The organism is Pseudomonas songnenensis, assembly GCF_003696315.1.
Taxonomy (GTDB): Bacteria; Pseudomonadota; Gammaproteobacteria; order Pseudomonadales; family Pseudomonadaceae; genus Stutzerimonas; species Stutzerimonas songnenensis.
This window is the reverse complement of sequence record NZ_RFFN01000006.1, coordinates 167,310-214,214: the sequence shown is the minus strand read 5'-3', so window position 1 is coordinate 214,214 and position 46,905 is coordinate 167,310. Positions and strand designations below refer to the sequence as shown.

Below are 46,905 nucleotides of genomic sequence, written 5' to 3'. Positions count from 1 at the left end.
GGCGGCGTCGGCGGATGCTTGGGATGTACTGGCAGAGTCGCGAACAGTCGCAATAAACGACGCATGCGCTCGCAAATAATCGTCAGTTGTGGTGGGCGACTCACTCCCGGCCGGCGAGTTGTTGCCCGCGGTCGTGGAAAGGTCGTTTATACTGGCCGGTACTGGCATGGAAGACTCCAAATTTCGGAAACAGGGGCGCGCGCGTGGACTTCGCGAATTTCACTTACGTTGACTGGATGTTGTTGAAGGGCGCGGTTTTATGCGTCGGCGCCGCCATTTACGGCGCCATTCAAGGATGGACTGATTAGTCTGCGCCGATGACCGGAGCAGCCTTGCTGACACCGAGCAGGCCCTTGCGGCCAGCCTCCAGCAACGCCGGATTTGCAGTGTCACGAAGCAGCATCAAGCGCGCAGCCTCTGCGGGATCCAGCATTGTGTTGGCGAGCAGCCCAGCAATCTCCTGATTGGCCTTGCCGTAGACAACATCGCCCGCACGCGCCCCTAGATTGCCAAGCACCTCGCCGCCCGCGAAGTTGCGCAGGAAGGTCGGAATTCCAAGCTGGTTCATCATGTTGTTGTAAGCGAGGTTTTGCGCAGTATTGGAGCCAACGCCACGCCCTGCCGTCTGCGCGAACTCAGCTCGAGCAAGATCATCTTTGATGGCGTTCAAGCTAGCCAACTGCTCTGGCGTCAGCGTTCCGGCCAATGTTGCCTGTTTAAACCCAGTAGCCTGTCTTGCGGTGTCGTCGCTTAGCTTACGAGCAAACTGAGACGCACGAATCCGGCCGGTAAGCGGGTCGATGACGTTCTTCAGTTCATCACCAATGTCCATCTGATTTATGGGCTTCGACGCTTCCTGATAGGCTCTGCGCGACTCGCCGTATGCCGGCGACACCTTGTCCATCTCGGCAATTAGCCGATCCTTGATATCCATCACGGCGGCTTTCTGGTTGCGCGCCAGGGCATTACTCGGTGAGCCAGCTAAGGCATCATCAACCGCGAGCTTCACATAGTGCAGGCCGTCGATCGACTCCAGCGGGTTGTCAATCTTCTGGCCCTTGTCAGCCGCGAGACGTTTTGCTGAAGCAATGAACTTCTTCATTGCCGGCCGCTCTGCCAGCTCCATCAGCTCTTGGCTTGGCTTGATACCACCAGCTGCCTGCGCTCTGGCAGAACCATAAGCAGCTGCCGCCGCTTGCTCTCGCGCCTCTTCCGCCGCGCGGCGCGCAGCCGGAGATCCGGCCAGCGTTTCAAGCGCTTCGATTCGGGCCTGATTGTTCTCGGCAAATCGGCCATGCAGAGCGTTGGCCGCGTCAGACGACCCACTGAATGTGGAGCGCTGCAATGCCGCAAGGCTGGGCACCTGCGCTGCCTCTCCAACGGTTGGCTTGGATCCTGGGACCAATTCGCGCGCCGACTGCAGGTTGCGGATAGCGTCATCTACTTGATCGCCAGAGAACTCCCGTAGCGCGCGGCTGATGATCTTCTCGCGACCACGCTCGTACAGGGGTTCCACCAGGCTTTTTACTCCGCCAGACGCTGCGCGAGATGTGTGGGCAACGCCCTTCATGACCAGTGGCAGGCCCCCGCCAATCAGCGCACCGGTTCCCGCCTCTTCCGGATTGACCATGCCAGCAGCTAGGCCGCCAGTTGCCGCCCCTCCGACTGCGCGGGTAGCAAGCCCGGTAATGCCGGTTTTACCTGCCGCGTTGATTCCGCCAGTCTGCAGCGCGCTAATGATCGATGGCGTTGCCCCGGCGACGCGGGCGCCACCAGCCAGCATAGACCCCGCGCCTGCAGTGCCTGCAATCTCGCCAGCCAGTTTGCCGCCTTTATAGCCGAACGAATCAGGCTTGGCTCCAAGGTCGGAGAGGCCCGCGTCCATAGCAGCGCGACGGGCTGCGTTCTCCTCTGCAGTATCGCCGCCAAGGGCATTTGGCAAGATACGCATTGCGGTAGCACCGATGGAGCCTGCCCCGCGAATTAAACCGCCCGTCACGTCGCTAATCTGCTGTGCATTGGTCGGGATGCCGAGCGCCAGAGCGATTGGGCCAAGGCCAGACACGGCAGCGAGCGGCGACATACCATCCAGCATGCCGGGTTTCTGTGCCTGCGGAGCGGCGGCATCTACGGCCGGGACCGGCACAGCAGATACAGGCGCAGCCGCTTGCTCTTGCTCAAGGCGCAGCCGGAACTCGAATTCCTCTTGCTCGGTCATCACTGCATCCCCTGGCTACGCTTCCACGCTTGGTAGCGAGCCTCTTTGTCTGGATCGAATTGCATTGGTGCGCCTTGCGGAGCCTGAGCCTGCGGCATACGTCCACCGTTGAGCCGCTCTTGCCCCTTCTGCATGACTTTCCGTAGATCCATAAGCGAGCGCTGGAACTCTTCGTCACTCTGCGCACGATTCAGGCGTGCAATGGCCTCGGTGGCCTTCTTGCCTTCCACTTCGGTGATCTGGCCGCCGCCTTTGAGCGATTCGAACGCCTGCAGGAACGCGGTGCCGTTGATCTGGTCGAGCACGACTTGGAAGTCACGCGGGGTTGTGCCTGGTATGTAGTTGCGCGGGTCGAGCACGCCAGACAGGCCCGTAGCAGCTTCGCGGCCAGGATGCTGCAGTGCCTTGTCGATGACGCCAAGCTGAGCAGCGATAGACGCTTGCTGTGCCTCCTTCGACCGGTTGCGCTCCTCGCGCTTGCCCTGCAGCTCCTCGAGCTTCAGCTCTTTCTCCTGGATGTTCAGGCCCTGCATGATCTGGTTGGCTTCGCGGGCAATGTCGTTCTGCTCGGAACGAATGCCAACGCCAGCCCAGCCGCGGCGGCTTGCGTCGCGCTCGGACGGCGACATGCCGACGCTGAACGACTGCCCGGCAGAAGGCTTCACGAACTGCTTCATGTCCCCAGTGTCGACCAGCTGCGGCGCGACATAGCCGTTGAGGCCGGAGCCGACAAGACCGCCGTATTCGTCGAGCTGGACGATCTGCTTGCCGCCGTCCGGACCTTCGATTTCCTGCGTGCGCGCAACCTTGGCGCGGCCTGCATTCGGAGCATTGGCGTAGTCCGCGACGTCTTTCGGGCTGATGCCGAGCTGCAAGGCGGCCATGGTGTCGAACTTCATGGTTCCGTCCGGCCCCTGGGCGTACAGCGTCGGGATAGCCTTCTTGACGCGCTCAGCCTCCTGTCGCTTCAGGTTCTGTTCCTGCAGAGCGGAGGCAGCGCTGTAGCCGGTAAGGCCGGCCAACCCAGCGCGACCGATGTTGTTGACCGGAGTATTGCGGTTGGCGCCGGCCAGGCCGGCAAAGCCGGCAGCCAGCAGACCCTGCCCCATGGGGGACTTGGCGAAATCGAGCAAACCGTTCATTTACACCATCCCGCGACGCGCTAGGCGCCGTTGTTGACGCGCTTGCTCAGCGCTCTGCAGCTGCGCCATCTGTGCTTGCTGCCCCTGTGAGGCCAAAGCCTGAAGCGCCTGCGGTCCGCCTTGCGCCTGCATCACCTCGGCGGCCTGGATGGGCTGCGGCTGATTGGCTTGCTGCATCTGGTTGTTTATCGACATTCCAGTCTGCGCGGCGTCCATATAGGGCTTTGCGGCATCCATGTACTGTTTCCCGGTCTGCAGGAAGCCGCCACCAGTTCCAGCAGTTGAGCCGAGCAGCCCGCCACCCTGAGAGCCGGCAATTGAGGCATTGCCAACCGTGCCGGACGCCAGTGGCTGCCCCAGGCCAAAGCCAGTCGTTCCTGCGGTCGTGCCAGTCGATCCAAGCAGGCCGCCAGAGCCGCCAGCTGTGCCAGCTCCGCTTGCTGCTCCTGCGCCGCCGCCCATTGCACCAGCCGCAGCGCCGCCCGTATAGAAGGAGGCGATGGCCCTGGCAATGCCGTGACCCGTCTTCCCGGCGCCGGTGTTGATTCCAGCGTCTTCCGCCTCCTCGTACCGGTGATCCGCCGCACCGCCCCACTGGTCGATCAGCGGCTTGTCGTCGCGCCCTAGAATCTTGTTCCAGACTTTCGTCGAGAACGGGTCGGCTGAGCCGTAGAGCAGGCGCGCAGGATTATCCTTGACCTGATTGGCCATGCCCTTGAGGTTGAACACCTCGAAATTGCCGAGATCACCAAACCAGCTCATTTACCACCCCCGCCCTTCTGTGTAGTCGTCGCCGATCCGCCAAGATTGGAGCCGAACACGCCAGACATGGCTGCCAGCTGCTTGTAGGGCAGGTCCTGCCGCTCTTGATATTTCTGATATTGAAAGTCGCGGTTTTGCTGCGCCTGATCCTGCTCGATCTGGCCAGCATTGAGCAGCTGACTTGCATCGGTGTAAGCCTGGTTGCCGAACTGCTGCGCCATGCCAATGCTCTGCATCTGGCGGTTGCGGTCGGTCTCGTAGGCGTTGCCGTACATCTGCGTCGCCACGTCGCCTAGGTTGTTGGCGAACTGCTCCTGCAGGCCGGAGTTGCCAAACGAGCCAGAGCTGACGGCGCCTGTGTTGAATTGCGAGCGTACCGAGTCTTGGGCCTTGCCTACCATCTGATCAAGGTAGGGATTCGTCTGCCCGCCCTGAATGTTGGCGTTCAGGGCCGCCTCGGCGTTATCCATAGTCTGCGAGCCGTTCAGCGCACGCTGTTCGATCATGTCCAAGCCTTGCTGTTGGGTCTGGTTCAGATCTTCAAAGCGCTTCCCGGTGTACGGGTTGTATGCCCGCTTACTAAGGCCAATAGCCTTGCTGGCATATGCGCTAGCCAGCGGTTTCAGTTCGTTTGGCAGCTCCTGCTTTGATGTGGAGGTTTGCTTGCTGCCTCCACCGCCTCCGTGCGGTCGAATACGCTCGCCGGGGCGGGTCGGCCACCCGCCGATAGCCGGGCCTCCAAAATCGGCGCTCAATTCTTCATTGAGCTTGTCGAGGGTCATCACAACTTCACCTCCAGGGTTTCATATACCGGCGAGAACCCGCAGCGCGAGCGATACAGGCGGGCTTGAGCAGGCCTGGCAGCGCACCGAAGAGCGGAACAGCCGTGGGCCTCTGCCAGCGCCTTGGTTTCATCAAAAAAGCGCTCAAAGTGGCCGTTTGGAGCCCACATCTCGTAGATGTACAGCGCGCGGAGATTTGGCAGCTGCTCAATGCTCAGAACCGCCCACCCTACAATCTGATCACCTTCATCCATGCGAACCAGAAAGCGCTCGCCGCGAGCCAGCATCATCTTCAGCTGATCGCCAGTAATCTCCCCGCCAGATGTCGCGCAGGCATCGCCCAAATGATGGGCACCCTCTTTCCATGCCCGGTCGATATGGCTCGCCGGGACAACGATCAGTTTGTTCATCAGTTACCCGTCAGATAGCGGCATTGAACCCAAGTGCCAGGCGTACCGCCCGCCACGCAACGCCAGCCGTCGATGATGTATTTGTTGGGTGAGGTGCCAAGCTCGGAGGGCGCAGAGTTCTTGACGAAGTCGCCTAGCGCCCACGTTCCGCCTGTCGGCGGCGCTGTCAGCGCGTTGTAAGCAGCCGCCATACGCCCTTCTGCCAATGCGTTGATCAGCAGCGCGTGCTCGCGCAGGACGCGCTCCAGTACCGGGTCGTTCTTGGCAACCCGTGGCGTCGTGTTGATCTTGTTCATCGCCTGCCCGCCGCTTTAAATGTGGCGTTGATGTGCGTCACACGAACAGGCCCGGCAAAATTGACGACCGCCTTGTGCCAGCGCGCGGCGCGCAACACGTCAAACTTGCCGTCATTCATCGTTCCGGATGCGCCGACCGCGAACGTGCCGCCGCTGTTCTGCGAATGCAGCGTTTGAACCGTAGCTGACGATGGCGCCTTGCCGTACCGCAGCCGGATCTGCTGCAGCTTGGTGACCGCATCGTCGTCGCCTACCTCGCCAGTGGTTAGGCTGCTGCTTGTGGACAGGCCGGTGTAGCTCTTGAGCTGGTTGCTTGAGTCAAAAACCGACAGAACGCGCGCGCCGGCCGACCAGAACGGCGAGTCAAACCCGACGCTTGGTAGCGCATCGATTGACGCACCAAAACTGTCCCACGTATCAAACGTGACGCCCGGCGTAACATGCATCAGCGCGGCTTGCACTGAGCGATCAGCTCGCCCCCACTGCTTGGTTTGCACGTGATAGACCAGAACACCATCGCATTCCTTGCTGCCTGCCTTCGGGTAAAACACCCAAACGCGGTTATTCTCGCGATCGAAGACGCATGTCGTTTTATAGAGGTAGTCGGAACTGGCTTTTTCAACGAACCAGCGTCGCACTGTCCCATCGCCAAGCGGCACAGGCCTCGTCCCGTCAAACAGCCAGAAATTATCGGGCCCAACGAAGAAGTGAACTCCGCCAATGTCGCAAATGGCGTGCTTACCCACGCACCCAGCATCTCCGCCTGCAACCTGCGTCCAATCCCAGATCGCCGGAGGGCCGACGTACTGCCCGAGGAACATGGAACGCTCCTTGTAGGCAATGGCGTACTCGCCTAAGCGGGCGCCTGCAGTAAGGTGCCCGGGAGCCGCAACCAAGCGACCCGATGCGGCCTGCGTGGTCAGTGACGGCGTCCAATCGGTGTCATCGAACACCGCGCAACAATGCCATTGATCGGTGCTGGCGCCGGTATTAAGCGCCATAACAAACGAACCGACCGAAAAGATGATGTCCGCCACTGGCGCAGTTGCGATATCAGCAAACGCGCCAGACGTTGAGCGCTGGATCGGCTGCGCACCGTTCGCCATCAGCGTGGCATCGCCAAACTGGGCAAACGACCAGCGAGAGTCTGCGCTGCCCGAATAGCCTCCGACGCGGCTTTGGTCGACCCATGCGCCGGCCACCAGTTCGTAAATACCAGCCGTGGTCGCAGCGAAGATCCGGCGCGTGTTATTCAGCTTGTAGACGACAGCGGTGCCGCGGCAGGAAGCTGGCAGCGCAGGAATGCCAGCCGGCGCAACCGGCTCCGGCGCGCCTTCCATGCCGATCAGCGCCGGGATGAGGTTCTGGCAGTCGGACAACAGCCCGGGCGTGGTTTGGTCGGCGTCCGGGGCAAACCCAATAAGCGGAGTCATCAGCGCGGCCTCGCTACCAATGGACCAGGCCGGCGCTGGTCGTTGCCTTGCACTTCGGCCAGGGCCTGATCGAAGCGCGACTGCCAGATTGAAGGGTCGTCGCCGACGTACAGCGCAGCCTCAACCAGCGCGCCGAACAGATACAGGCTCCAAGGCCCCTCGCTGACCCAATTGGTCGTAGCCGTAGCCAAGGCAGGGATGCGCACATAAAGCACGCCCTGCACGTCTCCAGCGCCGTCAAAGCGGAGATTGGCGCCGTCCCATGCGTACATGGTCGGAATGCCGTCGCCACCCGCTGAAACGACAGACTCGAGCGACTGCGCCACCAGCGGATTGCGTTCGTGACTGGGCACCCACAGCGCCTTGGCATCGATCGCGTCGACGGCCGGGGTGATGAGGTTGTCGACGATCGCAGTCACGGCCAGAGTCGATTCCATCTGGCGAACACGAAGGTGACGATTTAAGCGCTCCTCAGTCAGCTCAATAAAGTCTGGAATGCGGGCCGTGAGGTCGTCGCGGTTCATCCACTGGGCGACTTTTGCGCTGATCTGGGCGTAGTTCATTACTTGAGCGCTCGATTGAATGTGCAAAGGAGCGGATTAGCCTTAAGGAAGGCCCTGACCCGCTTCTGATCGATCGTTCCGTCCTGGCGCAGCATCGTGGCCAGCTCGGCATTGGGAATGAAGCCGACGTGGCGCATCTCGCCCCACTTCTCGCCGGCTGTTGCCTCGCGCATGGCGGCGGCGACGGCCTTGAACGGCTCGGCGTCGTAGGTCTTCTCGAACACGATCCGGTCGCCCAGGTCGTGAACAGTGGTCGTGACGCCTGTTTCAGCGTCGTGTTCCTTGAATACAGGCATGAAAAACCCGCCCCAGTTGCCTAGGGCGGGCCTCAGTCAAGCGACCGTTAGGCGGTCAGGTTGGCGATCTTGCCGTGCGCGGTTTCCGCGGTAACGACCAGGCACGCTTCGACGGAGACCAGCTCCTTCTCGGTGTGACCGGTCTTCGCCAGCGCCTCGGACTTGAAGCCGCCCAGGTAGGCGATGCCCGCGTGCTCCGGGTTCAGAATGAACACGGTGTTGGCGTTGGCGGTGGCCTGCACGTAGTTCGGCACGACGGCCAGTTCACCGAAGTCGGAGACGTACACGTCAGCGCCACCAACGATGGTCGCCTGCTGACCCTTCTTCACTTGGTTGCGGTTCGCCGCGATACCAGCAAAGCCGGAGAAGGTCGCCTTATGGCTCGGGGTCATCGAAATGATCGATGGCATCTCGCCGGAGTTGGTGTAAATCTTTTGCATCACCGACTTCAGCTGCGCTTCAGCGAACGCGCGGTTGGTGCCCGCGGTCTGTGCAGTGGTCGCCAGGCCGGAGGTGTGAGCCGGGGTGGCACCCGCGCCGCCGTGATCGGTGTTGCTGTACAGCATGGCACCAAGGCCGGCCGACTTGCGGGCCGTCGAGCTGTTGCCCTGCACGGCTACGTTATCGGACAGCACCATTGCCTCTAGATCGCGCTTGAGCTCAACCATGCGCTTGCTGATCTGATACTTCATCTCGGACGAGCGACCGGCCGACTTGGTCTTTTCCTGGGTGCTGGACACCACGGCGACCTTGTCGAACAGCTGCACGGTGTTAGCCACGCGCTGGGTCGGCGTTGCGGCGGTCCCGGTGCGGTCATCGCCTTCAACGACGGCGTTGTCCTTGTTCGGGGTCGCCAGGCTATCGCGCTGCCATTCGTGCAGGCGCTGAGTGGCCTTGAAGCGGCGGATGGCCGAGACGACCGGAGTTTTCTCCGGGCTGACCATGTAAATCTTGTCTTGCAGGTCTTCGCGGTTACCTACGGCGGCGTAGGAGTCGAAGGTATTGGTAGGCTGTGCCATGTGTGAAACTCCTTACAGGAATGAGGCCAGATCCTCGGGACGGCCGTTCTTCTTCAGGCGGTCGAGGGCGGCTTGGTTCTGTCGTTTGGGCTGCGCGGCCATCGGCTTGATTGCCGGGGCTGCGGTGGCTACGCGCTGCATAGCCGTAGGTTTCTGCGCCTGCAGGGCTCGCCACTTCATGGCGTCATGCAGGATGTGGACGTGGCGGGCATCGGTGAGGTTGTCCAGTTCCTCGGGCTTGATGCCGTACTCCAAAGCTGTCTTGGTGATCTGCTCAGCGACCTGCGGTCCAAAGTCAGGCAGTCGTGCGCGCAGTTCCTTTTCCGCCTCGGCGAGCATTTGCTGACGCTGGTATTCCGTCAGTTGCTGGACCTGGCTCTGAGACTGCTGCAGTTCTGCGTACTTGGCTTGCGCTTCACGCTGCAGCTGCTGATACGCAATGGTCAGCTTCTGCGCCTGGGCTGGGTCGGCATCAACGAGCGCATTCCAGTCCAGCGCCTCGAATTTGGCCAGTTTGTTCTGCACTTCGCGGAACTCGACGGCCTTTTCGAACGAGTCACCGAGGAGCCGTTCGCGTTGTTCCAGAGCGTGCGCGCGCTCCTCAACGACTCGGCGTTGCTCGGCAACTGCTTGGGTCTTCTGGGTGTAGTCCTTGTGCATGAGGACCATGTCCTTCAGTTCCTTCGGAACCCTGTAGGACTTGCCCTCGATTTCGATCAGTTCGCCGTCGTCCTCTTCCTCCTCGGCGTCCGGTTGCTGCTCCTCTTCGGGCAGGCCTTCTTCCTCAGGCGCGTCGAGCACTTCGTCTTGCTGTTCGTCTTCGTCCAGAAGGTCGGACACATCGTCCAGCGACACTCCGTCTAGGTTGGTGTCAGTCATCACACACTCCAGATCGCCCGATTGGGCATAAAAAAGCCCGCACATGGCGGGCTAGATGGGTTATCGGTGGGTTAGCCGACGACGCGGCGAATGAATCCTGGCTTCTCGAAGCGATTCAGCTCAGCCGTGGCCAGCTTTCCTGTTTCGATGAAGCCGGTGAGGATGTCGCGGAACTTGCGGCTGGTCTTGATCAGCTGCCAGAGGGCCTCTTTGCCCTCCTTATCGCGCGCCGGGCAGGCAATCCACTGCTCCATCACCTCACGGTCAATGGCTGCCAGCGCTTCCTGCAGCAACTCGTTTTCCAACAGACTCATCGCGTACTGGCCGCGGGTCTGCTGCTCTAGCAGCTCTGAATCAGTCACAGGAAGCGCTCCCCTTCGTTGTTGTGCATCGCAGTGCCGGCGCGGTGGATAGAGTCGCCGTGCGCCAGGCGCAGCTGCTCCATCTGCAGGCGGAATTGACGGTCTAGCTCGGCCTGTTCAGCCTTGAACGCCAATTCCTTGTCCTGCTTCTGCATCTCGAGCTGCATCTCGGCTTGAGCCTTCTGCTGGCTGTCCTGCAGCTTGGCCTTTTCGATCTCAACCTTAGGGTCAGGCGGCGGCGGGCTGTCGTCCTCCGGCACCGTGTCGGGATCAACCCAGAACTCCTCGGGATTCTTGAAGCCGGCGTTCTCTGCCAGGCGGGCCTGCACGTTGAACACCTGTTTCGGGCTGAGCAGCTGCTTGGCATACGGCGAACCGGCCACCGCAGCCTGGCTTTGCGCGATCTGCATCAGGAACTGGCTCTGCTGCTCCACGTCGCCAGTACCGATACCGACGTTGATGGACATGTCGTACTGGTCGCGCCACCCTTGCGGGTCGTACTGCACGAACTTGCCATTCAAGCGATAGCTCAGCTGCTCCATGCCGTTGTCCGATAGCGTCTTGAAGATGCCGCGGAACATCGGCGCGACCAAGCATTCGGCCGCGATGCGCGCCATCAGCTTCATGCGCTTCTGGCTGGCGTTCATGATCATCCGCGCGCCGGTCGCGGTCTTGTTCAGGGAATCCCCGTCCAAGCCTTGCGAATAGCGCGTCCAGCCGGTGCGGTTTTCCTTGCTCGACTGCAGTTGCTCGAGCATCGGCATGGCTTCGATGCCCTGCCAGCGCTCCATGTAGGGCCGGACAGCACCTTGGATTTTCTCGCGGATCACGCCACCCGGGCGGCGGTTCAACAGGTCGTCAATGTTGGCCTGCGGGTTGCCCTGCGAGTCGGTGAGAACCACCGTCTCCTGGTTGTTGGCCAAGTACAGGTTGTCGATCTGCTGCCGCAGAATCGTGGTGTGGATGCGCTGGAAGTCCTCGACTAGATCAGCCACCGACACACCGGAGAAGGCGTGCGTCATCAGGTACGGCGACCACGCGGCAATCGGCACATGGCCGCATTCCTCGTTGCGCAGGATGCGATTACCAAGGCGGATGATGTGGCGGCGCTCGGCAATACCGTCACCGTCGTAGTCGCACATCACGTACTCGTCACGCAGGTAGCCGCGCACCATCGTGGCATCGGCGGTGTCTTCGTCTTCCCAGTCATCGAACCGACCGCCGTTGTTCTCGCGGTAGTCGGTGACGTTCTCGTAGACCGCGGCGCGAACATCGGAGGCGTCCACGTCAAAACCCATCTCACGCAGATCGGAGACGCTGCGGCGGGTCACGTGGCAAACGTAGGGGCATTCATCCAGCAGAGGCGAGTCGTGCCGGCGTGATACCTGCAGCTCCTCGGGCGGAATGGCGACAATCGAACACTTGCCCTTCTCTTCCACCGTCTTGATCTTGACCGTGAAGCGTCTGGACAGTGGCAGCCCGCTCATTAGCGCTTGGGCGATCTCTTCCTCGCCCGGCTCGACCTCTTCCTGCTCAACTACCTCGGCGTTCGGGTTGCCAGCCAGGAACTCAGCCAACTGCATCTCGTCGACGGCGCGGTATGTGTTGAAGGTCGGCGTGCGCTTCTTCTCCCAGAACCACTTAACGGCACCGGTTTTAAGCAGCAGCGCGTCCTTCAGAGCGGTGTAGAGGATCAGGAAGCCGTTGTTCTGCTTGTAGAAGACGTAGTTGCAGGCGTTGGTCACCTGCTCGGCGCTCTCCTCGTCTTCCGGGCCAACCGGCTCGAAGACGACGGCCTTGTCGGAGCTGGTGAACACCTCGATCAGGTCGGGCAGCATCCCCTCGACCGCATCGAACACGTCAGACGAGACGACAGCAGAACGGCCTTCCTCCTCGTTGCCGTAGGGTTCGCGCGTATAGGCACGCATCGCCCGGGTACGTTCTTCCTGCAGCTCGCCGTCATTGAACAGATGGGCCTGGCGCGCCTCGTCATCGAGGAACGACAACAGGTCGGCGTCGGTCATCTTGGTCATGAAATCATCCGGTTTCGGTAGTTGAGCGGCTGAGCCGGTCGATTTGCAGGGAGTTCGTAGGCGACGCACATCAGGCCGAAGGCATCAGCAGAGTGCGATGCCCAGTCGTGGGCAGGGCCAAGGCCGATGCCGCGGATCTCGTCGCGCTTTTCGTGATACCAGCCCAGCGCCTCGCGGCCAGCCTGGGTCGGCTCCTCGTTAAACCACATCGACGGGAACAGCCTGCGGGCCGCTTCCACGCGCAGCATCGCCGCACCCTTGCCCTGATTAGGGACAACGGTCACAACGTAGCCTGCAGCCTCGAATGCGGAGCGATAGGACACGTCATGGACCTTGTCCTGTGTGTCGCCGTCGTGCGGGAGCCAGATTTGCGCGCGGTCAGGCGTGTAGCCACGAGAGCGCAGCCAGTTCAGGTGCGCCTCAATCGGCTGGCCTTGAACCTCGTAGTGATCGAGAACGCGAATCTCACGCCCGATGAACTGCACAGCCCAGAACACGAAGGCATCAGCCTTGGCTCCAGTGCCGCCAATGTCAGCAAACAGGCGAATGGTCATCAGCGGGTCAGCAGCGACGCGGCCAATCCGGTTCTCTGCCTTGGCCTGAGTCAGCGGCTGGGCGAAGTAGGCGCCGGCGATGGTCGTGGCGTACTCACCTTCCCATACATGGCCGTACTGGTCAGGACGCTCCTGCGCGTCACGCAGGCGTTCGCGCTCAAGCTTGCCGGGGAACTTGGGGTTATCCCGCCAGTTCAGCTCAATGACCTTGACCAGCGGGTCGTTGGCGAACCTGAACCGCGACTCAACCGGCGCACTCTTGCGCTTCGGGTTCCAGGTGATCCACAGCTCGGCGTTCCAGTCGCTGCCCTCTTCACGCAGCGTCGGAATCAGCGTCAGCCAGGCCTCATCTGTGACTGGCTCAGCCTCATCTACCCAGCAGATCAGCAGGCGGCCTTTCGACTTGATCGATGCAATGTTGCGGTCAAGGCCGGCGAACGCAAACTGAATGCGCCCGTCGCGGCTCTTGATGTACTTGTCGCCCACGTCGTAGTAGGCAGCAAGGAATGGTTCTTCTTCGATTGCCCGCTTGCACTCCTCCAGCGAGGAATCGTCCAGCGAGTTCATGAACTGGCGGCCACACAGGATGATGCCGGACTCGCCGCTCATCCCGTACATGTAGCCACGCACAGCGGCCATCTTGGCAAAGGAGCGAGTCTTGCCCGATCCCCGGCCACCATATGCACCGCGAACGTCAGCGCGCCCCTGGAACACAGGCAGCAGCTTAGGCGGCAGTGCTATCTGTACTGTCGTCACCTAAGGCCACCAGTTCAATGCGGGTCACGGTTTCAACCGGACCTCCATTGGCGCCGGTCAGCTCTACGTCTTGCTTCGCCTTGCCATAGCCGCGGTCGAGGATCTCCTTCACCGCAGCCACACGAGCAGCGGGCGGGGCATCGCCATTGCGCGCTATCTCGACCAGGTGCGTAATCGCTTCCTCGCCGAACGACTGGGCAATCTCTTTGATGTCCGCCGTGATCTTGTTTGGTGTGCCTTTTTGCCGCCCACCCGACTTGGGCAGGCCCTTCGGTCTGCCGGCCATATCTAAACCTTTCTAGTTTTGGAATGTTGACGCCAATATCTCCACGCCTCCATCCCCACCATCAGGCATACGCATGCTGTGAGGTAGAGGATGATCAGGATGGCGAGGGGGCGTTTCATGCGGGCTCGTATGTCGCCGCGAAGGTGTCGGGCCTGCACGGGTATAGCTCACCCTGCACGCCACGAATGATCCAATCGCCGGGATAGGCAAAGTCGCACCTTTCAAGCGACCCCTTCACTATGGCGGATATCGCCACGCGATTAGCTTCAATTCGGAATCTGACCCCGCGCGGAAGTCTTTCGCCGAGGAAGAGAGCCACCGCTTCCTGGTTGTCTCCAGTCCATTGAATGGCATCGATAACGGCCGGCTTCTTCCTGAATTTCATACGCTCGCCTTCTTCTCCCCGAACCGGATGAACCAGTCGCGGAGCTTCTCTACACCGACAAAGCCAGCGCAGGCGCCAAGGAAGATCGCCATATCCACCGGCAGGCCAGCCCACAGCAGAGCGGGCTTAAGCGCGAGGGTCATTCCCCCACACAAGCCACCTTCGAGGATCATCTGCCGGCGAGTGCCGCCACCGTAGACCACACGAAGGATTGCAATGAACGCGGCAAGCGCAGGGGCATACATCGTCGGTGCGACTGCTTCCAGCCATGCGAAGAACGCTGCCCATAGGTCAGGACTTTTCTCGGGCATCTTGGGCATCTCGGTTATCCCGCATGGGGCAGTTGGTGTTTGGTCCGGCCTCACATGCGCGTGCGATCCGCTCGGGGCAAGGAGGCAGGCATGGGGCCGGAAACTAGAAAGCCCCGACACATGGCCGAGGCTTGTAATGGGTGCGCTGGGTGGTGAGCCCTCATCAACCGTTTGCGCATAAAAAAAGCCCCGACCGAAGTCAGGGCTCTTGGATTGGTGCAGGTGGCCGGCGCTGATTTCCGGCTTACGTCACTCGACCTCGGATTTTCCGGCAGGACACGAGACGCTGGTTTCCTGTTTCACGCGCATCAGCCTGCGCATTCACCTGCTGACTAACGCCCGGAGATCATCCCGGGCGGCCTTGCCGGAGCGAGGTCTTCAAATCACTGTCAATCCTTAATGCGCAAGATCGACAGGATGGGCATATAGTGGCTCACTGGCTCACTAGATGCAATACCTTATTTGCCCTGATTCGGGCTTTTTTGGGCAAATCTGCCGCTTATGCTGCTTTCTCAGCAATCAGCCCCTCGCTTTCGAGTATCTCGTGCGCCTCGACCAAAGCCCTGTCAACTTGCTGCTCCAGATCGCGGCGAATGTCACGGCGCCACCGCTCCAGAGTTTTCTGCGGGCGACCGTCAGTGTCCCAGTTGTTGATGTCGTACCATCCTGCAGCCATCACAACGGTCGAGCGCTTCCCTTCCACGCCAGGAAGCTTCGGGAATGCCCATGTGGCCACCGCGCACTGTACGAAGCGCTCCGGTGCCGGCGACTTGATGGATCCAGCCAGCGCTTGCATGGCGTCGTGCTTGCGCTCCAGGTGCGTCGAATACTTGGCCACGAGAGCCAGCCAAAGGCCGACCGGCAGCGCCTTATGCAGGCGGCCATGCACCCAGCAGTCGGTTAAGAACGCCTCCTCCTTGCCGCAGATCGCCCCAGGCACGCGAGCAGCCTGCACCTTCGGCTCAAAGTCACACCCACCAGCCGAATTGATCACTTCGCTCGCCAGGGCGCGCACTACTGCGGAAACCACGTTCTGATAATGCATGATCGCTCTCCCCTTAGACCGAATACACAGCGCGGCGCTTGAGTGCTTCAGCACCCGGCATCGCCTTGTCGATGATGTCTTTCACTTCTTCAGCGCTGATCGTGATTCGGCCTTTCTCGCCGTAGGTCTTCGAGCGCAGAACGCAGGTCAGGCAGGCACGGGACCGCCAGCCGCCGTCATGCGCATACTTGTCACCGGGGGCAATCTGGTTCCACGACTCGACGGTTACGCCAGGGTGTTCCTTGCTCTGCATCTTGTGGTGGATGTGCCCGATATCGATGTAGCGATAGGTCGCCTCGCCCCAGTCCTTCGCAAAGTCGGTTGCCATGACATGCGCTAGGCGGTCCGGCTTGCACTTGTCGGAGTGGTGGCACAGCACGAAGACATTGCCCATCCGGTACGGGATGAAGACGCTGGAGTTGTCCAGCACATGCAGGCGATCGTTGCTGTGGTAGACGTGGCGCAGAAAGACGCGCATCCACACGTCATTGGAGCGAGAGTGGTTGCCCTGGTTGACGATGACGTCGACAAACTTGAACTTGGAGAGGGCCTTGTCGACGATGGATCGCATGATGCGCGCCGCGGTGTCGATCATCTTCGGATAGCGCGAGTCATAGTCGAAATCGTGGCCAGACTCACTCTTGGCGGTGAAGTCTTGGTAATGGGTCAGGTCGCCCATGTCCTGGATTACACAACGCTCACAGCTCGGCGCGCGATCAATCAGGCGGTGCATTGCCGTGACCAGCTCGCGCTCGGCAATCTTCAGGTCGAAGTTGTGGCCTACCTCGTCGGCATGAGCGAGCATCCCGACGTGGCCGTCACCGATCTGGAACCACGGGATCACGTCAGTATCGAGGTCGACGGCCGGCGCAGGGATCACAGGTACAGGCGCAGCTTCGAGGAACGACGACACGTAGCGCTCTATCGTCTGAGCCAGCATCGCCTGGTCTACGGTCGTCTTGTGCCATTCCAGCACCGGCTGATCCTCGCCGCGCTTAAACAGCATGGACGTGCCGCGCAGGCGTAGCGGCTCCGGGACCGGACGCGCCAGATTGTGCTCTGGGTTGTATCCCTGCAACGTGGCCTTAGCCCGAACTGCCTTGATGCCCTTCTGCACGGCATTGAAGTGGATGCCGAGCGAGCTGGCAGCCTTGCGGATGCTCCCCTCGCGCCAGTAGTGCTCCAGATACTCCGCCTGCCGGTCTGTTGCGTAAGCCAATAGTCTCTCGTCGCGTGCGGCCATTAGGCGGCTCTCCCCTGCTGCATCAGAATTTGGATTGTCTCGATCGCGCGCCCGCTCTTGATCATGGCGGGGTCGCAGCGGTAGATGCGCCACCCGAGGCGGGCAGCGGCGTCGTATTTCTTGAGGTCGGCAGCGAAGCCGGCGCCGGTGTTATGCCGGCCATGAACCCAGCCACCACCCTCAACCTCGATCAGCAATCCTTGCTCCGGCAGCGCGAAGTCAGCGCGCCAGTCCTGCAGCCCAGCCTTGGCCAGACGATCACGCAGGCCCTTTCCAGGCCCTCCACATGCTTCAGCAGCGAAGCGGTACTCTCGGATGGCCTCGATTCCTTCCGCGCGCAGGTGAAGCGCGAGCGCGTCCTCAGCCTGGCTCGCCGTGGATTTTCCCGATCCCGCACTTTTCGCCGGCTTGACCGTTGTTTGGGCTGAGGCATTACGGATCGGGAAAGTCATCTACTCCCCCTCGCCTTCGCTTCCAGCGCCGCACGAACCATCGACCGGAGCAGCGGGCTCATCCGCGACAGCTCGGCCGATACCCACTGGCGCCACTTCGGCAGACCCATTGGCTTGCAGCGTTCCCGCATCTTGTCCGCGATTGCGAGGGCAAGATGCTCCGCATTGGCCTTGGCAGTCAGGCCTTCCGCTGTTAATCCACGCCTCGCCGCAGATGATCTGGTCGTAGTGCTCGCCGTCATTGCCGTTCTGTCCTATCACGTCGATTCGAGAGAGCTTCATGCCAGTTCCGCCTTCTCGGCATCGGTGCGGCAGTCGATTGTGTTCTGCTGGCCGAATGCCTCGGGCATGTCCGCGATGGTGAAGTGCTTCGGCGACTTGTCCGCGTGCATCTCTTTGAGCCGGCCGACGTACCCTGTCAGTTCGTTGATCAGCGCGCGATAGCCGCCCTTGTGCTGGCGGTCGTCGTTCAGCTTTCCGGCAGCCTGTGCATCGACAATGATCGCGAGGCAGGCCAGCGCATGGGCCAGGTGAGGCACGCCGCTGTCCGGGTCGTTCTCTTCGCCCTCAAACCAGGCGTTCAGGTGGCGATTCGCAGCATCGAAGTAGATCGAGGCGCGCACACCGGAAGCACGCCAGTTGGCGCGCCCGTACTTCAGCATCCCGTCTAGCAGGCCGATGGAGCCCATCGCGCTTGCGGTAGTCGGCCACAGATGGATCGGCAGCTTGCTCGAGCCGATTGCGTCCTTCGGGTTCGTTGCTTTCAGCTCACTCATGCTGCGGCTCCCTTGCGGTGGAATTTGCGGTCGTACCAGCGGTAGAAGTACTGGGCGAAGGTGATGCCCAGCGAGCCGCCCAGGCCAGAGATCAGCAGGAACGGAACGGTATTGATCTGCGAGTGGGCGACCGACCAGATGTAGGCGAACTGAGCCAACGTGATCAGCCACGACACGACGAAGCCGGCCGGGATCTTGTCGTCGCGCAGGAGCTTGCTGTTGAGCCCCAACAGGAAGACCTGGAAGAAGGCAGAGGTGAAGACCATCACGGCCTGTAGTTCTGGAGTCATGCTTGCGGCTTCCTTGTGGCTCTGTTGTTTGCGATCAGGGGTATCTGGCCGGGCTTTAGCGGCCATGGGTGTTCCTTGCGGCAGTCGTGGCACCAGACGATCTGGCGGCTACTGAAAGCCGTGGTGTCGTGGTTGGCGTTGGTGGGGCATGGGACTTTCATGCGGCGACGACTCCCTCACGAACCAGAATGTCGATCGTCCGCATAACGCCCTCGGCGTGAGCCAGGCGGATGTCCTCGCGGGTCATGCCTTCCGGCGCCTTGATCCGGCCGTCACAGACGCTGTGGCAGTAGTCACAACACCATGCGCCCTGCAGGTTGTTCGGTTTGATGCCTACGCCGCAGGTGCCGGCCAGGCGGTAATGCGCAAGGACGGTCGTTTCGGTGTTGTTCGGGCAGCCGGGGATGCGGACGGTGCAATCGCGACCGCGCGCGGCCTTGGTGAGCTTGGTTTGCTTGCTCATGCCACCTCCCGGAACGTCTCAAACTCGGCCATCTCGGTCAGGCGCTCTTCGGTGAGGGTCGGCCAATCGGTCTTGACCAGATACGCGCAGCAACCGCGCCAGAAGTCTTGGAATGCCTCCTCGCCCATCGAGTCGTAAGACAGACTCTGCGGAACGGCGCGCGTCAGTCGGCCAAGCCCTGGAATGTCGAACTCCTCCCGGTCGCAGCAGACGCCCGACTCGCACTGCAGCGCCTTGATGGCAGCGTGCGCGGTCATGCCGGCGAATCGGTCGATGTTCTGGACCAGCACCTTTCCGAGGCCATGAACCAGGTTGTTGAATCGCTGATTGCGCGGCTGCTTGAGGTCGGCGCGCACCTTGGCGTTGAGCTTGAAGCCGCGCTCGGTCATCAGCGAGGCATCGGCATCGGAAGCGGCCACGAATGCGGCGCGCTCCTTTCCGGTTGCTGGATCAATCATCTTGCGAAGGGTCAGGTAGACCGGCATCGCCTTGGGGGCTTTAGCCATTTACGCGGCCTCCCACAGATGCAGCTGCCGGCGCAGGTGCGGGGCGTTGGCCTCAAACACGGCCCGGGCGAAACCCTTCGGCGTAGCGCTGCGGAAGTTGGCGCGCTCGGGGCCTGGCGGCGCGGCGTGAATGCGGTTGTCAGGGGAACCAAGGTCGATAGCCTTGAACTCGTCCGGCATCACGAATCCACCCCCAACCCACAGGCAGGTCTGCTTGGTGTAGTTGTCGTCGGCGCAGTAGCCGGTGAACTCGTGCGGATGGAAGGTGTGATCTGGCGCGCCGAAGATGCTCGAGAACACCGACACCGGGTTTTCGAAGAACCATGGTGCGCCGCTGATCTGGCCAACCATGCGGCACTGCTCAGCCACCAGCGCAGCCTTGGTCTGGAAGTGCTTGTCGGCCTCTGCCTTGGCAGCGAACCAGCGAGCGCCGGAGACGGCCACGTCAGTGCAAGGCGGGAAGCCGGCCACAAACACTACGCGGCGACCGCGGATGATCTCACCGAGACGGCAGGCGGCCTCAAGCACGGTGCAGGGCAGGCGTTCGATACGACCGTCGTTGCTGTACTTGCCGTGCTGCGGATCGACCAGCACAGCGTCATAGCCAGCCTCAACCCACGGGGCAACCATGGCGCCGGTCAGGTCGCAGAGGGAGATGATGACTCCGTTCATGAGCGGCGCTCCCGCAGAGTCTGGTACTCAACGCAGCACACCGCCGACGGGTATGCCTTGCGGCGAGCCTCGGAAATATCGATACCGCAGTCCTCGCATTCAGATAGCCCGCTGCCAGACATGAGAGCGCGCACCGTGGCTACAGCGATCATCGATGCTATCGACTCATAAGCCGTGGCCTTGTCGGCTGGATCGGGAGCCGTGCGGACTTGTTCCAGGGCTTCGGCCATCTCTGCAAAATCACTCATCGCTTCGCCCCCAATGCGCGCTTCACCGCGCCGTCCATCTGCACCAGTCGGTAGTCGTTGCCGCGCTTCATGCGGACGACGGTGTTTTCTTCCTGATCCACGGAGAAGCCATCGGCCTTGAGCTGGTCGACGATTACTCGCTGGGGAAGGGTCATTGAGCGGGAGCGGTTCATGCCTGCTCACCCCGCACGGCCTTGCGCAGGCTTTCCAGTGCCGAACGGGCCACCTCTGGCGTGCGGACAGATACGGTCTCCGGCAGGGCCAGCGGGATTTCACGAAGCGGCTGGCCAGTCATAACCATGCGGACGGTGATCGCGTAGTTCCGGTCGAACAGCTTGCGGCTGCGCTCCTCCGGCATGTTGGCCAGCTCGTAGAACCCGGTTTCGCAGGCGGCGTGATGGACTGCCGGGTGCGACCAGTTACGCTCAGCGGCCGGATGGGCATTGGCGCAGGCTTCTCGGTATGCCTTGGCAGCGTCCGGCAGGCCCATCATTTCCGGTGTCGGCTCACACCAGCGGATGAAGCGGCCAACGCTCGGGGCGAAGTCGCCGCCGGACTTGCGGCACTGCTCAATGCCGAAGCGGATCTGCTCGATGGTGTTGATGCCAGCAGCCATGAAGCCCTTGATCCAGGACTTCTTCGCAGCCTTAAGCGCGTCATCGTTCGGCCATGCCTGCCGCCAGGCCGGGAAGATGCACTGCAGCTCAACGAAGAGCTTGTTGACGACGCTGGCCGTGCCTTGGTCGATAGCGCGTGGAGCAGTGACCGGCTCGGCAAGCGCGACGTGGTTTCCGCTGGTGGCGGACGGGATGAGATCCTTGACGTTGCGCATCACAGGTCCCCCAGATCGTTCGCCCAGCTGGTGTCGCCGGAGTGGAAGTCAGGGGCGGTCGTGTTGCGCGCCGGCATGCGGCCTTCAGTGGTCAAGCGGTTAACAACCCAATCGACCTTGAAGCCCTGCCAGCCGGCTACCAGCGCCTCAGTCATTGCGGTCTCAGCGGAGATGCCAGCAGCTACGCACTTGTCCAGCTCAGCGTTCAGGGCGGTCCAGACGGTTGCGCTCAGCGCGGCGCGCTTCTTGTTGCGCAGGGCAATCCAGTCTTGAAGCAGTTGATCAGGGATAGCGTGGGGGTTGTCAGCCAGCATGTGAGTCAGGCCGAACCCTGCCGAGGATGGCTTGCGGCTCTTCGCCTGGGCTGCAGGCTTGGCCTTCACGGGCGGCGTTACAATCTCTTCCGAAGGAAGAGTTGTTTTCTTTGTATAAAGGAAGCAAGTTGCCGTTTTGGTCTCACTCGCGTCATGTCTCAGTGAGACGATTTGGGCTGAGTGAGACGTTTTGGTCTCACTGAGACTTTCATTCTTTTCGTCGTAGAAGGCCCATTCGGAGACAGGCGAAACGCCAAGATCACCGCGGCTACCACCGACACGGAAGATGACCCGACGCTCAAGCAAATGACTGATCGCCTTCGATACGACATCGCGGCGCATGTTGGTCAGCTTGCCGATCTCGTCAGCAGAGAGACGCTTACTCTCGACGTTGTAGCCGATGGTCTGGCGGGCGATAGCCATCACGACGCGGAACTCACGAGCTGGCAGATCAACTGCAGCCAGAGCCTCCATGATGCTGTTGTCCATCCGGGTGAACCCCCGTTGGGTGTTGCCAATCTGAATAACGTTTGTCATGATTCGTCCTGTCTGTTGTTGCTGTTGAAGAAGCCACCCTTGCCCGGTGGCTTTTTTGTTTCCGCTTTATGGGTACTGGATGAAAAAACAGCATCCATTCCCCGATTTCACTTCTTTACCGCTTGGCCTAATCTGGAACCCATGGAAATCACTGACATGGACGTTCAAATGACTAGGCCGGGAATCTCTGAATCAGGAAGCCTCTTGCCAGGGGAAGTCGGGGCAGAGGTCGCGGCGGTTAACAGCGCCACCGGTAGCGCGCTCGATCTGGATGGCGCGCTCTGCAGTGATGCCGCGCTGGCCGGAGATCAAACGGGAGAGATAGGTGGGCTTGACGCCGAGAAGAGCAGCGAGCTTTTGTTTCTCGCCGCGGGGCAGACTCTTGGTGTAAGTGGCGAGGTCCATTCGGGTTTACCTTGTGGTACATGTACCACGCAGTTTACCTCACCGGACCAACAGGTCAAGGTAATTTCCCGCAAGGAAAATGCCGGTTTTAATAGCGGCATGGACATCTCAGAAATTCGCAAACATCGGGTCGCCCAGCTCATTGATCAGCGCTTCAATGGGGTTGCTGCCGACTTCGCTGCAGCCATCAGCCGGCCGCCTTCTTACGTATCCCGCATGCTGTCCTCGAACAGGCACAGCAGGGGCATTGGCGAGACCATGGCGCGCTGGATTGAGCAGGAGCTCGACCTAGAGCCAGGCTTTGTAGATCGCCCGCTAGACGCAGCCGAGCGCCTTCCCGTTAAGCAGGCTGAGCTGCCTTATGAGCTGGAGCCGGTAGGCGTATGGGATGACGAAACCCCGCTTGAGGATGGCGAGGTTGAGCTACCCTTCCTGAAAGAGGTTGAGCTGTCCGCAGGAAGCGGCAGAACGGTCATCCATGAGGCAGGCTCACGGAAGATGCGCTTTGGTGCCAGGACGATGCGTGCGCGCGGCGTAGAGCCAGCCAACGCGGTTTGCGTGACAGTTACCGGAAACTCTATGGAGCCGGTATTGCGCGCCGGCGCCACCGTCAGCATTGACCGCGGTACGACCCGCATTCACGACGGCGACATGTACGCGATCGACCACGACGGCCAGCTGCGCGTGAAGCAGCTTTACCGCCTGCCAGGCGGCGGTATTCGCCTGCGCAGCTTCAATCGCGACGAGCATCCCGACGAGGAATACAGCCTCGAGCAAATCGAGCGCCACAAGATCCGAGTTCTCGGCCGAGTCTGGTGGGGCGCCATGTTTTTTTGAGGGCCTCCTTGGGGCCTTCCATCTCGCGTCAACCATGCCATCATCGACGAACGGTCGACCTATCTAATCTTTGGTTCAATTCTGGGGCGGTGCCATCATCAGGCACCCTGCTCCCGCGCCGATATAGAAAACAAATCGATGCGTAGATTGATTCATAGATTTAATTGTGCGCCCTGATAGCCGAATGCCACTACCCTGTAGCGATTTGTAAAGGACGCTAGGGAAAGGAGTTTTGATGGATTGTTCGACGTGCACCAATCGGTGCGAAAGCATGTTGTCCCGCAAGGAACTGGATAGAAGCGGAGTTGACCAGGCGAACGTCAGGAAACTTAGACTGCCTCGCGCAGTGCCAGCGCCGACCATGCCCTTCGATGCGGAGGTGCTGCTTGATTGCGAGGATAAGGAGGTGCGTCCTGGTGAAGCCTTCATCTTCGATATTGATGGCTCCATACGCTTTTCATATGCCTCCAAGCTGGCGGATGGCGGCCTGAAGCTCCAATCGACCTACGACCTGACCGGCTCGGAGGTAATTCACGCCAGTGATATCGGTAAAGTAAAGATCCTGGGGCGCGCCTTCCGAGTCGACTGGCTCACAGGATGACGCCCCAGATCAAAAAGAACCCGCTTCGGCGGGTTTTTTTGTGCCTGATTTTTGACTTTTGCGACAAGGAGTTACCTCTATGGAAGGTAAACTTTTCCATAAATATTTACCTCAACCGCTTGACGCATGTTTTCCGTGTGGTAAATTTACCTCAGCGCAACAAACAACGCCGGACACGCCGGCTAGGACGGGGAAGCCGAAGCTTTCTCCCAGCCCCCGCAAGGGGATCGACTGGCGACTGGACAGGAAGTCCGACGAGTTCTTTAGCAACGGATGAATCACTGAAGCGCCTTCGCATGAGGGCGCTTTGGGATGGCACCCCGATAAAGGAGATTCACATGGACACGATCCAAGTAGAAGGCTGGCAAGGTCGCCTTGGTCAAGGCCTGGCTCCTCGGCAGCTACTGGCAACGATGCTTTCGATGCTGGACCTGAAGGTGAACGAAATTGCCGAGCGCATGAACTGTGCGCCTTCCACGGCAGAGAAAACGCTAGACCGGGCGCGCTTCAAGATGGGCGCCAAGACAAACCGCGGCCTTATAGCAGAAGCCATGCGCCGGGGAATCATCGCCCCGCTCGTGCTGGCGTTATTGGTAGGCGGCGGGCAGTCGACACCGATGCAGCCCATGCGCCGTCCTGAAGCGCCAAGGACGCAGACGCTTACCCGAGTGCAGCGACTGGATGAGGCGCAGTTGGCGGCTTGATGAATCACAAACGACGAGGAAAGCGAAATGACTGACAGGCCCGTGAAGTTCCCGATCGAGGCTGAAATGAAGGTCGTCATCACCAATGGCGAAACCTTCGGGGTTGCAACCATAGGCCTTGGTTTTGGCAGCCTCCCAACTGAGCAGGATGTGGCGGAGCGCATTGCCAAGTTTGAGCGCGAAGAGCTTGCAGGCCTGACCGGTTACCGGCTCGCCACGGCGCCTGAGCTTTGGGACTACGCCTGTCTTGAGCGAACAGGTGAGACGTTCGCTACGCCGGCCAACTTCCGCGAGTTCGCACCGATCGCCTAACCCCACCCCCGCAGCTTGGCGACAGGCTGCAGCGGGGATTAACAGAATGGAGAGAGTGATGAACATCATCCATGAGTCAGCCATGACGATTGCGCGGTCGGCTGGCGGAAACCCGGTAACCGCGACCTTCGTCGTGATCCTGTTTGTCCTCGGCATTCAGATGGTCAGCGTGACCGTCGAGCGCCTGATCTGGGGCGAGCGTTTCGAGCACTGGCTGGACGTGGTGATCTTGGTCGCCTCGATGGCCTACGCCGCATACGTCGTCTACGCCTGCGCACTGCACAACTCTGGGCGCTGATCATGCTAACCCTCCTCCTCATCTGCGTACTAGCTGCGCTGTGGGGGTGGGAGTGGTGGCAGCGCAATAAGCCATCCTGATACCCATCGCATCCCCCCTTCCATCGCCCATCCGGGCAACCGAGGTATCCACCATGACAACTGACGAGCTGATCGAAGCTCTGGAGCCGTTCGCCCGCGAATCGGACCTATGGCACGGGACCATCAAGGATAGCCACGAGATTTGCACGGCTGGCTGCCCGGATGACCTAGACAACCCAGAGCGATTCATAACTGTCGGCGACCTGCGCCGGCTTAAGCAAATCCACGACGCGCTGCTCGCTGAGCAGGAGAGGAAGGCAGCATGAATAACGACATCCGCAACGCACTGCTTGACCTGTTCAGCGTGTGCCTGGAAGTGAACGGCGCAGGCCAATACCACGCGCACATGAGCTACTCGGCCCACATCAACGGCGTGCACGTATACGTCGTGCCAGCCGCGACTGACTACGGCGACCACAGCTACACGTACACGATGGAAGGCCGGGCCTATCTAGACGACGAGCTCGGCGGCACGCCAGATGAAGTCGTAGCGAACCTGAAAGCCCTATCCGATCGGGTCAGCGAGTTCCTGCTACCAGCACAGGAGGAGGCGGCATGAGCAAGGAAGTGAAGCGGTTCTATGCGCCGGACTATGAGACCGAGTACGCCAATGGTAAACGCGGCCAGATCCTTGCGGTTGCAGCCTCCGACTACGACGCCCTTCTCGCTGAGAGGGATGCGCTGCGGGAGGCGCTGAATTTCTCCTGCAAGTCACTTTGCAACGTGACCAGCTCGGATGGTAGCGGACATGCAGACATAGCTTTGGGCGTGCTGCGCTTGGCTGGGGTTGGCGCCGACGAGCGTGAGGCTTTGGTCGATGGCTGGAAAGCCAACGTGCAATGGCGCATGGACCACGCCGCCCTGCAAGGAGCCCAGCCATGACCGCCTACGTCCTCAAGGAGCTGGCCGGCGCCCTAGGCATCACCGTAGCCGGATCGCTTATCGGAACTCTCGCCTACGTGGCGCTATTGGGGGGTGTGTGATGGATGACCGCGAACTGTTGGAGCTGGCGGCTAAGGCCGTGGATTTGCAGTGGATGTCTTTCGGGGACAACGGCGCATGGATTGCTGGGCGCGAGACGCTGTGGAACCCGCTCACCGACGACGGCGATGCGCTGCGGTTGGCGAACAAGCTGCGCATGCGCATCGAGCACCACGTTCGCCATCCGTTCGTGGCTGTTTTCGCAGGAAAGGATTTTGACGCCGTGAAGGCTGAAGAGCCGCACGAGGTGGATGTGGACGCCGCCACCCGCCGCGCCATCGTCCGCGCCGCTGCCGAGATCGGGAGGGCCATGTGATGGCTAGCCAAAGACAACGAGCCCTGCGCTACGCATGGTGGCGGGGCTTAGCTGTCGCCCTGCTCGTTTTCACAGGATGGATATACGTCAGCGCACTGGCGGGGAGCATCACTCAATGACCAAGCACACACCAGGACCTTGGTTCATCGGCAGAAGCGGCCACGGGCAGCCATATCAGATTGAAACGGCTGATGGACTGTGCGTTACCAAGTGGGGCGGGATATCTCGGCCGGCTAGCCAAGAAGGTGAAGCCAACGCCCGATTAATCTCCGCGGCGCCCGATCTGCTAGATGCGCTGACCCAATGCCGAGCTGAGCTACTTTCGATGATCGACAAGCACAACAAGCAAGACGCGGACGACGGATCATGGCTCTACGACTATCAGACCGTTGTTGAGGCTGACGCCGCCCTCGCCAAAGCGCGAGGTGAGGCATGAACCGCACCCAATCCCTCCCCTACGACGACACCCCCACAGGCCACTCATTCGCAGCGGCGTGGTGGACCCTTACCGGGTTCGGCGTGCTGGCTGGACTGCTGCTGATCGGCCTGGCTGGCGAGGCGGCGATCTACACACTTTTCGGGTAACACCAACTAACGACAGGCTGCGCGAGACGCGGCCAGGGAGCCCATGTGTCTACAGAAACCCAAATAGCCATCGTGCCGCCGAAAGAAACCGCCCTGCAGGTCTTCCAGGCTGCGAACGGGCTTGACCCGTACCTGCAGCAGATTCGCGCCGAGATCGACGCCTTCGTGCCGGACGTGTCGACGAAGAAAGGACGCGACGCCATCGCATCGATTGCCCACAAGGTCGCCCGCTCTAAGACGGCGCTCGACAACGTGGGCAAGGAACTGGTCGCCGAGCTGAAGGAAATCCCGAAGAAGATCGACGCCGAGCGCAAGCGTATGCGCGACACGCTGGATGCCTGGAAGGACGAGGTGCGGGCGCCGCTGAATGCTTGGGAGCAGGCCGAAGCGGATCGGGTGGCAAGGCATGAAGAGCGAGTGCAACAACTGCGCGACTTTGCTATGTGCGACAACCTTCAGGCATCCGGCATCCGCGTTCAGATCGAAAACCTTGAGGCGATCGCAGTAGATGCAGGCTTCGAGGAATTCGAGGCAGAAGCGCACCGCGTGAAGACTGCGGCGCTGGTGATGCTCCGCAATGAGCTAGTGAAGCGCGAGCAGTACGAAGCCGAGCAGGCCGAACTCGAACGTCTCCGCGCAGAAGCCGCCCAACGCGAGCAGAAGGAGCGCGAGGAGCGAATCGCCCGGGAAGCAGCCGAGCAGGCCCATCGCGAAGCCGAGCAACGCGCACAGGCCGAGCGTGACGCAGCAGCCAAGCGCGAAGCCGACGCCAAGGCAGCAGCCGAGCGCCGCGAGCTGGAACTGAAGCTGCAGGCCGAACAAGCAGAGCGCGAGAAGCTGGAAGCCCAGCAGCGCGCCGAGCAGGCAGAGCGTGACGCCGCCGAACGCGCCGACCGCGCAGCAGCAGCCGAACGCCAGCGCCAAGCCTACGAGCAGGCCCGCCAAGAAGCCGAGGCCAAGGCCCGCGAGGCGGACAAAGCGCACAAGGCCGCAATCAACCGCGCAGCACTGGAAGCGTTCGTTGCTGGCGGAATGACCGAAGAGTGCGCCAAGCAGGCCGTTACGCTGATCGCCAAGCGCCAGATTCCGAACATCCAGATCACTTACTGAGGTAGATCCGATGAGCACAGCACTGACACCGCTACTGAACAAATTCGCCCAGCGCTACGAGATGGGCGCCACCCCGGCAGAGGTCGCCAACACCCTTAAGCAGACCTGCTTTAAGGGCCAGGTCAGCGACGCGCAGATGGTCGCCCTGCTGATTGTCGCGGATCAGTACAAGCTGAACCCGTTCACGAAAGAGCTGTACGCCTTCCCGGACAAGAACAACGGGATTGTGCCGGTTGTTGGCTTGGATGGTTGGTCGCGCATCATCAACGAGCATCCGCAGTTTGACGGGATGGACTTCGAGATGCCGGCCGACGGCAGCGAGTACACATGCCGGATTTACCGGAAGGACCGCAAGCACCCGACCAGCATCACCGAGTACATGTCCGAGTGTAAGCGCAACACTCAGCCGTGGCAGTCGCACCCTAAGCGGATGCTGCGTCACAAGGCCATGATCCAGTGCGCCCGCCTTGCGTTCGGATTTGCCGGCATCTACGACCAGGATGAAGCCGAGCGCATCGTGGAGCGCGACGTGACGCCCGGCGAGACGATCGAGGACGTTACCGAAGCTCTATCAATGATCAACGCAGCGCCGACGATGGAAGACCTGCAAGCCGCTTTCGGCGATGCCTGGAAAGCCCACAAGTCGAAAGGCGCACGCGACCAACTGACAACCGCCAAGGACGCACGCAAGAAGTTCCTTATGGAGCAGCCAGTCGACGCCGAGTACGAGGAGGTGAAAGATGGATCAGCGCAGTGATGAATGGTTCGCAGCCAGGCTTGGCAAGGTCACGGCAAGCAAGGTCAAAGACGTAATGGCAAAGGGGCGCGGAGGCGCCCCTTCTGCTACCCGCCAGAACTACATGATGCAGTTGCTTTGCGAGCGGTTGACTGGAATGCCCGGTGGGGAAGACCTGTCGCGCAAGCCGGCCGTTCAGCGCGGCAATGAGTTGGAGCCTATCGCACGCTCCGCTTATGAGGTCGACAAAGGCCTGATGATCGTCGAGGCGGGCTTGCTTCTGCACCCGAAGATCGAAAGCTTCGGTGCCTCGCCAGACGGCTTGATCCTGCTGCCCAAGGGTCGCGGCGGCCTAGAAATCAAATGCCCGAACACAGCCACCCACGTCGCCACTATCCAATCCGGCAAGCATGACCCGCAGTACGAATGGCAGATGTTCGCGCAGATGGCCTGCGCCGAACTGGAATGGGTCGACTTCGTGACCTTCGATGACCGCCTGCCAGATGAACTGCAGTACGCCTGCTTCCGCCTGGAGCGAGACGAGGCACGCATTCGGCAGATGGAAACAGAAATTAAGCTCTTCCTCGAAGAGCTGGCAGAACTTGAACACGAAATGCGAGAGCGCATGAGGAGTAAGGCGGCATGAATGTCTTTTCGTTTACCGGGAACCTCGGCAAGGACTGCCGCGTAGGAACGGGCCAGACGGCCATGGTCAGCTTCGGCGTAGGCGTCAAATCGGGCTGGGGCGACAAGGCTCAAACGATCTGGATCGACTGTACCCTTTGGGGCAAGCAAGCCGAGTCTCGGCTCAGCGAGTTTCTGGTGAAGGGCCAGCAGGTCGCGGTCAGCGGCGAGCTGGGCACCCGCGAGCATGAAGGCAAAACGTACCTGACCTGCCGCGTGAACACGATTGATCTGGTCGGCGGCAAGCGCGAAGAAGCATCGCAGGAACAGGCGGCGCGGCAGCCAGCGCCGCGGCAGCAGTCGAGCCAGTCTGCACCTCCGGAGGATGAATTCATCGATGACATCCCCTTTGCCGACCCATACCGCGGCGCCCGCTCGCTGCTGATCTGATCCACCCCGGGCGCCCCGCGCGCCCTCCTCCCGGTACATCCCAATGCTCATAGACAACCATGCCATAGCGCAGGGCGAGGCTCTGCGCGCTGAATTAGACCTGTCCGCGAAGATAGCGGCATATGAGGCCGAGTTCGGGCCAGTCCAGACCCTGCCGATTCGCACAGACGACAAGCGCGTCCCGTATCGGATCAGCTGCCCAGAGAAGAAGAAGGCGGACAAGGACAAGGCCCGCTCGAAGCTCGTCGAGCAGCGCTCCCGCGAACGTCAGCGCAGCTCAGAACGCATCAGCGCCATGCTGAAGATCGGCGTCTCGCCGCGGATCATTGCCGAGCGCATCGGCATAGCTGAGCGCTCCGTGCGCCGGATCATGGCAGAGGACGGGATCACGCCATGAAGACCTTCGACCTGCACTCGCAGAAGTTCGAGCCGGCGTGGCGCCAAGGATGGAACGCCAAGCCAGATGCTGTTTGCCCCTACGGAATTTCGCGCATCGGCCATCGCTGTGCCTGGCTGGCGGCTCACCGTGATCGACACGGGGCGCTGGCGGCATAACAACCGGAGGCCACATGCGACCCAAGACCCAAATCTGGCTGCACAAGCCGACCAACACCCGCCACTACATCGCCGGATCGAACGGTGCCGCGTTCCTGATGCAGGCGCTGAGCCGTAACCCGCGCTACGCCACCGAGGCGGAACTGAACAACGCTGCCATATGGAGCAAGGTATGAACGACACACTGAAGGTAGCCGGGCGAATCGGCGCTGAGCTGGGGGCTGCGAAGGCTGAGGTGGAGAGGTTGCGCGGGTTGTTGCGTGACGTGAGTGATGTTTTTGAAGGCCAGCATCCCGCTCCAGGCCTGGTAATCGCCCGCGTTCGAAATACGCTATCCCAGCAGGCCGAGCCGAAGTGCGTCACCTGCAACGATGTCGGCATTGTCGGTCACAGCATGCTTTGCCCTGAATGCGCAGATACATGGCAGCAGGCCAAGCCAGCCCCGGCGCAGGATGAGCGGAGCGATGAGCTTGAGGCCATCCATCAATATGCGTTCGAAGTCGGCGGCACGGAGGGCGGCGAATACATACTCGAGCCGGAAGAGCTGGACGAAGTGGTGCGGCGCGCTAATGAGCCGCTGGAAGATGTTCTGCGCTCGCTGGCGTGCTCCCTTGGTGCTGGCGGTTACAACGCTCCGACAGTTGATCCAGCTGTATTCGAACAGAAGATTCGATGGGGTATCGACCAGCTAACCCGCCCCGCGCAGACCGAGCAGCAGCCGGTGACCTGGCAGTTCTATCAGGACGGAAAATGGTGGAACGGCGACGACCGAATTAAGGATCACCGGAAGAACACCGAGGCCGCTGGCATACCGGTACGCGATCTGTACGCCGCCCCCATCGCGCAGACCGCCCCGCAGCCGGAGCAGAGCGGGCTGGTGACGCTGCCGCGAGAACTTGTGTTGCGAGCAGTTGCGGCGCCGACAAAGAACTCCGTGCGGGAAAACCACAGCCTGATTATCGACCGCGGACGCGCCCAAGCCGAAATCCGCGCCGCCCTGTCAGCCGTGACAGCCGAGCGGGATAGGCTGCTGGAGGCAAAAACTGCAGCCGCTCTGCATGCAGCAGTCAGTGCCATCTACTTCGACGACAACAGCGACTTTTGCTCTGCGCTTTGGGAGGTTGTCCGCAGCCTAGCGCCGGAGCTTGTCGACGAGCTCGAATCGAACCCATCAGCTGTCTGGCACAAAACCGAGTCCATGGCTGCGAAGGAGGCGTGAATGCGGAAGTTTCATTCAGCTCTCGCACTTGCATTAAGCGCTGCTGTGGCTTGCGCATGGTCACCGCCAGATTTGATCCAGCGCACCGACGACCCATACGCCCGCTCACCGCGCAGCAAGGGCGAAAAGGCACGGAACAAGCGGCACCGCCGCCACTAACCCCACCCCATCAAACAGCCTGCCGGCGAGAGTCGGCGGGGAGGTAGACCTATGTCCGTGAGAGACGAAACGATTGGAGACCTGAAGGAAGTTCTGGCTGAGCTAGAGGGCTCCGACCTCCAAAACTCCTGCTACTGCATCGTGGTTACAGGCAACAGCGCCTGCCACTCGGATTCAATCTTCGGCTTTGCATCTGACCCGGAAGACCCTGAAGCCATACGCCGATTCATTGGCGCCTTGGAGCAGATCAAGGCGCACGCAATTAAAGACCTGATGGCAGAGCACGGCAATGAGTGACGATAACCCGACGCTCGACTACCGCATGACGTTTCAGTCAGCGATGTACGTCGTGAAGTCCAAGGACGCCGTGATCCGCGCAATGGAAGCGATCAACGAAGGCCGTCCGCAAGCGGCCTACATGGCATTGCACGAGCTGATCATGCTGCCAGGCATAGACGAGATTGACGGCGCCGTAATGACGCTAGTCAAGGGGGAGTAGACATGCACACAGACACGGCGATAGCAGAGTTCGAGGCGTGGTGGCAGCAGCAGCTCGGGCACACCCGTTTCGAGGACGTGAAGGATCAGATGCGGAATGTGTGGGTGGCTTCGCGGGCGGAGTTGGTGATTGAACTGCCTGACGGTGAATTGATGGACGACGGGGTCGACGAGTGGGGAGGCAGAGCATCAATCCTGATGCTGCACCCTGATGAATGCCGCGCCGCCATCGAAGCAGCCGGCGTAACGGTGAGGGGGTGAGGGATGTTCATGACACCGCAGGAAGTGGCGGACCTGACCGGCTACCAGAAGCCAAGCAAGCAAATTGCCTGGCTGACGGCTGAGAAGTTCGGGTTCGTGGTAGGCGGCGACGGACATCCCAAGGTGCTGCGCGACGTTGTATTGTCGCGCCTTGGAGCCGTCAAAACATCGAAGAAGGAGCCGCAGCTGAGGCTGACGGGCTGAGGACACGAGCATGCGCCCGAGGAAGAAGGACCGGCATCTGCCGGCGTGCATGTACCAGAAGCACGGAGCGTACTACCTGGTTCGCAATGGGAAGTGGGAGCGGCTTGGCACGGATCTGCAGGAGGTGCTGATGATCTACGCCAAGCGGATGGCTGCAGGGACGCAGGGCGGCATGCCTGATCTGATTGACCGTGCATTCAAGCACCACTGCAAGCTCAAGAAGTTGAGCCAGAACACGGTGGCGCAGTATGAAATCGCGGCCGAGCGACTGAAGACGATCTTTGCGGAGTTCGAGCCGCGCCAGGTGCTACCGAAGCACGTGGCCGCGGTGAAGATGGAGTTGGCTGGCACCCCGAACATGTGCAACCGGATTCTGTCATTCCTGCGCGTCGTGTTCGGCTATGCGCTTGAGTGGCAAGAGGTCGACTCAAATCCGTGCACCGGAATCAGCCGGCACGCAGAGGGCCGACGCGATCGCTACATCACCGACGCAGAGTTCGGCGCCCTGCTCAACGCGGCAAGCCCCTACATTCGGGCAATCCTTGAAATGTGCTACCTGACCGGCCAGCGCATAGGAGACGTGATCGCTATCCGCCTGGCGGACATCAGCGACGAGGGAGTTTCGTTTGTGCAGGAGAAGACAGGCGCAAAGCTGATCGTGGCCATGACGCCAGACCTGCAGGCCGTCATCGATCGTGCCAAGGCGCTACCGCGAAAGGTCCGGACGCTCACTCTGTTCTGCTCACGCACCGGGAAGCCAGTCAGCTACGAGACGGTCAAGGAAGCGTTTCAAGCGCTGCGCGAGAAGACCGGCATCCATGACGTGAAGATCCACGACATCCGTGCCAAATCGCTCACCGATGCCGACAGGGAAGGCAAAAACGCACAGACACTCGGAGGCCACGCCGACGCCAGAATGACCGCTCGCTACCTGCGCGGCCGGTTGCCGAAGATCGCCCAGGCGCCGACAATGCCGTCCCGGATCGGCTGAAGTATTAGACAGAATCGATGAGTATTAGACAGAAAGCCTCAGAGGCCAGCAATGACGGGCTTTCTAGCCACACTCCGATGATGCAGCAGTACTGGAAGCTCAAGCGCGAGCATCCGGATCAGCTGATGTTCTACCGCATGGGTGATTTCTACGAGCTGTTCTACGACGATGCCAAGAAGGCCGCTGCGCTGCTCGACATCACCCTGACTGCGCGCGGTCAGTCGGCGGGCACGGCGATACCCATGGCCGGCATTCCGTTCCACTCCGCCGAGGGCTATCTGGCGCGCCTGGTCAAGCTTGGCGAATCGGTGGTGATCTGCGAGCAGATCGGCGACCCGGCCACCAGCAAGGGGCCAGTGGAACGCCAGGTGGTGCGCATCATCACGCCGGGCACGGTAAGCGACGAGGCGCTGCTCGACGAGCGCCGCGACAACCTGCTGGCCGCCGTAGTCGGCGATGAGCGCCTGTTCGGTCTGTCGGTGCTGGACATCGCCAGCGGACGTTTCAGCGTGCAGGAACTCAAGGGCTGGGAAACCCTGCTCGCCGAACTGGAGCGCCTGAGCCCGGCGGAACTGTTGATTCCGGACGACTGGCCGCAGGGCCTGCCGCTGGAAAAGCGCCGCGGTGTGCGCCGCCGCGCGCCCTGGGATTTCGATCGCGATTCGGCGTTCAAGAGCCTCTGCCAGCAGTTCTCCACCCAGGACCTCAAGGGCTTCGGCTGCGAGAGCCTGACGTTGGCCATCGGTGCCGCCGGCTGCCTGCTGGCCTATGCCAAGGACACCCAGCGCACTGCCCTGCCCCACCTGCGCAGCTTGCGCCACGAGCGCCTCGACGACACGGTGATCCTCGACGGTGCCAGCCGGCGCAATCTGGAGCTGGATGTCAATCTTTCTGGCGGCCGCGACAACACGCTGCAATCGGTCATGGACCGCTGCCAGACCGCCATGGGTTCGCGCCTGTTGACCCGCTGGCTGAACCGCCCCCTGCGCAACCGCGAGATCCTCGAAGCGCGCCAGGACTCGATCACCTGCCTGCTGGAGCACTACCGCTTCGAACAGCTGCAGCCGCAGCTCAAGGACATCGGTGACCTGGAACGCATCCTCGCCCGTATCGGCCTGCGCAACGCCCGCCCGCGCGATCTGGCGCGCCTGCGCGATGCGCTTGCGGCGCTGCCGCAGCTGCAGGCGGGCATGCAGGATCTGGTGGCGCCGCATCTGCTCGAACTGGCAAAAAGCATCAGCACCTACCCGGAGCTGGCCGAACTGCTGGCCCGCGCCATCATCGACAACCCGCCGGCGGTGATCCGCGACGGTGGCGTGCTGAAGACCGGTTATGACGCCGAGCTGGACGAGCTGCAGTCGCTCTCCGAGAACGCCGGCCAGTACCTGATGGATCTGGAGACCCGCGAGAAGGCCCGCACTGGCCTGGCCAACCTCAAGGTCGGCTACAACCGCGTGCACGGCTACTTCATCGAGCTGCCGAGCAAGCAGGCCGAATCCGCGCCGGCCGACTACATCCGCCGGCAGACGCTCAAGGGCGCCGAGCGCTTCATCACCCCTGAGCTGAAGGAGTTCGAGGACAAGGCGCTGTCGGCCAAGAGCCGCGCCCTCGCCCGCGAGAAGCTGCTCTATGACGAGCTGCTGGAAATGCTCATCGGCCACCTGGCACCGCTGCAGGAGAGTGCCGCCGCCCTGGCCGAGCTGGACGTGCTGAGCAACCTCGCCGAGCGCGCGCTCAATCTCGACCTGAATCGCCCACGCTTCATCGAGCAGCCGTGCATGCGCATCGAGCAAGGCCGCCATCCGGTGGTCGAGCAGGTGTTGGAGACGCCCTTCGTGGCCAATGATCTCGCCCTCGACGATGCCACCCGCATGCTGGTGATCACCGGGCCGAACATGGGCGGTAAATCGACCTATATGCGCCAGACCGCGCTGATCGTCCTGCTGGCGCAGATCGGCAGCTTCGTCCCCGCCGCGGCTTGCGAGCTGTCGCTGGTGGACCGCATCTTCACCCGTATCGGCTCCTCGGACGACCTTGCCGGTGGCCGCTCCACCTTCATGGTGGAGATGAGCGAAACCGCCAACATCCTGCACAACGCCAGCGATCGCAGCCTGGTGCTGATGGACGAAGTGGGCCGCGGCACAAGCACCTTCGATGGCCTTTCGCTGGCCTGGGCTGCCGCCGAGCACCTGGCCAAGCTGCGTGCGTTTACCCTGTTCGCCACCCATTACTTCGAGCTGACCGTATTGCCCGAAAGCGAGCCGGTCGTGGCCAACGTCCATCTATCCGCTACCGAGCACAACGAGCGCATCGTCTTTCTGCACCACGTACTGCCGGGGCCGGCGAGCCAGAGCTACGGCCTGGCGGTGGCGCAGCTGGCCGGCGTGCCGGGTGAAGTCATCCAGCGCGCGCGCGACCATCTGTCGCGCCTGGAAACCACCAGCCTGGCTCACGAAGCACCGAGAATAGCGCCCGGCCAGCCGGCACCGCCGATGCAGAGCGACTTGTTCGCCAGCCTGCCGCATCCGGTGCTCGAGGAATTGGGACGGATCAATCCCGATGATGTAACGCCGCGCCAGGCGCTGGACCTGCTATACAGCTTGAAAACTCGCATTTGATACGCCGCGAAAGCTGCTAGAATCGCGCGCATTTTTTTGATAAGCGGCATTTGCCTGTGCCGCCTACTCGCAGGGGCGTCACCGTAACGCCTACCTGACACGCCTGAGGAGATAGCTAGACATGACCTTCGTCGTCACCGACAACTGCATCAAGTGCAAATACACCGATTGCGTGGAAGTCTGCCCGGTGGACTGCTTCTACGAAGGCCCGAACTTTCTGGTGATTCACCCGGACGAGTGCATCGACTGCGCACTGTGCGAGCCGGAGTGCCCGGCTCAGGCGATCTTCTCCGAGGACGAGGTACCGGAAGATCAGCAGGAGTTCATCGAGCTCAACGCTGATCTGGCGGAAGTCTGGCCGAACATCACCGAGAAGAAAGACGCCCTGGCCGATGCCGAAGAGTGGGACGGCGTGAAGGACAAACTGCAGTATCTGGAGCGCTGATCGCCAGCCGATTCCAGACACAAAAAAAATGCCCGCAGCGATGCGGGCATTTTCATTTGTGCTGCCGCCGGGCAGCGACAGGTCAGGCCTTGTCGATGCCTTTCTTCAGCGTGTCTTTGACATCACCCTTGACCTGCTGGGCCTCGCCCTTGATTTCCTGGCGCTGGCCTTCGCCTTTCATGCGCTCGTTGTCGGTCGCTTCGCCCACACCCTGCTTGATCTTGCCCACGGCTTCGTTGGTGTTGCCCTTGATCTTGTCTTCAGTACTGCTCATGGCGTGACCCTCGCTTCTTCATTGATGACATAAGGGTGGACCGCCCGAGCGAAGCGTTAGTTTCTCCCGGCCATCGGGCTAGAGCCGCTCAGGCATGCCGCGATGGCATCAGCCGGCGCAACAGCGGCCGGCCGGCCAGGTGGAGGAACACCGGTGCGCCGGCGATGAGATAGAAGTAATAGGTCACGAAGCGCCAGATGACGATCGCCGCCGCGGTCGTCGACTTGCCGACCATCGGCGTCAGCAGCGCGGCCGACGCCAGTTCGGCGCTGCCGGCCCCACCCGGCAGCAGACTCAGCTGGCCGGCGGTCAGCGCCAGTAGCTGGACGAGAAAGGTCCAGGCCCAGGCCAGTTCGCTGCCCAGCCCCTGCAGAGTCAGGTAGAGCACGCTAAAGCGCAGCAGCCAGTGCAGCGTGGTCAGCCCGAACACGGCGAGCAGCACACGGCGTGGCAAGCGAAAGCAGTCGATCAGTGCGTTGCGAAAGCTCAGTACCTTTCGCGCCCAGCGCCGCTTGCGCGCCTGCTTCATGCCCAGCCGGGTCACCAGCCAGCCGTTGAGCAGGAACACCTGCCGATGAAAGCGCCCGAGCAGCGCCAGCAGCACCATTACCCCGATCAGCAACGCCACGCTGAAGCCCAGCAGGTTGGCGATGTGTGCACTGAGCGCGTGGGTCAGCGCATAGATCAGCACACCGACCAGGGCGCAGGCGAAGAACAGCAGATCGGTCAGCTGCTCGACCGCGTAGGTCGCCGTACCCTTCGCTGGCGCAACGCCCTGGCGCATCAGCAGCGCCATCAGCGTCAGCGGACCGCCCGCGCCCCCTGGCGTTGCGCAAATGGCGAATTCGGTCGCCACCACGATGCCGAAGGCACGCCGCTGTCCCAGTTGCCGACGTCCCAGCAGCAGGCGCAGACGCAGCGCATTGAGGTTCCAGCCCAGCACCACCATACCCAGCATTATCGCCAGCAGGCTGCCGGGAAAACTGCGCAGACGCTCGAACAGTCCGGTGCCCCCCAGCAGCAGCGGCACCAGCGCCGCGCCGAGCAGAGCGCCAGCCAGTATCCACCAGCGGCCCGTCATGCCACGGCGCTCGATGACCGGTACTGTCGCAGCCAGTCGATCTTGGTCAGCGGGACCCTGCCGTCCCGCAGCAGCCGCTCCAGCACCTGGAGCCAATAGCGCCGGGAAAACTCATGGCGCATATCCACCGGATGCAGTCCCAGCCGTAGCAACGGCGCCTGCCGGCTGTGCCGCAGCTGCCGTTCACTGACCAGCCAGGACACACCGCGACGCCAGGAGCTGCGGGCACTCCAGACCAGCCCCGGCGCCCTGATCGGAAGAAAGTCGGGCAGCAAGTAAAGATGGCTCGGGTCGCTGGTATAGGTCAGCCCGCTACTCGCCAGTGCGCGCCGCGTGCCCTTGCTCATCAGCCAGGCCGGCGCGACGAAGCCGTGCAACGGCCAGCCATGATGGCTGAACAGCTCCCGCCCCCGCGCCAGCCGTTCGCCGGCCGCCTGTTGGTCGAGGGCATAGAATTCGCCCTCATGGGTGTAGACCCGGCGCATGAACCAGTCCTTCGGCGTTTTCGGCGCGGGTTCGAGATCGGCGTGGTAGCAACCGTGCAGCACCAGTTCGTCACCGCGCTGCACGCGCTCGTCCAGCACCCGGCGAAAAGCCGGCTGCTGCGCCAGCGGATTGCGCTGGTGAAAGTCCGGTACCACCAGCCAGGTGATCGGCACGCCGCCGATGGCATCGACCGCCTCGACGAAAGGCTGGTAATCGGGCCAGGTTTCTGCAGCCACATCATGCAGCACCAGCGTCAGAGCAGCTTCAGCCATGTACGGCGACCGGCAGGTCCGCGGTGCCGAGCACTGCATGGTAGTGGGCGAGCAAGCCTGCCACGACGGCATCCCAGGCATGATGCGCCTCGACATGCTGGCGCGCCTGCAGCCCGAGCAGCCGCGGATCATCTTCGAACAGCTCGCGTACGGTATGCGCCATGGCCCTTGGGTCCAGCGGCCGGCACAGACGCCCACTGTAGAACGGCACCAGTTCCGGTAACGCACCGGCCCGCGCTGCCACCACCGGGATGCCGCAGGCCATGGCTTCCAGCGCCACCAGACCGAAGGTTTCCTGATTGCCGGCGTGCAGCAGCACATCGCTACTGGCCATGTACCGCGCCACCTCACTGGAGCAACAGAAGCGGTCGATTACCGTGACATTGTCCGGCACCCGCTGCGGCATGCTCGAACCCACCAGCAACAGGTGGTAGGGTTTGCCGAGCTGGCGCGCGGTCTCCAGCAGGATATGCAGGTTCTTTTCCCGCGAACCGCGCCCGGCAAAAATCATCAGCCGGGTGTCGTCGGCCAGGCCCAGCTCGCGGCGCAAGTCGGGGTCCCGTCGCTCGGGGCAGAAGGTATCCAGATCAACCCCCAAGGGCTGCACGAAGACGTTCTTCACGCCGAGGTGCATGAGCTTGTCGGCCATCACTTCACTGGGAGCCAATACCCGATCGAAGCTGCCGTACAGCCTTGAGACGTAGCCATTGAGGTTGGTGCCCAGCCAGCTGCCGATACGGTTGCTGACCAGCAGCGGAAGGTCGGAATGATAGAAGCCGATGACCGGGACATTCAGCCGGCGCCCGGCATCCAGCGCCGCCCAGGCGGTCATGTAGGGATCGCCGACCTCGATCAGGTCGGGGCGCAGCGAACGCAGCAGATTGCGCCAGGGCGCGCGGCGGATCGGAAAGCGGTAGCCCTTGCCAAAGGGCAGGATGGGAGCGGGCACTTCGTAAAGCCCGTCGTTGTGGCTGTAATCGCCACCCGGCACCAGGATGCTGTGCCGTACCCCCGAGTACAGCTGCAGCCTGCGATGCTTCGCCTCGAGGTAGGTGCGCACGCCACCACTGGCGGGCGCGTAGAACATGGTCATATCCGCGATATGCAAGGTACTTCTCCGTCCGGTCCCGTAGCAGAACACCGGTCTTCGCCGGGCATGCCCGCGTTACGCGGCATGCTCCGCAGTCCCTGCGGAATAATTCTGTAATGAAATAGATGACCGTTACGTAGAAGGGTTGTTCGCAGCCAAGCGCCAGACGGCACCTCAGCTGTCCAGCCGTTTATCACCCTCGTCCTTGCCCTCGACCGAGGCGTGCTCGATCACCGCATTGAGCTCGGCGCCGAACAACAGCACCGCAGCAGAAATGTACAGGTACAACAGCAGCACGATGATGGCGCCGATGCTGCCGTAGGTCGCGTTGTAATCGGCGAAGTTCTGTACGTAGATGCCAAACGCGATCGAGGCGAGTATCCATACCAGCACCGCCAGCACGGAGCCCGGCGTGATGAAGCGGAAATCCTGCTCCACGTCGGGCGTCACGTAGTACAGCAATGCCACCACCAGCATCAGCGTCAGTACGACCACCGGCCAGCGGGCCCAGGTCCACAGCACCACCACCATATCGCGCATGCCCACCTGCCCGGCCAGCCACTCGATGGCCTGCGGCCCGACGATCATCAGCCCTGCCGTCATCAGCAGCAGGACCGCTATGCCGACCGTGTAGGCCAGTGAAAGCATGATCAGCTTCCAGCTCGGGCGGCCCTCCTCCACGTCGTAGGCCCGGTTCATCGCATTCATCAGCGAACGGAAACCGATGGAGGCCGTCCACAACGCCACGAGAATACCGAAGGACAACAAGCCGGCCTGCTGCTCCTGCAGCTGCTCGATGACCGGGTCGATCTGCTCCATCGCCATCGGCGGCAATGCCAGCGACGCTTGCATGCGCAACCAGTCGAAGAAGTTCTGCAGGTCGAGGAAACCCAGCAGCGCTATGAGAAACACCAGAAACGGGAACATCGCGAACAGGCCGCGATAAGCCAGCGCCGAAGCATAGGTGGACATATCGTCGTTGCTGAATTCCTTGAAGGTACGCTTGAGCAAGGTGAAGGCCCCGATACCGCGGGTGTCCAGCATGGCCATTGATAGTCCCCCAATCAGTTAAGTGCGCCGTCTAGAAAATGGGACGACCGCTCTGCGGGAGAGTTCGGCACCACACCCATGACGGGACCGGAGGCGGCGGAACATTTTCAATGTGCACCCTGTCACATAACGGCAGATTGGCATCAGCCCAATCCGGCCTAAGCCGCTCGACGAGCAAGGCCGCCATCAGCCGCAGAGGACGACAGGATGTTTTCCAGCTATCTCTATGAAGCCGCACTCATTTATGGCCTGGTCTTCACTTCGGTGGGGTTCGTGCTGGGCATGTTCTACAACAACCGCAAGGTCTTCCAACTGGAAGACAAGGTTCAGCGCCTCAAGCGCACGGTCAGACATCTGCAGAACAAGAACGAGCCGCCAAGCGCAAGGCCGGTATCGGCCCAGCGCACGCGCAGCAGCGTGGGGTTGAGTACTGTTCGCTGATCGTTCGAGAGCAATCAGCAGGCCGACTGGCAGACGGAACGCATCCGTCGCAGTCGGCCTTTTTTATTGTCATGGCGATGGCCTGGCTCGCGCTTCCCGGAAGGCAAGGGAACTTTCCCGACCGACGGAAACGGGCTGCAGGCCGCGCCAGTCGTGAGCTTTATCACCTGCGACAATTAAGCGCTCGGTGGCGCAACAAACCTTGAAACTTTTTTTTACACCTTCACGTCCGAGCCATAGGAGCTCAGGGGAAGGCGGCCAAGGTGGCCGTAACCCGAGCGAGCACCCACTGATGGACCAAGGATGTCGCAACGCCGACCAGAATGGATCGGTCGCGTGGCGCTAGGACTTTATGGATGACTCGCCCCGCCTTGCCGGCGGCCTGGGCAGCGATGTACGTACGCTGAGCAGGGATAGGGAAGATGCTTTTCAATTCAGTGGAATTCATCGCCGGCTTTCTGCCGGTGGTGTTGATTGGATTCTTCGTGCTGACCGGATCGGGCCGACAGCGGCTCGCGGTGATCTGGCTGACCGTCGTCTCGTTGGTGTTCTACGGCTGGTGGAACCCGGTCTACGTACCGCTGCTGGTCGGCAGCATGCTGGTCAACTATCTGCTCGGTGGCTACCTGCGCCGGCACCCCTCACGTCTGGTTCTCGGGCTGGCGGTCGCGGCCAACGTGTTGCTGCTGGTCTACTACAAGTACACCGGCTTTCTGCTCGGCACGCTGGATGCGGCGCTGGATCTCGGATGGCGCGTCGAAGACATCATCCTGCCGCTGGCGATCTCCTTCTTCACCTTCCAGCAGATCGCCTACCTGGTCGATGCCCATGATGGCGTGGTGGAAGAACACGACTTCGCCAACTATTGCCTGTTCATCAGCTTCTTCCCGCAGCTGATCGCCGGGCCGATCACCCACCACGGCGAGATGCTCGCGCAGTTCAACGACCGCGACAGCTTCCGCGCGCGCATCGACAACCTGTCGCTGGGCGCCACGGTGTTTCTGCTCGGTCTGTTCAAGAAGGTGGTGATCGCCGACACCCTCGCGCTGAAAGCCACGCCGGTCTTCAGCCTGGCCGCCGACGGCACCATCCCGGCGTTCTTCGATGCCTGGACCGGCGCGCTGACCTACACACTGCAGATCTATTTCGACTTCTCCGGCTACAGCGACATGGCCATCGGCCTCGCGCTGCTGTTCGGCATCAGCCTGCCGGCCAACTTCAACAGCCCGTTCAAGGCGCGCAACGTCATCGACTACTGGTCGCGCTGGCACATGACGCTGACGCGTTTTCTCACCGCCTACATCTACAACCCCATCGTGCTGCGCGTGACCCGCGCGCGCATGGCGGCCGGCAAGCCGCAGCCGCGACGGGGCAAGATGACCGCCGGCACCTTCTTCGCCCTGGTCGCCTACCCCACCGTGTTCACCATGTTCATCTCCGGCATCTGGCACGGCGCCGGCTGGCACTTCGTTGCCTTCGGCCTGCTGCATGGCTTCTATCTGGTGGTCGCCCACGGCTGGCGTGCCTGGAAGGCACGTCAGGGCTGGAAGCTGGACAGCGACATCTGGTGGCACAAGGCGGCGGCCGTCGCGCTGACCTTTGGCTGCGTGGTGGTGGCGATGGTGTTCTTCCGCGCCAGTGACGTACCGACTGCCTTGGCGATCCTCGCCGGCATGCTCGGCCTGAGCCCGACCAGCACGGCGATGGATCGCTCCGACTTCCTATATATCGCCGCATTGCTGGTGTTCGTCTGGGGCATGCCGAACGTGCAGCAGTGGATGGGCCACTTCCGTACCGCACTCAACTTCCAGGCCCAGCCGCACTGGACCGAACGGCTATTGCCGGTCAGCGCCTGGCGCCCGACCGCAATCCACGGCATGGCGGTAGGTGTGCTCGGTTTCTTCGCCCTGGCGATCGCCTTTTCCATGGCGCCGACCGAATTCCTCTACTTCCAGTTCTGAGCACGACAAGGAGTCACAGGCATGCAACAACTCTCCTGGCTGCCGGCGCATCCGGATCTGTCCGGCGCAATCGGCCAAGCCAAACGTATCGATGACCCGTTGCCGCGCCTGCACGAAGCCGCGCGACTGGCGACCTTTCAACGGGATTTCACCCTGACCGCTCGGCTGGACAAGCTGGTCGCCGCCGGCATCGAACAGCATACCGCGGCAGCACGACTGACGCCGCTGCGGGTGGCGCTGCTGTCCTCGCACACGGTGGATCACCTGCTGCCGGCTATCCGTGTTGCAGGATTGCAGCGGCGGCTGGCGCTGTCGCTGCACGTAGCGCCCTACGGCATGTACCGCCAGGCGCTGCTGGCTGATGACCCGGCGCTGAACGCCTTCGCCCCCCAGCTGGTGCTGCTGGCGCTGGACGCCCATGACGCCCCACTGCAACTGCCCTTGCAGGCAGGCCAGGCGGAGGTGGATGCCGCGGTGGCGGAGCGCGTCGATGAACTGCGCCTGCTCTGGCGTCGGGCTCGCGAGCGATACGCCGCACAGGTGGTGCAGCAAACCCTGGTGCCGGTCGCGCCGCCACTGTTCGGCTCTTACGAAGCTCTGGTGCCAGCATCTCCGCGGGCAGTCATCGAACGCTTGAATGCGGCGATCCGCGCCGCTGCCCGCGAGGATGGCGTGCTGCTGCTCGATCTGGTCTGGCACGCAGCCGCTTATGGCGACGGCCTGGCCGAGCCGGTGCGCTGGCATCAGGCCAAGCAGCTGGTCAGCCCGACCCTGGCACCGCTTTATGGCGAACATCTGGCGCGGATCGCGGCGGCCACTGCCGGGCTGTCGCGCAAGTGCCTGGTACTCGATCTGGACAACACCCTCTGGGGCGGCGTGATCGGTGATGACGGCATCGACGGTATCCAGCTCGGCCAGGGCAGCCCCAGCGGCGAGGCGTTTCTCGCCTTCCAGCGTTACGCCGCCCAGCTGGCGCGCCGCGGGGTGATCCTCGCGGTGTGCAGCAAGAACGACCTGCACGTCGCCGAGGCGGCGTTCGCGCATCCGGAAATGGCGCTCAAGCGCAGCGATATCGCGGCATTCGTCGCCAACTGGGAAGACAAGGCGGGCAACCTGCGGCGCATTGCGAGCATGCTCGATATCGGTCTGGACAGCCTGGTGTTCGTCGACGACAACCCCGCAGAGCGCGACATCGTGCGCCGCGAGCTGCCGGAAGTCGCCGTACCGGAGCTGCCCGACGATGTCGCCAATTACCCTGCCCGCATCGCCGCGGCGGGCTATTTCGAGGCTGTGTCCTTTACCTCCGATGACGCCGAGCGCGGCCGCAGCTATGCGCTGAATGCCGAACGCAAGGCCGCGCAGAGCCAGGCGACTGACATGGACGGCTACCTGCGCGGGCTGCAGATGGTGCTGCGCGTCAACCGCATCGGCGCCGCCGAGCTGGCGCGCACCACCCAGCTGATCAACAAGACCAACCAGTTCAACCTGACCACCCGCCGCTATACCGAAGCCGAAGTCGAGCGCATGGCCAGCAATCCGCAAGCCATCGCCCTGGCCCTGCGGCTGGAAGACAAGTTCGGCGACAACGGCCTGATCAGCGTGGTGCTGGCAAGACCCGATGCAGCTCTCGGAGCCGATGAGCTGCTGATCGACAGCTGGCTGATGAGCTGCCGCGTGCTGGGCCGCCAGGTCGAGGCGGCAGTGCTGGAGGTCATGGCCGAGGCGGCCGCGGCTGCCGGCTGGCGTGCCCTGGTTGGCGAATACCGCCCCAGCGAACGCAACGGCATGGTCGCCGAGCACTACCCGCGGCTGGGCTTCGAGCAGCGCCCCACCGCTGCCAACGCCCCCGCCGATGCAAGTTTCTGGCGCTACGAGCTGGCCTCGCGCGCTTCCATCAACCACCACATCCAGGTGCAAGCATGAACGAAAGGGAAATTCTCCAGGCGCTGACCCAGGTCTTCCACGACGTGTTCGACGATGACGATATCGTCCTCATCTCCGAAACCACCGCCGACGACATCGATGGCTGGGACAGCCAGACCCATGTCCTGCTGATCGTGGCCGCCGAGCAACGCTTCGGCATCAAGTTCCGCACCGCCGAACTGGAATCGCTGAAGAACGTCGGCCACTTCGCGCAACTGATCCAGACCAAACTCGGAGGGCGTTGAGTCATGGCCAGATCCGTCGATACATGCCCGGGCGGCGATGCCGCCCGGGCCGAGGCAGACCGGCGGCCGTTCCGTGCCGGCTACCTGCTGGGCATGTTCGCCGGGCTGTTCGGGATGCTCGGCGGCTTTGCCGCCCTGCTCGCCTGGCTCAATCACACCGACAACCTGCCGCCACCGGCCTTCTCCAACAGCCTGTGTGTGGACGAAAAGCTGCACTTTCTGCGGCACAACCCCATCGCCGATCCGAACCTGCTGATCGTCGGTTCCTCGGTCGCCTGGCGCCATGTCGATGGTGACGTGCTGATCGAGCAGACGCCCGGCCTGCGCCCGCTCAACGGTGCGTTCTGCGGCCTGCACGCCAACCAGTCGACCTATGTCGCCAACTGGCTGCTCGACCGTGAACCCAGCGTCCGTCAGGTGGTGATGATCGTCGATCCGCTGGACTTCGCCGGCTGCTGGAAAGTGCCGGATGCGGTGTTCGACCGCGAGGATGCCGATCACTACGTTTATCAGCAGGCCTCACGCTGGGGTTACTACATGCGCTACTTCTCGCCACGTTCGCTGTTGCGCAACGCGCAGACGGTCAAGGCGCAACGGGCCAACGAGATCGAATGGGACCCGCTGGTGTTCACCCGTCACGGCGACGGGCCGCTCGAGCCCCGGGGTGATCGGGGCCTGTTCTATGGCAAGCCTGACGCGCTGGATAACAGCTGCTTCGCTGCGCTGGGCACGCTGTCCGCGCGTTTGCAGGCGGAGCAACGCCAGCTGCTCGTCGTATCCACACCGCTGCATCCGCAGTGGAAGGCCAAGGTCGATGCCGATGGCAGCTTCCTCACCCGTTTCGACGAAAAGCTGACGGCCGCCATCGCCGGCAATGCCGGCGCGCAATACTGGAACGCCGATCGCGAATGGGTCGCTCCGCCCGCTGCCTTCGTCGACGCCATCCATCTGCGCTGGTCCGCGGTAGAAGGCTTTTCCAATGCGCTTGCCGAGCAACTGCGTGAGTCGGAACAGGCTAGGCTTGGCGAATCGGTACTGGCCGGAAGCAGCAGATTCGGTGCGCCATAGGGTTCAAGCGAACCGCCCCGCGAGGTCAAGGTCCGAGAAAGAACATACAAACAAGAACGTAAGCCAGGAGTCTGACCATGCATTCTCGTTCTTTGCTGTGCTCGTGCCTGCTCGCTGCAACCATCGCCGCCCCTGCCATCGGCCAGGCCGACATCCTGTC

Annotated in this window: 65 protein-coding genes (1 of these 65 cut by a window edge); 31 read left to right on the top strand and 34 right to left on the bottom strand. The window is 61.9% G+C overall.

The features are described 5' to 3' along the window. Positions 1-304: 304 nt before the first annotated feature. From EA798_RS16770 to EA798_RS16630, 29 genes are all read right to left on the bottom strand, one after another. Positions 305-2,218: a hypothetical protein gene (locus EA798_RS16770; RefSeq protein ID WP_122099669.1), complete on the bottom strand. Its 1,914-nt coding sequence runs from the start codon at positions 2,216-2,218 to the stop codon at positions 305-307. Beyond that, entirely contained in the window at positions 2,218-3,360 is a 1,143-nt protein-coding gene (locus tag EA798_RS16765) for a hypothetical protein (protein ID WP_122099668.1), read from the bottom strand. Before EA798_RS16765 ends, EA798_RS16770 begins: the two co-directional genes overlap by 1 nt. Further along, positions 3,361-4,122 (bottom strand): hypothetical protein, encoded by a 762-nt coding sequence (locus EA798_RS20810; protein ID WP_122099667.1) that lies wholly within the window; start codon positions 4,120-4,122, stop codon positions 3,361-3,363. Continuing rightward, positions 4,119-4,904, bottom strand: coding sequence for a hypothetical protein (locus EA798_RS16755; RefSeq protein WP_122099666.1), 786 nt, complete (start codon positions 4,902-4,904; stop codon positions 4,119-4,121). The genes EA798_RS20810 and EA798_RS16755 overlap by 4 nt, the downstream gene beginning before the upstream one ends. Beyond that, positions 4,904-5,314: a hypothetical protein gene (locus EA798_RS16750; RefSeq protein ID WP_122099665.1), complete on the bottom strand. Its 411-nt coding sequence runs from the start codon at positions 5,312-5,314 to the stop codon at positions 4,904-4,906. Before EA798_RS16750 ends, EA798_RS16755 begins: the two co-directional genes overlap by 1 nt. After that, a complete protein-coding gene (locus tag EA798_RS16745; protein ID WP_122099664.1) occupies positions 5,314-5,610 on the bottom strand; it encodes a hypothetical protein in 297 nt (98 codons plus the stop codon). The genes EA798_RS16750 and EA798_RS16745 overlap by 1 nt, the downstream gene beginning before the upstream one ends. Further along, the gene (locus tag EA798_RS16740) at positions 5,607-7,043 is read right to left on the bottom strand and encodes a hypothetical protein (RefSeq protein WP_122099663.1); all 1,437 of its coding nucleotides are present in this window, start codon (positions 7,041-7,043) and stop codon (positions 5,607-5,609) included. The genes EA798_RS16745 and EA798_RS16740 overlap by 4 nt, the downstream gene beginning before the upstream one ends. After that, positions 7,043-7,606: a phage adaptor protein gene (locus EA798_RS16735; protein WP_122099662.1), complete on the bottom strand. Its 564-nt coding sequence runs from the start codon at positions 7,604-7,606 to the stop codon at positions 7,043-7,045. The genes EA798_RS16740 and EA798_RS16735 overlap by 1 nt, the downstream gene beginning before the upstream one ends. After that, positions 7,606-7,902 carry a hypothetical protein gene (locus EA798_RS16730; protein ID WP_122099661.1) on the bottom strand — a complete coding sequence of 99 codons (297 nt, stop codon included), beginning with the start codon at positions 7,900-7,902 and terminating at the stop codon, positions 7,606-7,608. Before EA798_RS16730 ends, EA798_RS16735 begins: the two co-directional genes overlap by 1 nt. Before the next feature lie 47 nt (positions 7,903-7,949). Beyond that, positions 7,950-8,921, bottom strand: a complete 972-nt coding sequence (locus EA798_RS16725) for an SU10 major capsid protein (protein WP_122099660.1) — start codon at positions 8,919-8,921, stop codon at positions 7,950-7,952. Positions 8,922-8,933: 12 nt separating this feature from the next. After that, on the bottom strand, positions 8,934-9,800 hold the full coding sequence (locus tag EA798_RS16720) for a hypothetical protein (protein ID WP_122099659.1): 867 nt from the start codon (positions 9,798-9,800) through the stop codon (positions 8,934-8,936). Positions 9,801-9,871: 71 nt separating this feature from the next. Next, a complete protein-coding gene (locus EA798_RS16715) occupies positions 9,872-10,162 on the bottom strand; it encodes a hypothetical protein (protein WP_122099658.1) in 291 nt (96 codons plus the stop codon). After that, positions 10,159-12,195 carry a portal protein gene (locus tag EA798_RS16710; protein ID WP_122099657.1) on the bottom strand — a complete coding sequence of 679 codons (2,037 nt, stop codon included), beginning with the start codon at positions 12,193-12,195 and terminating at the stop codon, positions 10,159-10,161. Before EA798_RS16710 ends, EA798_RS16715 begins: the two co-directional genes overlap by 4 nt. Next, positions 12,192-13,463, bottom strand: a complete 1,272-nt coding sequence (locus tag EA798_RS16705; protein WP_256075917.1) for a phage terminase large subunit — start codon at positions 13,461-13,463, stop codon at positions 12,192-12,194. The genes EA798_RS16710 and EA798_RS16705 overlap by 4 nt, the downstream gene beginning before the upstream one ends. 10 nt (positions 13,464-13,473) lie before the next feature. Next, positions 13,474-13,791 carry a hypothetical protein gene (locus tag EA798_RS16700; protein WP_208643728.1) on the bottom strand — a complete coding sequence of 106 codons (318 nt, stop codon included), beginning with the start codon at positions 13,789-13,791 and terminating at the stop codon, positions 13,474-13,476. A 115-nt stretch (positions 13,792-13,906) separates the two neighbouring features. Continuing rightward, complete coding sequence (locus EA798_RS16695) at positions 13,907-14,176, bottom strand: hypothetical protein (RefSeq protein ID WP_122099655.1); 270 nt, start codon at positions 14,174-14,176, stop codon at positions 13,907-13,909. After that, on the bottom strand, positions 14,173-14,496 hold the full coding sequence (locus EA798_RS16690; protein WP_122099654.1) for a phage holin, lambda family: 324 nt from the start codon (positions 14,494-14,496) through the stop codon (positions 14,173-14,175). The genes EA798_RS16695 and EA798_RS16690 overlap by 4 nt, the downstream gene beginning before the upstream one ends. A 490-nt stretch (positions 14,497-14,986) precedes the next feature. Then, positions 14,987-15,532, bottom strand: coding sequence for a hypothetical protein (locus EA798_RS16685; RefSeq protein WP_122099653.1), 546 nt, complete (start codon positions 15,530-15,532; stop codon positions 14,987-14,989). A gap of 13 nt (positions 15,533-15,545) precedes the next feature. Then, positions 15,546-16,775: an oxidoreductase gene (locus tag EA798_RS16680; RefSeq protein WP_122099652.1), complete on the bottom strand. Its 1,230-nt coding sequence runs from the start codon at positions 16,773-16,775 to the stop codon at positions 15,546-15,548. Continuing rightward, complete coding sequence (locus EA798_RS16675; RefSeq protein ID WP_208643727.1) at positions 16,775-17,227, bottom strand: PDDEXK family nuclease; 453 nt, start codon at positions 17,225-17,227, stop codon at positions 16,775-16,777. Before EA798_RS16675 ends, EA798_RS16680 begins: the two co-directional genes overlap by 1 nt. A gap of 278 nt (positions 17,228-17,505) precedes the next feature. Continuing rightward, the gene (locus EA798_RS16665; RefSeq protein WP_208643726.1) at positions 17,506-18,003 is read right to left on the bottom strand and encodes a dATP/dGTP diphosphohydrolase domain-containing protein; all 498 of its coding nucleotides are present in this window, start codon (positions 18,001-18,003) and stop codon (positions 17,506-17,508) included. Further along, positions 18,000-18,293, bottom strand: coding sequence for a hypothetical protein (locus EA798_RS16660; RefSeq protein WP_045158729.1), 294 nt, complete (start codon positions 18,291-18,293; stop codon positions 18,000-18,002). Before EA798_RS16660 ends, EA798_RS16665 begins: the two co-directional genes overlap by 4 nt. A gap of 157 nt (positions 18,294-18,450) precedes the next feature. Next, positions 18,451-18,756: a DUF1364 domain-containing protein gene (locus tag EA798_RS16655; protein WP_122099650.1), complete on the bottom strand. Its 306-nt coding sequence runs from the start codon at positions 18,754-18,756 to the stop codon at positions 18,451-18,453. Continuing rightward, a complete protein-coding gene (locus EA798_RS16650) occupies positions 18,753-19,241 on the bottom strand; it encodes a hypothetical protein (protein ID WP_244221290.1) in 489 nt (162 codons plus the stop codon). The genes EA798_RS16655 and EA798_RS16650 overlap by 4 nt, the downstream gene beginning before the upstream one ends. Before the next feature lie 21 nt (positions 19,242-19,262). Beyond that, positions 19,263-19,934 carry a dcm methylase gene (locus EA798_RS16645; protein ID WP_122099648.1) on the bottom strand — a complete coding sequence of 224 codons (672 nt, stop codon included), beginning with the start codon at positions 19,932-19,934 and terminating at the stop codon, positions 19,263-19,265. Next, a complete protein-coding gene (locus tag EA798_RS16640) occupies positions 19,931-20,182 on the bottom strand; it encodes a TraR/DksA C4-type zinc finger protein (RefSeq protein WP_122099647.1) in 252 nt (83 codons plus the stop codon). Before EA798_RS16640 ends, EA798_RS16645 begins: the two co-directional genes overlap by 4 nt. Next, positions 20,179-20,355, bottom strand: coding sequence for a hypothetical protein (locus EA798_RS20665; RefSeq protein WP_167462978.1), 177 nt, complete (start codon positions 20,353-20,355; stop codon positions 20,179-20,181). The genes EA798_RS16640 and EA798_RS20665 overlap by 4 nt, the downstream gene beginning before the upstream one ends. Further along, positions 20,352-21,014 (bottom strand): replication protein P, encoded by a 663-nt coding sequence (locus tag EA798_RS16635; protein WP_122099646.1) that lies wholly within the window; start codon positions 21,012-21,014, stop codon positions 20,352-20,354. Before EA798_RS16635 ends, EA798_RS20665 begins: the two co-directional genes overlap by 4 nt. Further along, on the bottom strand, positions 21,014-21,865 hold the full coding sequence (locus EA798_RS16630) for a replication protein (protein WP_122099645.1): 852 nt from the start codon (positions 21,863-21,865) through the stop codon (positions 21,014-21,016). The genes EA798_RS16635 and EA798_RS16630 overlap by 1 nt, the downstream gene beginning before the upstream one ends. 621 nt (positions 21,866-22,486) lie before the next feature. On the opposite strand from EA798_RS16630, the gene EA798_RS16620 reads away from it, so the two are divergent. The 25 genes from EA798_RS16620 (at position 22,487) to fdxA (ending at position 36,854) form a co-directional block, all read left to right on the top strand. Then, positions 22,487-23,107: a S24 family peptidase gene (locus tag EA798_RS16620; RefSeq protein WP_122099675.1), complete on the top strand. Its 621-nt coding sequence runs from the start codon at positions 22,487-22,489 to the stop codon at positions 23,105-23,107. 271 nt (positions 23,108-23,378) lie between these two features. Further along, positions 23,379-23,708: a hypothetical protein gene (locus EA798_RS16615; RefSeq protein ID WP_147456786.1), complete on the top strand. Its 330-nt coding sequence runs from the start codon at positions 23,379-23,381 to the stop codon at positions 23,706-23,708. A 338-nt stretch (positions 23,709-24,046) separates the two neighbouring features. Further along, the gene (locus tag EA798_RS16610; protein ID WP_122099642.1) at positions 24,047-24,412 is read left to right on the top strand and encodes a helix-turn-helix transcriptional regulator; all 366 of its coding nucleotides are present in this window, start codon (positions 24,047-24,049) and stop codon (positions 24,410-24,412) included. Positions 24,413-24,439: 27 nt separating this feature from the next. Then, positions 24,440-24,724 (top strand): hypothetical protein, encoded by a 285-nt coding sequence (locus tag EA798_RS16605; protein WP_244221289.1) that lies wholly within the window; start codon positions 24,440-24,442, stop codon positions 24,722-24,724. Positions 24,725-24,782: 58 nt separating this feature from the next. Continuing rightward, positions 24,783-25,022, top strand: a complete 240-nt coding sequence (locus tag EA798_RS16600; protein ID WP_122099641.1) for a hypothetical protein — start codon at positions 24,783-24,785, stop codon at positions 25,020-25,022. 133 nt (positions 25,023-25,155) lie between these two features. Then, positions 25,156-25,368, top strand: coding sequence for a hypothetical protein (locus EA798_RS16595; RefSeq protein WP_122099640.1), 213 nt, complete (start codon positions 25,156-25,158; stop codon positions 25,366-25,368). Further along, complete coding sequence (locus EA798_RS16590; RefSeq protein WP_122099639.1) at positions 25,365-25,661, top strand: hypothetical protein; 297 nt, start codon at positions 25,365-25,367, stop codon at positions 25,659-25,661. Before EA798_RS16595 ends, EA798_RS16590 begins: the two co-directional genes overlap by 4 nt. After that, a complete protein-coding gene (locus tag EA798_RS16585; RefSeq protein ID WP_122099638.1) occupies positions 25,658-25,984 on the top strand; it encodes a hypothetical protein in 327 nt (108 codons plus the stop codon). The genes EA798_RS16590 and EA798_RS16585 overlap by 4 nt, the downstream gene beginning before the upstream one ends. A 100-nt stretch (positions 25,985-26,084) precedes the next feature. Next, a complete protein-coding gene (locus EA798_RS16580; protein ID WP_122099637.1) occupies positions 26,085-26,399 on the top strand; it encodes a hypothetical protein in 315 nt (104 codons plus the stop codon). A 115-nt stretch (positions 26,400-26,514) separates the two neighbouring features. Next, positions 26,515-26,835 carry a hypothetical protein gene (locus EA798_RS16575; RefSeq protein WP_122099636.1) on the top strand — a complete coding sequence of 107 codons (321 nt, stop codon included), beginning with the start codon at positions 26,515-26,517 and terminating at the stop codon, positions 26,833-26,835. After that, the gene (locus EA798_RS20660) at positions 26,832-26,984 is read left to right on the top strand and encodes a hypothetical protein (protein WP_167462975.1); all 153 of its coding nucleotides are present in this window, start codon (positions 26,832-26,834) and stop codon (positions 26,982-26,984) included. Before EA798_RS16575 ends, EA798_RS20660 begins: the two co-directional genes overlap by 4 nt. Before the next feature lie 45 nt (positions 26,985-27,029). Continuing rightward, complete coding sequence (locus tag EA798_RS16570; RefSeq protein ID WP_122099635.1) at positions 27,030-28,094, top strand: coiled-coil domain-containing protein; 1,065 nt, start codon at positions 27,030-27,032, stop codon at positions 28,092-28,094. Positions 28,095-28,104: 10 nt separating this feature from the next. After that, entirely contained in the window at positions 28,105-28,851 is a 747-nt protein-coding gene (gene bet / locus EA798_RS16565) for a phage recombination protein Bet (protein ID WP_122099634.1), read from the top strand. Further along, a complete protein-coding gene (locus EA798_RS16560; protein WP_122099633.1) occupies positions 28,835-29,476 on the top strand; it encodes a lambda exonuclease family protein in 642 nt (213 codons plus the stop codon). The genes bet and EA798_RS16560 overlap by 17 nt, the downstream gene beginning before the upstream one ends. Next, the gene (locus tag EA798_RS16555; RefSeq protein ID WP_122099632.1) at positions 29,473-29,904 is read left to right on the top strand and encodes a single-stranded DNA-binding protein; all 432 of its coding nucleotides are present in this window, start codon (positions 29,473-29,475) and stop codon (positions 29,902-29,904) included. Before EA798_RS16560 ends, EA798_RS16555 begins: the two co-directional genes overlap by 4 nt. A 43-nt stretch (positions 29,905-29,947) precedes the next feature. Further along, positions 29,948-30,301 carry a hypothetical protein gene (locus EA798_RS20710; RefSeq protein ID WP_208643725.1) on the top strand — a complete coding sequence of 118 codons (354 nt, stop codon included), beginning with the start codon at positions 29,948-29,950 and terminating at the stop codon, positions 30,299-30,301. A gap of 172 nt (positions 30,302-30,473) precedes the next feature. Next, on the top strand, positions 30,474-30,635 hold the full coding sequence (locus tag EA798_RS20655; protein WP_167462973.1) for a hypothetical protein: 162 nt from the start codon (positions 30,474-30,476) through the stop codon (positions 30,633-30,635). Next, entirely contained in the window at positions 30,632-31,678 is a 1,047-nt protein-coding gene (locus tag EA798_RS16545) for a hypothetical protein (RefSeq protein ID WP_122099631.1), read from the top strand. Before EA798_RS20655 ends, EA798_RS16545 begins: the two co-directional genes overlap by 4 nt. Positions 31,679-31,888: 210 nt before the next feature. Next, positions 31,889-32,134: a hypothetical protein gene (locus EA798_RS16540; RefSeq protein ID WP_122099630.1), complete on the top strand. Its 246-nt coding sequence runs from the start codon at positions 31,889-31,891 to the stop codon at positions 32,132-32,134. Then, positions 32,127-32,336, top strand: a complete 210-nt coding sequence (locus EA798_RS16535; RefSeq protein WP_122099629.1) for a hypothetical protein — start codon at positions 32,127-32,129, stop codon at positions 32,334-32,336. Before EA798_RS16540 ends, EA798_RS16535 begins: the two co-directional genes overlap by 8 nt. A gap of 2 nt (positions 32,337-32,338) precedes the next feature. Next, complete coding sequence (locus EA798_RS16530; protein ID WP_122099628.1) at positions 32,339-32,596, top strand: phiTE_015 family protein; 258 nt, start codon at positions 32,339-32,341, stop codon at positions 32,594-32,596. A gap of 3 nt (positions 32,597-32,599) precedes the next feature. Continuing rightward, a complete protein-coding gene (locus tag EA798_RS16525) occupies positions 32,600-32,800 on the top strand; it encodes a DUF4224 domain-containing protein (RefSeq protein ID WP_122099627.1) in 201 nt (66 codons plus the stop codon). 10 nt (positions 32,801-32,810) lie between these two features. Then, the gene (locus tag EA798_RS16520) at positions 32,811-33,791 is read left to right on the top strand and encodes a tyrosine-type recombinase/integrase (RefSeq protein WP_122099626.1); all 981 of its coding nucleotides are present in this window, start codon (positions 32,811-32,813) and stop codon (positions 33,789-33,791) included. 17 nt (positions 33,792-33,808) lie between these two features. Further along, the gene (mutS, locus tag EA798_RS16515; protein WP_122099625.1) at positions 33,809-36,409 is read left to right on the top strand and encodes a DNA mismatch repair protein MutS; all 2,601 of its coding nucleotides are present in this window, start codon (positions 33,809-33,811) and stop codon (positions 36,407-36,409) included. A gap of 121 nt (positions 36,410-36,530) precedes the next feature. Then, positions 36,531-36,854: a ferredoxin FdxA gene (gene fdxA, locus EA798_RS16510; RefSeq protein ID WP_003285709.1), complete on the top strand. Its 324-nt coding sequence runs from the start codon at positions 36,531-36,533 to the stop codon at positions 36,852-36,854. Between the two features lie 82 nt (positions 36,855-36,936). On the opposite strand, the gene EA798_RS16505 is transcribed toward fdxA, so the two are convergent. The 5 genes from EA798_RS16505 to EA798_RS16485 all read right to left on the bottom strand — a co-directional run bounded on the left by EA798_RS16505 (position 36,937) and on the right by EA798_RS16485 (position 41,107). After that, positions 36,937-37,128 (bottom strand): CsbD family protein, encoded by a 192-nt coding sequence (locus tag EA798_RS16505; RefSeq protein WP_003285706.1) that lies wholly within the window; start codon positions 37,126-37,128, stop codon positions 36,937-36,939. Between the two features lie 88 nt (positions 37,129-37,216). Then, positions 37,217-38,209, bottom strand: a complete 993-nt coding sequence (locus EA798_RS16500) for a glucosaminyl phosphatidylglycerol flippase (protein ID WP_106155417.1) — start codon at positions 38,207-38,209, stop codon at positions 37,217-37,219. Then, the gene (locus tag EA798_RS16495; RefSeq protein ID WP_122099624.1) at positions 38,206-38,967 is read right to left on the bottom strand and encodes an N-acetylglucosaminyl phosphatidylglycerol deacetylase; all 762 of its coding nucleotides are present in this window, start codon (positions 38,965-38,967) and stop codon (positions 38,206-38,208) included. The genes EA798_RS16500 and EA798_RS16495 overlap by 4 nt, the downstream gene beginning before the upstream one ends. Next, positions 38,960-40,075 (bottom strand): N-acetylglucosaminyl phosphatidylglycerol synthase, encoded by a 1,116-nt coding sequence (locus EA798_RS16490; protein ID WP_106155419.1) that lies wholly within the window; start codon positions 40,073-40,075, stop codon positions 38,960-38,962. The genes EA798_RS16495 and EA798_RS16490 overlap by 8 nt, the downstream gene beginning before the upstream one ends. A gap of 156 nt (positions 40,076-40,231) precedes the next feature. Beyond that, on the bottom strand, positions 40,232-41,107 hold the full coding sequence (locus EA798_RS16485; protein ID WP_106155420.1) for a YihY/virulence factor BrkB family protein: 876 nt from the start codon (positions 41,105-41,107) through the stop codon (positions 40,232-40,234). Positions 41,108-41,314: 207 nt separating this feature from the next. On the opposite strand from EA798_RS16485, the gene EA798_RS16480 reads away from it, so the two are divergent. The 6 genes from EA798_RS16480 to EA798_RS16455 form a co-directional block, all read left to right on the top strand. Beyond that, positions 41,315-41,548 (top strand): hypothetical protein, encoded by a 234-nt coding sequence (locus tag EA798_RS16480; protein WP_106155421.1) that lies wholly within the window; start codon positions 41,315-41,317, stop codon positions 41,546-41,548. 422 nt (positions 41,549-41,970) lie between these two features. Then, the gene (locus tag EA798_RS16475; protein ID WP_122099623.1) at positions 41,971-43,509 is read left to right on the top strand and encodes an MBOAT family O-acyltransferase; all 1,539 of its coding nucleotides are present in this window, start codon (positions 41,971-41,973) and stop codon (positions 43,507-43,509) included. A gap of 21 nt (positions 43,510-43,530) precedes the next feature. Beyond that, on the top strand, positions 43,531-45,432 hold the full coding sequence (locus EA798_RS16470; protein ID WP_122099622.1) for an HAD-IIIC family phosphatase: 1,902 nt from the start codon (positions 43,531-43,533) through the stop codon (positions 45,430-45,432). Further along, positions 45,429-45,677, top strand: a complete 249-nt coding sequence (locus EA798_RS16465) for an acyl carrier protein (protein ID WP_122099621.1) — start codon at positions 45,429-45,431, stop codon at positions 45,675-45,677. Before EA798_RS16470 ends, EA798_RS16465 begins: the two co-directional genes overlap by 4 nt. Positions 45,678-45,680: 3 nt before the next feature. Further along, complete coding sequence (locus EA798_RS16460) at positions 45,681-46,745, top strand: hypothetical protein (RefSeq protein WP_122099620.1); 1,065 nt, start codon at positions 45,681-45,683, stop codon at positions 46,743-46,745. 77 nt (positions 46,746-46,822) lie between these two features. Continuing rightward, positions 46,823-46,905, top strand: the 5' portion of a protein-coding gene (locus EA798_RS16455) for a lipid A deacylase LpxR family protein (protein WP_122099619.1). It continues 901 nt past the right edge of the window; the window shows 83 of its 984 coding nt (coding positions 1-83); its start codon is at positions 46,823-46,825; its stop codon lies beyond the right edge, outside the window.

Coding starts and splice junctions, on each gene's coding strand:
- EA798_RS16770 (WP_122099669.1), bottom strand. CDS start 2,218: ATGACCGAGCAAGAGGAATTCGAGTTCCGGCTGCGCCTTGAGCAAGAG.
- EA798_RS16765 (WP_122099668.1), bottom strand. CDS start 3,360: ATGAACGGTTTGCTCGATTTCGCCAAGTCCCCCATGGGGCAGGGTCTG.
- EA798_RS20810 (WP_122099667.1), bottom strand. CDS start 4,122: ATGAGCTGGTTTGGTGATCTCGGCAATTTCGAGGTGTTCAACCTCAAG.
- EA798_RS16755 (WP_122099666.1), bottom strand. CDS start 4,904: ATGACCCTCGACAAGCTCAATGAAGAATTGAGCGCCGATTTTGGAGGC.
- EA798_RS16750 (WP_122099665.1), bottom strand. CDS start 5,314: ATGAACAAACTGATCGTTGTCCCGGCGAGCCATATCGACCGGGCATGG.
- EA798_RS16745 (WP_122099664.1), bottom strand. CDS start 5,610: ATGAACAAGATCAACACGACGCCACGGGTTGCCAAGAACGACCCGGTA.
- EA798_RS16740 (WP_122099663.1), bottom strand. CDS start 7,043: ATGACTCCGCTTATTGGGTTTGCCCCGGACGCCGACCAAACCACGCCC.
- EA798_RS16735 (WP_122099662.1), bottom strand. CDS start 7,606: ATGAACTACGCCCAGATCAGCGCAAAAGTCGCCCAGTGGATGAACCGC.
- EA798_RS16730 (WP_122099661.1), bottom strand. CDS start 7,902: ATGCCTGTATTCAAGGAACACGACGCTGAAACAGGCGTCACGACCACT.
- EA798_RS16725 (WP_122099660.1), bottom strand. CDS start 8,921: ATGGCACAGCCTACCAATACCTTCGACTCCTACGCCGCCGTAGGTAAC.
- EA798_RS16720 (WP_122099659.1), bottom strand. CDS start 9,800: ATGACTGACACCAACCTAGACGGAGTGTCGCTGGACGATGTGTCCGAC.
- EA798_RS16710 (WP_122099657.1), bottom strand. CDS start 12,195: ATGACCAAGATGACCGACGCCGACCTGTTGTCGTTCCTCGATGACGAG.
- EA798_RS16700 (WP_208643728.1), bottom strand. CDS start 13,791: ATGGCCGGCAGACCGAAGGGCCTGCCCAAGTCGGGTGGGCGGCAAAAA.
- EA798_RS16695 (WP_122099655.1), bottom strand. CDS start 14,176: ATGAAATTCAGGAAGAAGCCGGCCGTTATCGATGCCATTCAATGGACT.
- EA798_RS16690 (WP_122099654.1), bottom strand. CDS start 14,496: ATGCCCAAGATGCCCGAGAAAAGTCCTGACCTATGGGCAGCGTTCTTC.
- EA798_RS16685 (WP_122099653.1), bottom strand. CDS start 15,532: ATGCATTATCAGAACGTGGTTTCCGCAGTAGTGCGCGCCCTGGCGAGC.
- EA798_RS16680 (WP_122099652.1), bottom strand. CDS start 16,775: ATGGCCGCACGCGACGAGAGACTATTGGCTTACGCAACAGACCGGCAG.
- EA798_RS16675 (WP_208643727.1), bottom strand. CDS start 17,227: ATGACTTTCCCGATCCGTAATGCCTCAGCCCAAACAACGGTCAAGCCG.
- EA798_RS16665 (WP_208643726.1), bottom strand. CDS start 18,003: ATGAGTGAGCTGAAAGCAACGAACCCGAAGGACGCAATCGGCTCGAGC.
- EA798_RS16660 (WP_045158729.1), bottom strand. CDS start 18,293: ATGACTCCAGAACTACAGGCCGTGATGGTCTTCACCTCTGCCTTCTTC.
- EA798_RS16655 (WP_122099650.1), bottom strand. CDS start 18,756: ATGAGCAAGCAAACCAAGCTCACCAAGGCCGCGCGCGGTCGCGATTGC.
- EA798_RS16650 (WP_244221290.1), bottom strand. CDS start 19,241: ATGCCGGTCTACCTGACCCTTCGCAAGATGATTGATCCAGCAACCGGA.
- EA798_RS16645 (WP_122099648.1), bottom strand. CDS start 19,934: ATGAACGGAGTCATCATCTCCCTCTGCGACCTGACCGGCGCCATGGTT.
- EA798_RS16640 (WP_122099647.1), bottom strand. CDS start 20,182: ATGAGTGATTTTGCAGAGATGGCCGAAGCCCTGGAACAAGTCCGCACG.
- EA798_RS20665 (WP_167462978.1), bottom strand. CDS start 20,355: ATGAACCGCTCCCGCTCAATGACCCTTCCCCAGCGAGTAATCGTCGAC.
- EA798_RS16635 (WP_122099646.1), bottom strand. CDS start 21,014: ATGCGCAACGTCAAGGATCTCATCCCGTCCGCCACCAGCGGAAACCAC.
- EA798_RS16630 (WP_122099645.1), bottom strand. CDS start 21,865: ATGACAAACGTTATTCAGATTGGCAACACCCAACGGGGGTTCACCCGG.
- EA798_RS16620 (WP_122099675.1), top strand. CDS start 22,487: ATGCTGTCCTCGAACAGGCACAGCAGGGGCATTGGCGAGACCATGGCG.
- EA798_RS16615 (WP_147456786.1), top strand. CDS start 23,379: ATGTTGTCCCGCAAGGAACTGGATAGAAGCGGAGTTGACCAGGCGAAC.
- EA798_RS16610 (WP_122099642.1), top strand. CDS start 24,047: ATGGACACGATCCAAGTAGAAGGCTGGCAAGGTCGCCTTGGTCAAGGC.
- EA798_RS16605 (WP_244221289.1), top strand. CDS start 24,440: ATGACTGACAGGCCCGTGAAGTTCCCGATCGAGGCTGAAATGAAGGTC.
- EA798_RS16600 (WP_122099641.1), top strand. CDS start 24,783: ATGAACATCATCCATGAGTCAGCCATGACGATTGCGCGGTCGGCTGGC.
- EA798_RS16595 (WP_122099640.1), top strand. CDS start 25,156: ATGACAACTGACGAGCTGATCGAAGCTCTGGAGCCGTTCGCCCGCGAA.
- EA798_RS16590 (WP_122099639.1), top strand. CDS start 25,365: ATGAATAACGACATCCGCAACGCACTGCTTGACCTGTTCAGCGTGTGC.
- EA798_RS16585 (WP_122099638.1), top strand. CDS start 25,658: ATGAGCAAGGAAGTGAAGCGGTTCTATGCGCCGGACTATGAGACCGAG.
- EA798_RS16580 (WP_122099637.1), top strand. CDS start 26,085: ATGGATGACCGCGAACTGTTGGAGCTGGCGGCTAAGGCCGTGGATTTG.
- EA798_RS16575 (WP_122099636.1), top strand. CDS start 26,515: ATGACCAAGCACACACCAGGACCTTGGTTCATCGGCAGAAGCGGCCAC.
- EA798_RS20660 (WP_167462975.1), top strand. CDS start 26,832: ATGAACCGCACCCAATCCCTCCCCTACGACGACACCCCCACAGGCCAC.
- bet (WP_122099634.1), top strand. CDS start 28,105: ATGAGCACAGCACTGACACCGCTACTGAACAAATTCGCCCAGCGCTAC.
- EA798_RS16560 (WP_122099633.1), top strand. CDS start 28,835: ATGGATCAGCGCAGTGATGAATGGTTCGCAGCCAGGCTTGGCAAGGTC.
- EA798_RS16555 (WP_122099632.1), top strand. CDS start 29,473: ATGAATGTCTTTTCGTTTACCGGGAACCTCGGCAAGGACTGCCGCGTA.
- EA798_RS20710 (WP_208643725.1), top strand. CDS start 29,948: ATGCTCATAGACAACCATGCCATAGCGCAGGGCGAGGCTCTGCGCGCT.
- EA798_RS20655 (WP_167462973.1), top strand. CDS start 30,474: ATGCGACCCAAGACCCAAATCTGGCTGCACAAGCCGACCAACACCCGC.
- EA798_RS16545 (WP_122099631.1), top strand. CDS start 30,632: ATGAACGACACACTGAAGGTAGCCGGGCGAATCGGCGCTGAGCTGGGG.
- EA798_RS16540 (WP_122099630.1), top strand. CDS start 31,889: ATGTCCGTGAGAGACGAAACGATTGGAGACCTGAAGGAAGTTCTGGCT.
- EA798_RS16535 (WP_122099629.1), top strand. CDS start 32,127: ATGAGTGACGATAACCCGACGCTCGACTACCGCATGACGTTTCAGTCA.
- EA798_RS16530 (WP_122099628.1), top strand. CDS start 32,339: ATGCACACAGACACGGCGATAGCAGAGTTCGAGGCGTGGTGGCAGCAG.
- EA798_RS16525 (WP_122099627.1), top strand. CDS start 32,600: ATGTTCATGACACCGCAGGAAGTGGCGGACCTGACCGGCTACCAGAAG.
- EA798_RS16520 (WP_122099626.1), top strand. CDS start 32,811: ATGCGCCCGAGGAAGAAGGACCGGCATCTGCCGGCGTGCATGTACCAG.
- mutS (WP_122099625.1), top strand. CDS start 33,809: ATGAGTATTAGACAGAAAGCCTCAGAGGCCAGCAATGACGGGCTTTCT.
- fdxA (WP_003285709.1), top strand. CDS start 36,531: ATGACCTTCGTCGTCACCGACAACTGCATCAAGTGCAAATACACCGAT.
- EA798_RS16505 (WP_003285706.1), bottom strand. CDS start 37,128: ATGAGCAGTACTGAAGACAAGATCAAGGGCAACACCAACGAAGCCGTG.
- EA798_RS16500 (WP_106155417.1), bottom strand. CDS start 38,209: ATGACGGGCCGCTGGTGGATACTGGCTGGCGCTCTGCTCGGCGCGGCG.
- EA798_RS16495 (WP_122099624.1), bottom strand. CDS start 38,967: ATGGCTGAAGCTGCTCTGACGCTGGTGCTGCATGATGTGGCTGCAGAA.
- EA798_RS16485 (WP_106155420.1), bottom strand. CDS start 41,107: ATGGCCATGCTGGACACCCGCGGTATCGGGGCCTTCACCTTGCTCAAG.
- EA798_RS16480 (WP_106155421.1), top strand. CDS start 41,315: ATGTTTTCCAGCTATCTCTATGAAGCCGCACTCATTTATGGCCTGGTC.
- EA798_RS16475 (WP_122099623.1), top strand. CDS start 41,971: ATGCTTTTCAATTCAGTGGAATTCATCGCCGGCTTTCTGCCGGTGGTG.
- EA798_RS16470 (WP_122099622.1), top strand. CDS start 43,531: ATGCAACAACTCTCCTGGCTGCCGGCGCATCCGGATCTGTCCGGCGCA.
- EA798_RS16465 (WP_122099621.1), top strand. CDS start 45,429: ATGAACGAAAGGGAAATTCTCCAGGCGCTGACCCAGGTCTTCCACGAC.
- EA798_RS16460 (WP_122099620.1), top strand. CDS start 45,681: ATGGCCAGATCCGTCGATACATGCCCGGGCGGCGATGCCGCCCGGGCC.